General features: G+C 65.6%; 54 protein-coding genes and 1 tRNA gene. 21 read left to right on the top strand and 34 right to left on the bottom strand.

What is annotated here, in order from left to right; all coding sequences use genetic code 11:
- Positions 1–431: DUF3422 family protein (locus tag VDP74_RS05380; RefSeq protein ID WP_322998603.1), on the top strand; the 431-nt coding region annotated here is incomplete at its 5' end.
- A 22-nt stretch (positions 432–453) separates the two neighbouring features.
- Positions 454–1,572: an AI-2E family transporter gene (locus VDP74_RS05385; RefSeq protein ID WP_322998604.1), complete on the top strand. Its 1,119-nt coding sequence runs from the start codon at positions 454–456 to the stop codon at positions 1,570–1,572.
- 15 nt (positions 1,573–1,587) lie between these two features.
- Here the strand turns inward: VDP74_RS05385 and VDP74_RS05390 are convergent, their stop codons facing one another.
- Positions 1,588–1,956: an MAPEG family protein gene (locus tag VDP74_RS05390; RefSeq protein WP_322998605.1), complete on the bottom strand. Its 369-nt coding sequence runs from the start codon at positions 1,954–1,956 to the stop codon at positions 1,588–1,590.
- A 98-nt stretch (positions 1,957–2,054) separates the two neighbouring features.
- Here VDP74_RS05390 and VDP74_RS05395 point away from each other — a divergent pair.
- Positions 2,055–2,130, top strand: a tRNA-Thr gene (locus tag VDP74_RS05395).
- Positions 2,131–2,279: 149 nt separating this feature from the next.
- On the opposite strand, the gene VDP74_RS05400 is transcribed toward VDP74_RS05395, so the two are convergent.
- The 3 genes from VDP74_RS05400 to VDP74_RS05410 are packed head-to-tail and all read right to left on the bottom strand — an operon-like array spanning position 2,280 to position 3,460.
- A complete protein-coding gene (locus VDP74_RS05400) occupies positions 2,280–2,696 on the bottom strand; it encodes a DUF6691 family protein (RefSeq protein WP_322998606.1) in 417 nt (138 codons plus the stop codon).
- A 12-nt stretch (positions 2,697–2,708) separates the two neighbouring features.
- Positions 2,709–3,137: a YeeE/YedE family protein gene (locus tag VDP74_RS05405; protein WP_322998707.1), complete on the bottom strand. Its 429-nt coding sequence runs from the start codon at positions 3,135–3,137 to the stop codon at positions 2,709–2,711.
- The gene (locus tag VDP74_RS05410; protein ID WP_322998607.1) at positions 3,131–3,460 is read right to left on the bottom strand and encodes a metalloregulator ArsR/SmtB family transcription factor; all 330 of its coding nucleotides are present in this window, start codon (positions 3,458–3,460) and stop codon (positions 3,131–3,133) included. Before VDP74_RS05410 ends, VDP74_RS05405 begins: the two co-directional genes overlap by 7 nt.
- Positions 3,461–3,599: 139 nt before the next feature.
- Between VDP74_RS05410 and VDP74_RS05415 the strand changes: the two genes are divergently transcribed.
- Positions 3,600–4,463: an MBL fold metallo-hydrolase gene (locus VDP74_RS05415; protein WP_322998608.1), complete on the top strand. Its 864-nt coding sequence runs from the start codon at positions 3,600–3,602 to the stop codon at positions 4,461–4,463.
- Between the two features lie 26 nt (positions 4,464–4,489).
- Here VDP74_RS05415 and VDP74_RS05420 read toward each other — a convergent pair whose 3' ends face one another.
- The 4 genes from VDP74_RS05420 to VDP74_RS05435 all read right to left on the bottom strand — a co-directional run bounded on the left by VDP74_RS05420 (position 4,490) and on the right by VDP74_RS05435 (position 7,759).
- A complete protein-coding gene (locus tag VDP74_RS05420; RefSeq protein ID WP_322998718.1) occupies positions 4,490–4,654 on the bottom strand; it encodes a hypothetical protein in 165 nt (54 codons plus the stop codon).
- 67 nt (positions 4,655–4,721) lie between these two features.
- On the bottom strand, positions 4,722–5,801 hold the full coding sequence (locus VDP74_RS05425) for a YeeE/YedE thiosulfate transporter family protein (RefSeq protein ID WP_322998708.1): 1,080 nt from the start codon (positions 5,799–5,801) through the stop codon (positions 4,722–4,724).
- An 18-nt stretch (positions 5,802–5,819) separates the two neighbouring features.
- Positions 5,820–6,761: a sulfurtransferase gene (locus VDP74_RS05430; RefSeq protein WP_322998609.1), complete on the bottom strand. Its 942-nt coding sequence runs from the start codon at positions 6,759–6,761 to the stop codon at positions 5,820–5,822.
- 98 nt (positions 6,762–6,859) lie between these two features.
- Positions 6,860–7,759, bottom strand: coding sequence for a carbohydrate kinase family protein (locus VDP74_RS05435; protein ID WP_322998610.1), 900 nt, complete (start codon positions 7,757–7,759; stop codon positions 6,860–6,862).
- 58 nt (positions 7,760–7,817) lie between these two features.
- On the opposite strand from VDP74_RS05435, the gene VDP74_RS05440 reads away from it, so the two are divergent.
- Complete coding sequence (locus VDP74_RS05440; RefSeq protein WP_322998611.1) at positions 7,818–9,044, top strand: MFS transporter; 1,227 nt, start codon at positions 7,818–7,820, stop codon at positions 9,042–9,044.
- A 40-nt stretch (positions 9,045–9,084) separates the two neighbouring features.
- Here VDP74_RS05440 and yghU read toward each other — a convergent pair whose 3' ends face one another.
- The 6 genes from yghU to VDP74_RS05470 all read right to left on the bottom strand — a co-directional run bounded on the left by yghU (position 9,085) and on the right by VDP74_RS05470 (position 14,520).
- Positions 9,085–9,933, bottom strand: coding sequence for a glutathione-dependent disulfide-bond oxidoreductase (gene yghU / locus VDP74_RS05445; RefSeq protein ID WP_322998612.1), 849 nt, complete (start codon positions 9,931–9,933; stop codon positions 9,085–9,087).
- Positions 9,934–10,026: 93 nt separating this feature from the next.
- Positions 10,027–10,245, bottom strand: coding sequence for a SlyX family protein (locus tag VDP74_RS05450; protein ID WP_322998613.1), 219 nt, complete (start codon positions 10,243–10,245; stop codon positions 10,027–10,029).
- A gap of 84 nt (positions 10,246–10,329) precedes the next feature.
- On the bottom strand, positions 10,330–11,583 hold the full coding sequence (locus tag VDP74_RS05455) for a M20/M25/M40 family metallo-hydrolase (RefSeq protein WP_322998614.1): 1,254 nt from the start codon (positions 11,581–11,583) through the stop codon (positions 10,330–10,332).
- A 64-nt stretch (positions 11,584–11,647) separates the two neighbouring features.
- Positions 11,648–12,655, bottom strand: coding sequence for an allantoicase (gene alc / locus VDP74_RS05460; protein WP_416232941.1), 1,008 nt, complete (start codon positions 12,653–12,655; stop codon positions 11,648–11,650).
- A 129-nt stretch (positions 12,656–12,784) separates the two neighbouring features.
- Positions 12,785–13,714 (bottom strand): allantoinase PuuE, encoded by a 930-nt coding sequence (gene puuE / locus VDP74_RS05465; RefSeq protein ID WP_322998616.1) that lies wholly within the window; start codon positions 13,712–13,714, stop codon positions 12,785–12,787.
- Between the two features lie 47 nt (positions 13,715–13,761).
- On the bottom strand, positions 13,762–14,520 hold the full coding sequence (locus tag VDP74_RS05470) for a GntR family transcriptional regulator (protein ID WP_322998617.1): 759 nt from the start codon (positions 14,518–14,520) through the stop codon (positions 13,762–13,764).
- Positions 14,521–14,786: 266 nt separating this feature from the next.
- On the opposite strand from VDP74_RS05470, the gene uraH reads away from it, so the two are divergent.
- Complete coding sequence (uraH, locus tag VDP74_RS05475; protein WP_322998618.1) at positions 14,787–15,140, top strand: hydroxyisourate hydrolase; 354 nt, start codon at positions 14,787–14,789, stop codon at positions 15,138–15,140.
- A 48-nt stretch (positions 15,141–15,188) separates the two neighbouring features.
- On the top strand, positions 15,189–16,427 hold the full coding sequence (locus tag VDP74_RS05480) for a urate hydroxylase PuuD (protein WP_322998619.1): 1,239 nt from the start codon (positions 15,189–15,191) through the stop codon (positions 16,425–16,427).
- Positions 16,428–16,454: 27 nt separating this feature from the next.
- Here the strand turns inward: VDP74_RS05480 and VDP74_RS05485 are convergent, their stop codons facing one another.
- The gene (locus VDP74_RS05485; RefSeq protein WP_322998620.1) at positions 16,455–17,387 is read right to left on the bottom strand and encodes a GlxA family transcriptional regulator; all 933 of its coding nucleotides are present in this window, start codon (positions 17,385–17,387) and stop codon (positions 16,455–16,457) included.
- A gap of 94 nt (positions 17,388–17,481) precedes the next feature.
- Between VDP74_RS05485 and VDP74_RS05490 the strand changes: the two genes are divergently transcribed.
- Positions 17,482–17,985 carry a cysteine hydrolase family protein gene (locus tag VDP74_RS05490; protein ID WP_322998621.1) on the top strand — a complete coding sequence of 168 codons (504 nt, stop codon included), beginning with the start codon at positions 17,482–17,484 and terminating at the stop codon, positions 17,983–17,985.
- Between the two features lie 41 nt (positions 17,986–18,026).
- On the opposite strand, the gene VDP74_RS05495 is transcribed toward VDP74_RS05490, so the two are convergent.
- The 13 genes from VDP74_RS05495 to VDP74_RS05555 all read right to left on the bottom strand — a co-directional run bounded on the left by VDP74_RS05495 (position 18,027) and on the right by VDP74_RS05555 (position 34,934).
- Positions 18,027–19,103, bottom strand: coding sequence for a hypothetical protein (locus tag VDP74_RS05495; RefSeq protein ID WP_322998622.1), 1,077 nt, complete (start codon positions 19,101–19,103; stop codon positions 18,027–18,029).
- Positions 19,093–19,785 carry a type 4 pilus major pilin gene (locus VDP74_RS05500; RefSeq protein WP_322998623.1) on the bottom strand — a complete coding sequence of 231 codons (693 nt, stop codon included), beginning with the start codon at positions 19,783–19,785 and terminating at the stop codon, positions 19,093–19,095. Before VDP74_RS05500 ends, VDP74_RS05495 begins: the two co-directional genes overlap by 11 nt.
- Positions 19,786–19,825: 40 nt before the next feature.
- On the bottom strand, positions 19,826–20,950 hold the full coding sequence (locus tag VDP74_RS05505; RefSeq protein ID WP_322998624.1) for a pilus assembly protein: 1,125 nt from the start codon (positions 20,948–20,950) through the stop codon (positions 19,826–19,828).
- Positions 20,938–22,620 (bottom strand): ATPase, T2SS/T4P/T4SS family, encoded by a 1,683-nt coding sequence (locus tag VDP74_RS05510; protein WP_322998625.1) that lies wholly within the window; start codon positions 22,618–22,620, stop codon positions 20,938–20,940. The genes VDP74_RS05505 and VDP74_RS05510 overlap by 13 nt, the downstream gene beginning before the upstream one ends.
- Positions 22,617–23,102 (bottom strand): hypothetical protein, encoded by a 486-nt coding sequence (locus tag VDP74_RS05515; protein ID WP_322998626.1) that lies wholly within the window; start codon positions 23,100–23,102, stop codon positions 22,617–22,619. Before VDP74_RS05515 ends, VDP74_RS05510 begins: the two co-directional genes overlap by 4 nt.
- Positions 23,086–24,336: a hypothetical protein gene (locus VDP74_RS05520; RefSeq protein ID WP_322998627.1), complete on the bottom strand. Its 1,251-nt coding sequence runs from the start codon at positions 24,334–24,336 to the stop codon at positions 23,086–23,088. Before VDP74_RS05520 ends, VDP74_RS05515 begins: the two co-directional genes overlap by 17 nt.
- A 3-nt stretch (positions 24,337–24,339) precedes the next feature.
- A complete protein-coding gene (locus VDP74_RS05525) occupies positions 24,340–25,935 on the bottom strand; it encodes a hypothetical protein (protein ID WP_322998628.1) in 1,596 nt (531 codons plus the stop codon).
- Positions 25,932–26,810, bottom strand: coding sequence for a TcpQ domain-containing protein (locus VDP74_RS05530; RefSeq protein WP_322998629.1), 879 nt, complete (start codon positions 26,808–26,810; stop codon positions 25,932–25,934). The genes VDP74_RS05525 and VDP74_RS05530 overlap by 4 nt, the downstream gene beginning before the upstream one ends.
- 142 nt (positions 26,811–26,952) lie before the next feature.
- The gene (locus tag VDP74_RS05535; RefSeq protein ID WP_322998630.1) at positions 26,953–28,269 is read right to left on the bottom strand and encodes an extracellular solute-binding protein; all 1,317 of its coding nucleotides are present in this window, start codon (positions 28,267–28,269) and stop codon (positions 26,953–26,955) included.
- Between the two features lie 3 nt (positions 28,270–28,272).
- On the bottom strand, positions 28,273–29,526 hold the full coding sequence (locus tag VDP74_RS05540) for a D-amino acid dehydrogenase (RefSeq protein WP_322998631.1): 1,254 nt from the start codon (positions 29,524–29,526) through the stop codon (positions 28,273–28,275).
- On the bottom strand, positions 29,523–30,566 hold the full coding sequence (locus tag VDP74_RS05545) for a CDP-6-deoxy-delta-3,4-glucoseen reductase (protein WP_322998632.1): 1,044 nt from the start codon (positions 30,564–30,566) through the stop codon (positions 29,523–29,525). The genes VDP74_RS05540 and VDP74_RS05545 overlap by 4 nt, the downstream gene beginning before the upstream one ends.
- 87 nt (positions 30,567–30,653) lie before the next feature.
- On the bottom strand, positions 30,654–32,963 hold the full coding sequence (parC, locus tag VDP74_RS05550) for a DNA topoisomerase IV subunit A (protein WP_416232936.1): 2,310 nt from the start codon (positions 32,961–32,963) through the stop codon (positions 30,654–30,656).
- Positions 32,964–32,972: 9 nt separating this feature from the next.
- On the bottom strand, positions 32,973–34,934 hold the full coding sequence (locus VDP74_RS05555; RefSeq protein WP_322998634.1) for a DNA topoisomerase IV subunit B: 1,962 nt from the start codon (positions 34,932–34,934) through the stop codon (positions 32,973–32,975).
- Positions 34,935–35,087: 153 nt separating this feature from the next.
- Between VDP74_RS05555 and trxA the strand changes: the two genes are divergently transcribed.
- From trxA to gdhA, 3 genes are all read left to right on the top strand, one after another.
- Positions 35,088–35,414 (top strand): thioredoxin TrxA, encoded by a 327-nt coding sequence (gene trxA, locus VDP74_RS05560; RefSeq protein WP_322998635.1) that lies wholly within the window; start codon positions 35,088–35,090, stop codon positions 35,412–35,414.
- Between the two features lie 85 nt (positions 35,415–35,499).
- Positions 35,500–36,756, top strand: coding sequence for a transcription termination factor Rho (rho, locus tag VDP74_RS05565; RefSeq protein WP_322998636.1), 1,257 nt, complete (start codon positions 35,500–35,502; stop codon positions 36,754–36,756).
- A gap of 12 nt (positions 36,757–36,768) precedes the next feature.
- The gene (gene gdhA, locus VDP74_RS05570; protein ID WP_322998637.1) at positions 36,769–38,109 is read left to right on the top strand and encodes an NADP-specific glutamate dehydrogenase; all 1,341 of its coding nucleotides are present in this window, start codon (positions 36,769–36,771) and stop codon (positions 38,107–38,109) included.
- Between the two features lie 105 nt (positions 38,110–38,214).
- Here the strand turns inward: gdhA and VDP74_RS05575 are convergent, their stop codons facing one another.
- The 3 genes from VDP74_RS05575 to VDP74_RS05585 all read right to left on the bottom strand — a co-directional run bounded on the left by VDP74_RS05575 (position 38,215) and on the right by VDP74_RS05585 (position 40,814).
- Positions 38,215–39,114, bottom strand: coding sequence for a TIGR01777 family oxidoreductase (locus tag VDP74_RS05575; RefSeq protein ID WP_322998638.1), 900 nt, complete (start codon positions 39,112–39,114; stop codon positions 38,215–38,217).
- A gap of 104 nt (positions 39,115–39,218) precedes the next feature.
- Positions 39,219–39,821 (bottom strand): lipocalin family protein, encoded by a 603-nt coding sequence (locus tag VDP74_RS05580; protein ID WP_322998639.1) that lies wholly within the window; start codon positions 39,819–39,821, stop codon positions 39,219–39,221.
- Positions 39,822–39,839: 18 nt separating this feature from the next.
- The gene (locus tag VDP74_RS05585) at positions 39,840–40,814 is read right to left on the bottom strand and encodes a MerR family transcriptional regulator (protein WP_322998640.1); all 975 of its coding nucleotides are present in this window, start codon (positions 40,812–40,814) and stop codon (positions 39,840–39,842) included.
- A 117-nt stretch (positions 40,815–40,931) separates the two neighbouring features.
- Between VDP74_RS05585 and VDP74_RS05590 the strand changes: the two genes are divergently transcribed.
- From VDP74_RS05590 to VDP74_RS05630, 9 genes are read left to right on the top strand one after another with little or no spacing between them, the layout of a single operon-like run.
- The gene (locus tag VDP74_RS05590; RefSeq protein ID WP_322998641.1) at positions 40,932–42,236 is read left to right on the top strand and encodes an NAD(P)/FAD-dependent oxidoreductase; all 1,305 of its coding nucleotides are present in this window, start codon (positions 40,932–40,934) and stop codon (positions 42,234–42,236) included.
- Positions 42,233–43,057 carry a DUF1365 domain-containing protein gene (locus VDP74_RS05595; protein WP_322998642.1) on the top strand — a complete coding sequence of 275 codons (825 nt, stop codon included), beginning with the start codon at positions 42,233–42,235 and terminating at the stop codon, positions 43,055–43,057. The genes VDP74_RS05590 and VDP74_RS05595 overlap by 4 nt, the downstream gene beginning before the upstream one ends.
- Positions 43,058–43,059: 2 nt before the next feature.
- Positions 43,060–44,292, top strand: coding sequence for a cyclopropane-fatty-acyl-phospholipid synthase family protein (locus VDP74_RS05600; RefSeq protein WP_322998643.1), 1,233 nt, complete (start codon positions 43,060–43,062; stop codon positions 44,290–44,292).
- 27 nt (positions 44,293–44,319) lie between these two features.
- Positions 44,320–44,916: a chalcone isomerase family protein gene (locus VDP74_RS05605; protein WP_322998644.1), complete on the top strand. Its 597-nt coding sequence runs from the start codon at positions 44,320–44,322 to the stop codon at positions 44,914–44,916.
- Positions 44,913–46,223 carry an MFS transporter gene (locus tag VDP74_RS05610; protein WP_322998645.1) on the top strand — a complete coding sequence of 437 codons (1,311 nt, stop codon included), beginning with the start codon at positions 44,913–44,915 and terminating at the stop codon, positions 46,221–46,223. Before VDP74_RS05605 ends, VDP74_RS05610 begins: the two co-directional genes overlap by 4 nt.
- Positions 46,220–46,756: a DUF3833 domain-containing protein gene (locus VDP74_RS05615; RefSeq protein ID WP_322998646.1), complete on the top strand. Its 537-nt coding sequence runs from the start codon at positions 46,220–46,222 to the stop codon at positions 46,754–46,756. Before VDP74_RS05610 ends, VDP74_RS05615 begins: the two co-directional genes overlap by 4 nt.
- Positions 46,757–46,760: 4 nt before the next feature.
- Positions 46,761–47,543: an SDR family NAD(P)-dependent oxidoreductase gene (locus VDP74_RS05620; RefSeq protein WP_322998647.1), complete on the top strand. Its 783-nt coding sequence runs from the start codon at positions 46,761–46,763 to the stop codon at positions 47,541–47,543.
- Between the two features lie 2 nt (positions 47,544–47,545).
- A complete protein-coding gene (locus VDP74_RS05625; protein ID WP_322998648.1) occupies positions 47,546–48,025 on the top strand; it encodes a nuclear transport factor 2 family protein in 480 nt (159 codons plus the stop codon).
- Positions 48,026–48,078: 53 nt separating this feature from the next.
- Positions 48,079–49,530 (top strand): deoxyribodipyrimidine photo-lyase, encoded by a 1,452-nt coding sequence (locus tag VDP74_RS05630; protein WP_322998709.1) that lies wholly within the window; start codon positions 48,079–48,081, stop codon positions 49,528–49,530.
- Positions 49,531–49,622: 92 nt separating this feature from the next.
- Here VDP74_RS05630 and rocF read toward each other — a convergent pair whose 3' ends face one another.
- Complete coding sequence (gene rocF, locus VDP74_RS05635) at positions 49,623–50,561, bottom strand: arginase (RefSeq protein WP_322998649.1); 939 nt, start codon at positions 50,559–50,561, stop codon at positions 49,623–49,625.
- A gap of 20 nt (positions 50,562–50,581) precedes the next feature.
- The gene (locus VDP74_RS05640) at positions 50,582–51,664 is read right to left on the bottom strand and encodes an ornithine cyclodeaminase (protein WP_322998650.1); all 1,083 of its coding nucleotides are present in this window, start codon (positions 51,662–51,664) and stop codon (positions 50,582–50,584) included.
- 233 nt (positions 51,665–51,897) lie between these two features.
- Between VDP74_RS05640 and VDP74_RS05645 the strand changes: the two genes are divergently transcribed.
- The gene (locus VDP74_RS05645) at positions 51,898–52,323 is read left to right on the top strand and encodes an Lrp/AsnC family transcriptional regulator (RefSeq protein WP_322998651.1); all 426 of its coding nucleotides are present in this window, start codon (positions 51,898–51,900) and stop codon (positions 52,321–52,323) included.
- A 25-nt stretch (positions 52,324–52,348) separates the two neighbouring features.
- Here VDP74_RS05645 and VDP74_RS05650 read toward each other — a convergent pair whose 3' ends face one another.
- On the bottom strand, positions 52,349–55,906 hold the full coding sequence (locus tag VDP74_RS05650; RefSeq protein ID WP_322998652.1) for a YhdP family protein: 3,558 nt from the start codon (positions 55,904–55,906) through the stop codon (positions 52,349–52,351).
- Between the last annotated feature and the right edge of the window lie 103 nt (positions 55,907–56,009).

A 56,009-nucleotide genomic window follows, 5' to 3' on the forward strand; every position in this document is an offset into this window, starting at 1 on the left:
CCGAACTGCATGAAAGCCGCACCGGCGACTGCCAGCAACTGGGCACCTTCATCGCGCAGCGGTTCCGCCCCACCGTACGCTACTGCGAATCCACCGATCAGCGCCTGACGCGCATCGGCGGCGCGGTGGCCCACCTGGGCAATCTGCTGCAGGCCCGGGTGCAGGTCGACATGGAAGAACAGAACAGCCAGATCCTGCAAAGCCTGAGCACCCGCGCCGACACCCAGATCAAGATCCAGAAGGCGGTGGAAGGCCTGTCCATCATCGCCATCAGCTATTATCTGTTCAGCCTGTTCAAGCTGCTGTACCAGGGGATCCTGACGCTGGGCGTCGACTGGTCGCCGCGTACCGCCCTGCTGACCAGCATGCCCGTTGCCGCCATCATCATCGGCGCCATCGCCTACCGCATCCGCAATGCCCGGCGGCACTGACCGAACCGTCCACACGACATCCATGCACACCGACACCCTTCACTTCCGCAGTTTCCTGTTGCTGCTGGCTGCCGTCTCGGTCGCCTTCATCAGCATCCTGCTGCCGTTCTACGCCGCCATCTTCTGGGGCGGCGTGCTGGCCGTGATCTTCAACCCCCTGCACCGGCGGCTGCTGCGCCTGCTGGGCGGGGACCGCCCCGGGTTGGCGTCCTTCCTGACAGTGCTGTGCATCACACTGATCGTGATCCTGCCGCTGCTGTTCATCGCCGGCGCCCTGGCCAACGAAGTCGCAGGTCTGTACACGCGCATCAACACAGGCCAGTTGAACCTGGGCCAATATTACGAACAGGTCGTGGCCGCCCTGCCCCCCTGGGTGCATGGCTGGCTGGATTCCTTCGGCGTGGGCGACCTGCTCAGCATCCGCGAGAAACTGTCAGCCGGCGCTCTGCAGGCCAGCCAGTTCCTGGCCAAGCAGGCCGTCAACATCGGCCAGAACACCTTCCAGTTCGTGGTCGGACTGGGCGTGATGCTGTATCTGCTGTTCTTCCTGCTGCGCGACGGCCCCAACACGGTGCCGGCGCTCAAGCGCCTGATTCCCCTGCGAGACGACCACCGGCACAAGCTCTTCCAGAAATTCGCCACGGTGGTGCGAGCCACCGTGAAGGGCAATATCGTGATCGCCGCCACCCAAGGCCTGCTGGGCGGCCTGATGTTCGCCTTCCTGGGCATCCAGGGATCGCTGTTCTGGGGGGTGCTGATGGCCTTCCTGTCCCTGCTGCCGGCCGTGGGGGCATCGCTGATCTGGGTGCCGGTCGCGGTGTACTTCCTGGTGACGGGCGCCTGGTGGCAAGGCATCACCCTGACGGTGTTCGGGGTGATGGTGATCGGCCTGATCGACAATCTGCTGCGTCCCGTGCTGGTCGGCAAGGACACCAAGCTGCCCGACTACGTGGTGTTGATTTCCACCCTGGGCGGCCTGTCGGTGTTCGGCCTGAACGGCTTCGTGATCGGGCCGTTGTTCGCTGCGCTGTTCATGTCCTGCTGGGACCTGTTTCCCGACGCAGTGGCGATGATCCAGAACGGCCGCCGGGCAGACGACGCCCAGCCGACTGCCGACCTGGCGACACGGGATCCGGACTGAGACCGGCGCGAGACATCAGGACAGCAGGATCGCCACGTTCACGATCAACGCCGCACCCCAGATGATGGACCGCACGGTCCCACGCCCAAGGGCATAAGCCAGGATGTACAGGATCCGCAGCACGACCCAGATGCCCATCAGGCCGGCCAGGCGATCCACCGACGCGCCCGCGTACAGGGCATACAGAACCGCCGCATAAAAGAACGGCAGGCCCTCGAACAGATTGGCCTGTGCGGCATTGGCGCGCGCCCGCCAGCCCTGCTGGGAGGCCAGCCAGGGTCGGGGGTCGTTGTTGTCGAACCGCTTGCCGCCCGCCTTGGCTGTGACGGCCGCAACATAGGGCAGCACAGCGGCCGCGATCATGAGGCCGGGAATCATGTCCATGGAAAGCACCTTTTTATTGAAAAAATTCCATGTATAATAGCTGGCTTTGGTGGGGTTCACCCCCTGCCAGATGGTGACGATTAACCATAATCGTCGTGGCCGGCTTAGCTCAGTTGGTAGAGCAGCTCATTCGTAATGAGAAGGTCGGGGGTTCGACTCCTCTAGCCGGCACCATATAAAACAAATACGATCAAGCCCCACGCGATTCATCGCCGGGGCTTTTTTGTTGCCGAATCGCGCAATATGGGGGCGTTCTGCAGCGGCGCATCCATCTGCCCGGCCATTCGCGGCATGCTGCGGATTCCGCCCCCATCACGCCGCCGTCAAGACCGGGATTTCTCCAGCCACTGAAAGATTCCCATACCCGCCAGCATGGCGGCCACGAACACGAAGGCCTGCCATTGCCCCGACCCCAGGCCGACCAGGGCCGGGCCGGGGCACAAGCCCACCAGCCCCCAGCCGATCCCGAACACCAGGCTGCCAACGATCAGGCGCCGATCCAGCTGACGAGCAGTGGGCAAAGCCAGCGGCAAGCCCAGGTAGGTCGTCGCGCGCCGGCGGGCTAGCCGGAAGGCCGCCAGGCCTGCCACCACCGCGCCGCCCATGACCAGCACCAGGGATGGATCCCAGGCCCCCGCGATATCCAGAAACCCCAGGACCTTCGCCGGTTCGGCCATGCCGGACACCAGCAGGCCGAGCCCAAAGACCAGCCCCGATAGAAATGCCGTGAAGATCGACATGATGTAGTCTCCTTACAAACCCAGGACATGCCGGACCGCATACACGGTCAGCATGCCGGCGCCGATGAAACACACCGTGGCCACCAACGAGCGCGGCGACAGACGCGACAGACCGCACACGCCGTGCCCGGAGGTGCAGCCGCCGGCATAGCGGGTCCCCAATCCCACCAGCAGGCCGGCAGCAATCAGGATGCCGGTCTCGGCATCGATGCGGATGGCGACCTCGTGCCCCGACCAGCGCGCCAGCACGGGCGCTGCCACCAGGCCGGCGATGAAGGCCAGCCGCCAGCCACGATCACCCGACCGCAACAGGCCGCCCAGCACCCCGCTGATCCCCGCGATGCGGCCATTGAGCAGGATGAGCGAAGCGGCAGCAGCCCCGATCATCAGCCCCCCGATCAGGGAGGACCAGGGAGTGAAGGCATTCCAGTCAATCATGATTGCGTTTCCGTCGGACAATAAATCGCGTAGAGCGTGGCCAGTATCTGCAGCAATTGCGGCTTGGCCACGCGGTAGAACACCTGCTTGCCGCTGCGCCGGGTAGCCACGACGCCTTCGGCGCGCAGGACCCCCAGCTGCTGGGACAAGGTCGGCTGATGGATGCCCAGCAGCGTTTCCAGTTCGCCCACGCTGCGTTCCCCCTGGGACAGCTGACACAGGAGCAGCAGGCGTTCCGGGTTGGCGAGGATTTTCAGGTCCGCCACCGCCAAGGCGGCAGCATCCCGCAAGCGGTCAGGATCGAGAGTATCGGCAGGCGCGGCCATTCAGCATTTCCAGAAAACAGGCTTGACTATAATATATCAACAAATATAATATCAATCAACATATTGATGGACGTTCACCCGTGTGCAGCTGATCATTTTGCGTGACATCCATCTTCATCCTGACCCAGGGGAAGCAGCCATGCCCATACAGATCCAGCCGTTTTTCGAGCCTGTCACCGGCACCGTCAGCTACGTGCTGGCCGACTCCGTCAGCCGTCAGGCAGCGATCATCGACCCCGTACTGGACTACGACTCGGCGGCCGGCCGCACCCGCACCACATCTGCCGACGACATCCTGGCGCACATCCGCGACCGGAGGCTGACCGTGCAATGGATACTGGAAACGCATGCGCACGCCGACCATCTATCGGCGGCCGCCTACCTGCGCCAGCAGGCCGGCGGCCGAATCGCCATCGGCGCCTCCATCTGCCAGGTGCAGCAGGTGTTCAAGACTCTGTACAACCTGGGGGCGGACTTTCCAACCGACGGCAGCCAGTTCGACCATCTGTTCGCCGATGGGGATACATTCCAGATCGGCACGCTGACCGCCACGGCGATCTTCGTGCCCGGCCACACGCCGGCCGACATGGCTTATCAGGTAGAGGACGCCGTCTTCACCGGCGACACCCTGTTCATGCCGGACCTGGGCACAGCGCGCGCCGACTTCCCGGGGGGCGACGCGCGCGCCCTGTACCGGTCGATCCAACGGCTATTGGCGCTGCCGGATGCCACTCGCCTGTTTGCCTGTCACGATTATCCGCCCGACACCCGCCCCGCTGCCTGGGAAAGCAGCGTGGCCGACCAGAAGGCGCACAACATCCATGTGCGCGACGGCATCACGGAAGACGCTTTCGTGGCGCTGCGCCAGGCACGCGACGCCACGCTGTCGGCGCCCGCCCTGATCCTGCCGTCATTGCAGGTCAATATCCGCGCCGGCGTGCTGCCGCGCGCCGAGGACAACGGGGTGTCGTACCTGAAGATCCCCGTCAACGCATTGCAATAGAGCCCAGGGCCCGAGCCAGCCAAGGATCAGAATGTCGAAGCGCAATGCCCGCCGCTGGGGGCCACGCCCGAACCCAGTGCAATCAGCGGAGGTTCGGCATGCACGTTGACCGGCGCGCTGTGCGCCCAGTCCCAGGCGAAAAATGCCACCATCAACACCCAGAAAGTCACGGCCAGCCATCGGTGATTCACGTTGCAGCCCTCCCTGAGGCATCGAGCGCCGACCGTAGCGTCGCATCTGTCATGTCTCGTCTCCCGATCAGAAGGCAAACCGGCGGCGCACCCGCACACCGATCAACGACCCCATGAACGCCATGGGCACCCAGATCCAGCCATGCAGGCTGCCGGTGGAAATGCCGCTGACCATGGCGCCGATGTTGCAGCCGAACGCCAGCCGCGAACTGTACCCCAGCAGCAGGCCCGCTCCCAGGCCGACCATCCACTGGCTGGCCGTCATGGTCTTTGCTGCGTGACGCGGCTTGCCCGCCGCGATCCACAGGGCGCCGGCCAAAATGCCGATGTTGGTGATCGAAGTCACGTCCAGGAACACGGATTGGGCAAGTGTCGCCGTGTTGACGGGCTCGCTCCAGAAGGCGTTGGCAGTCGGATCGAACAGATGAGCCGCCGTCGCCAGTTTCGCAGCCCACAGGCCAAAGCCATAGACGATGCCCCAGGGCTGGCCCGCAATCACCAGGTTCAACACCGCCAGCACCGCCAGCAGCACGGCGCCCACCAGCAGCTTGCGATCCCACCAGCCGTCCGTGCGCCCGGTCCAGCGGATGACGCCCCAGCCGACCAGCGCCAGCCCCGCCAGCGTCAGCAGCAAGGCGGCAGGCGCGCCGAAATGCGTCACCAGGCCGTAGGGCGGCAAGGCGCCCAGCGCCAGCCATCGATCCAGCGTGGCGGATCCCAGGAAACTGCCGATGGCAAACAGCGGCAGGATCGCCATGTTCATGGGAATGCCCAGGCCGGCCTTGTACAGGGTGCCCGATCCGCAGCCGTCAGCCACCTGCATGCAGGCGCCGAACACGAAAGCGCCCACGATCAGGCTGATGCTGGGCGGCCCCAGGGCCGCGCCCAGGTCTGTCGGATAGGCCGCCAGCAAGGGAATGGAGATGGCGGCCGCGATGGCCAGCAGCACCAACTGCGCCAGTACGCCCGATGGGTCGCGCTGTTCGATCAGCCGCCGCCAGCCCGTGGTAAAGCCAAAGCGCGCGCCGGCCAGCACGGCCCCCAGGCCGATGCCCACCAGAAACAGCAAGGCCTGGCGCAAAGCGACCGACCAGGCCAGGAAGATCAAAAAGGCGGTGATTGCCACCGCCAGGGGGAAACGTTTCATCATGGAGCGACGGCCCGATTAACCGAACAAGCCTTTGACCTTGTCCAGGATCTGGCTGCCGCGCCCGGGGACGTTGTCCATGGGGCGGGACGCGTCCTGCGACCATTCGGCCAGGGATTCCGGATACAGGCGGACATTTTTCACGCCCACGATTTCAGACAGGGCGAACCAGTCGGTGGCCGCCCAATGGCCGGTATTGCAGAAGGAAATGGTTTCAGCAGCCTGTTCCCCGGGCAGGAGTTCCGCAGCGATCTTGCGGGCCTGGTCGGCGGACACGAAAATCGAGGTGCCGGGCTGGAACCAGCGGCCGTTTTCCACATTGACGGCGCCCTGGATGGTGCCGGGCACCTGAGCCGTGGGCGCCTTGGCCTTGCCCAGATAGAAATCCAGCGGCCGGGCATCGACCAGCTTGGTCTGCGGGTTGCCCACCTGAGCGGCTACCTGATCGGTGGTCGCCAGGATCGAGTCATCGGGATGGGCCTGGAAGGCGCTGGCGGCTACCGTTGGCACCACCTGATCCTGCGGCAGGCCGGCATCGGCCCAGGACTTTTCACCGCCATTCAGGATCGACAGTTCCTTCAGGCCCAGATATTTCAATGTCCAATAGACCCGGGCAGAGGCGCCGAAATCCGTGCTGTCCGCCCCGGATGACACTACCACGGCGTGGACATTCTGGTCCACCCCCAGAGCCCGGACCTGCTGCGCCAGGCGGTCGACCGGCGGCAGCTGGCCGGGATTGTTCGCCGGACCACGCCACTGGGCATACGGCGCCGACACTGCGCCAGGAATATGTCCCGCCGCGTAGGCGTCCGCCGGACGGATATCGATGATGCGCACTGCGGGCTGCTGATGCAAGCCGCTGAGTTCAGCCGGCGTCAGCAGCGGCTGGGCCGCCCAGGCGCTGGACGTGGCAGCCAGAGCCAGGGCCGCACCGCCGAAAAAGGCAGACAGGACGTTCATGATGAAAACCGTGAAAGTGAAGGAATCAGGCGATCATTGTCCCAGATCCGATCTGACGGCTGGCGATACCTATAAAACCCGTGGTTATATAAAACGAATCAAGCCCGCAGCGGTCCCGCCTGATTGGCCGGGATCACCTGGATGATCTGCGCCGCGCTGTCCGTCGCGGCGGCCAGCGCCGTCTGAGCAGGTGCGCCATCGGCCCAGGCATGCACGAAGGCCGAGGCGAAGGCATCCCCCGCGCCGATGGTGGATTTTGCCGCCACCCGACGGGCTGCATGGAAATGCCCCTGATCACCGTCAAAGAACAAGGCCCCGCCCGACCCCAGCGTGACCAGAATGGATTGCCCGGGCCGGCGCGCCAGCCGGCGGGCCAGCGCCTGCGCCACATCGGGCGGCGGTGCATCGGTCTGCAAGCTGTCGTCCCCCATCAGTTTCGCGGCCTCGCGGGCGTTGACGCACAGCAGATCGGCCTGATCCCAGACGCCATGCAGGGCGGCAGGGTCGGACAACTGGCGCGCGCCCGGCGTCACGACCAGGCGAAACGAGCGCGAGGCCATGGCCCCCAGCGCGCCCTGCAGCCAGGTCTGGGATTCCAGCGACAGGCCGGTGACATACACCACGTCGGCCTGCTCCAGGCCGGGGAAACCCTGTTCGCCCACCCAGGCGCTGGCACCGCGCTGCGCGTAGGCCCGCGCTGCGCCCGAATCGTCCACCATGACTACGGCCTTGCCCGTGGGCAAGCGATGATCGGGGATAGCGGCGCGGATGCCCTGGCGCTGCAACAGATCGCGGATCAGGCCGCCTTCCAGATCGCGTCCCACGCAGGCATGGACCGTCACTCGAGCACCTCGCGCCGCCACGTTCAGCGCGGCATTGACTGCACCGCCTCCGGCGTACAGGCCGATGTGGTCCACGTCCTGCTTGGCCCCGCGCATCGGCTGGACGGTGGAAACGACGATGTCGACGATGGCAGCGCCAATGGTGGTGAATTGCATGGTGCGGGTTTTCCCTAGGCAGTACACTGCAGGACTGAAAGATTCCCGCCATTATTCCATGCCTCACCCCCCTCGGCAGCACGCCCGCGCGCAGCGCCCACCCACGGCGCCTGGCCTGGTGATCCTTGCCCTGGCCATCGGCGCTTTTGCCATCGGCACGACCGAATTCGCCACCATGAGCCTGCTGCCCTATTTTGCGCAGGACCTGGGCATCGACGCCCCCACAGCCGGGCATGTCATCAGCGCCTACGCCCTGGGCGTAGTGGTGGGCGCGCCCCTGCTGACCGTGCTGGCCGCTCGCATGGCGCGGCGCACACTGCTGATCGGCCTGATGGGACTGTTCGCCCTGTTCAACGCCCTGTGCGCCTTTGCGCCAAACTACGAATCGCTGCTGGTGCTGCGGTTTCTCAGTGGCCTGCCGCACGGCGCCTATTTCGGCATCGGGTCTCTGGTGGCGGTGTCCCTGGTGCCGCACAGCCGACGCAACCAGGCCGTCGGCCGCATGTTCCTGGGCCTGACGGTAGCCACCATCATCGGGGTGCCGTTCGCCAACTGGCTGGGCCACGCGCTGACCTGGCGCTGGGGCTTCGGCCTGGTAGCCCTGTCGGGGCTGCTGACCATGATCCTGGTGGCGCGGTTGGCGCCCTACAGCCCGCCCGAACCCGGCGCCAGCCCGTTGCGCGAACTGGGCGCGCTGAAGCACCTGCAGGTCTGGCTGACCCTGGCCGTGGGCGCGATCGGCTTTGGCGGCCTGTTTGCCGTCTACACCTACCTGGCCGACATCCTGCTGGAAGTCACCCAGGTTTCGCCATCCGTCGTGCCGCTGGTGCTGGGGATATTCGGCATCGGCCTGACCGCAGGCAACATCCTGATTCCCTGGTTGGCGGACAAGGCCCTGCTGCCCACGGCCGCCGGCCTGCTGCTGTGGAGCGCCGCGATGACGGCGCTGTTCCCCCTGGCCGCAGGTCAGCTGTGGTCGATTTCGCTGGTCGTGTTCCTGATCGGTTTCGGCGGAGCGCTGGGAACGGTGCTGCAGACGCGGCTGATGGACGTCGCGCGGCATGCCCAGGGTCTGGCCGCCGCGCTGAACCATTCCGCCTTCAACTTTGCCAATGCCCTGGGGCCGCTGCTGGGGGGCATGGCCATCGCCGGCGGCTATGGCTGGACCTCGCCGGGCTGGGTCGGAACCGGCCTGGCACTGGGTGGCTTTGCCATTCTGATGGTCTCCATGGCCATCGACCGCTACCGGGCCGGTCGATGGCCATCGGCCGCAGCCGCCCGCTGAGCCGGGGATTCGGGAACCACCCCGGCAAGCGCTCGGCTCGTCAGGCGGGGATCAACCCGTCGAAATCCGATGCGGCATGGCGTTCGCGCAGGCAACCCTCGGCCGTGCGGTTGACCAGCCGGCCGCGACGCACGGCCGGGCGCTCGGCCAGCTGATGCGCCCAGCGCAGCACATGGCGATAGTCCTGGGCCGACAGGAATTCTGCAGCGCCATACAACTGCCCCAGGACCAGCCCGCCATACCAGGGCCAGATCGCCATGTCGGCAATCGTATAGGCATCCCCGGCCACGAATTCGTGCTGCGCCAGCCGCTGGTCCAGCACATCGAGCTGGCGCTTGGCTTCCATCGCAAAGCGATTGATGGCGTATTCGATCTTGTCCGGGGCATAGGCGTAGAAGTGTCCCAGACCGCCGCCCACATAAGGCGCGCTGCCCACCTGCCAGAACAGCCAGGACAAGCATTCTGCCCGGCCTGCCGGATCGGCCGGCAGGAAGGCGCCGAATTTTTCCGCCAGGTGCAGCAGGATCGCACCGGATTCGAACACCCGGATGGGCGATGCCCCACTGCGGTCCACCAGGGCGGGAATCTTGGAATTCGGGTTCACCGAGACAAAACCGCTGCCGAACTGGTCACCTTCGCCGATCTGGATCAGCCAGGCATCGTACTGCGCGCCGGCATGGCCGGCAGCCAGCAGTTCTTCCAGCATGACCGTGACCTTGATGCCGTTGGGCGTGCCCTGGGAATACAGCTGCAGGGGGTGTTGGCCCACCGGCAGTTCCCGTTCATGCGTGGCGCCCGACACGGGGCGATTGATGCTGGCGAAACGCCCGCCGCTGGGTTTTTCCCAGACCCAGACCTTGGGCGGCACGTAGTCGGACGACTGATTCATGATGCAGGGACTCCTCTTGGGGGGCCGGCAGCGCCGGCGCGATTTTCCACGACAGCAACCCGGCTGACGCCGGCTTGCATGCGAAAACGGTCATCAATAATGCGGCGGGCGTTCGTCCTGCAGGCTGCGTGGTCCGGACGGCCCTTCGGGCCCCTGCTGCTGGCGCAGGGCCGATAGTTCGCGGGCCAGGACCTCGATCTGCTGCTGTTGGCGAAACACCGCCTGGTTCAGGCGATCCAGCAGATCATCGGCATAGGTAGCCTTCAGTTCCAGTTCAACGATGCGCGCTTCCAGCGCCGTGTGTTCAGACATGCAGCGACTCCCGACAAGCTTCTATTACAGCACAGGCGCCGAACGCCCCTGGGGCCACCCTCGGTCCGGGGGCGGCAAGCACGATCACACGGCCAGGAAATCCGCCAGCAGCCCCGTCATCACCTTCGTGGCGCCCTTGAGGTCGTCGAGCAGGATATGTTCGTCAGCCTGTTTGGCGCGCGATTCCAGCACCGTGCGCGGCCCCGCCCCGTACATGACGGTGGGAATGCCGTGCTCGGCATACAGGCGGGCATCGGCATACAGCGGCGTGCCCACGGCGGGAATGTCCTCGCCGAACACGGCACGCGCATGCTGTTGCAGGCTGGCGACCAGTTTCTCATGACCCGGCAATGGGCGCAGCGCGCGCGCCAGCAACAGGCGGCGCACGGATACCGTGATGCCGGGCAGGCCCTCGACCGCTGACTGGATGAACCGGCGCACCTGGGCCTCGACCTGCTCGGGATCTTCTTCCGGGATCAGGCGGCGGTCCATCTTCAGCACCACCTGCCCCGGCACCACATTGGTATTGGTGCCGCCTTCGATGCGGCCCACGATCATGGTCGGATTCGTGATGCCTTCGATGGCCGAATGGATATCGTCCAGGGCCGCCGCCTGGCGGTAGATCTCCGCAAGAATGCGGCTGGCGGCCTGCAGGGCATCGTGTCCGGTCTTGGGCGCCGACCCATGCGTCGCCTTGCCATTGACGGTGACTTCAAACTGAAGACAGCCATTGTGGGCCGTCACCACTGCGTAGCTGAAGCTGGCGCACACCGCGTAGTCCGGGGTGCTCAGGCCATGTTCCAGCAGCCAGCCCGGGCCCTTCAGGCCGCCGAATTCTTCGTCGTAGGTAAAGTGCAATTCCACCGCGCCTTTCAGGGGCGCGCCGCTGTCCTCCAGCGCCCGCACGGCATGCAGGTAGGTGGTGAAGTCGCTCTTGGACACGGCCGAAGCACGGCCGTACAGTCGGCCGTCCACCACTTCGCCGCCATAGGGGTCGTGGGTCCAGCCATCGCCTGGAGGCACCACGTCGCCGTGCGCATTCAGGGCGATCACCGGGCCTCCCGGCGCGTATTGGCGGCGTGCGATCAGGTTGGTGATGCTGCGCATGCCATAGGCCCGCATTTCATCGTCGGGCACGGCATGGCGTTCCACCTGCCAGCCCCAGCCTTCCAGCACAGCGGCCACGGCTTGGGCATGCGCGGCGGTATCGCCGGGCGGCGTATCGGTCGGGATGCCGACCAGGCGCTGCAGCAGCGCCACCTGTTCATCGAAATGCCCATCCACCCAGGCATGCAAGCGGGCGGTCAGCGCACGATCCGCAGATGCATTCGTCGTCATTCATGGTCTCCTGAAAAACAGGCGCCCGCAGGCGCCTGTATCGATCAATGGCCAACGGCCCCGATCAGCGGGCCAGGCGGCCCCAGATGCGCACGCGGCTGATGCCGCCGTCGGGGAACATATTCACCCGCACGTGCGACACCGGCCCCACGGGCTGCAGGACGGCGCCTTCGTAGAAGTGCTGCTTGTCCATCTCGGTTTTCTGTTCGCCCAGCACCGTGGGCCAGAACATGGCTTGCGTGACCAGCGACTGGTCCGTGGATTCCTTGACCAGGGCGCCTTGCACCGACACGCGATCGGGATAGTTGCCCTTGAAGTGGGCGGTGTCGATCTCGATCTTCTCGACCGTGACCGGATGGCCCAGTTCGATGATGACCCAGTCATTGCCCGGCTCGCGGCGGCGACGGGTTTCCCAACCGTCGCCCATGTTGGCGCCACGGCCCGGGGTCAGCAGCGGCATGGGCGAGCCGAAGTGCGAATCGTTGTAGGCCACGATACGCCCGCCGCTGGCCAGCGCCGACACTTCGTACAGGGCGGCGGGGTCCTTTGCATCCCAGTTGCAGGCCGGCTGGCCGTACACGCGCAGGCGCGCCACGCCACCGTCCGGGAAGATATTCAGGCGCAGGTGCGTCCAGACGCGCTCGTCGGCGATTTCCACGAAATGGTGCGAATGCCCCTGCAGGGATTTGGCGGGGACGATTTCCACCCATTCGGTGGCGTCGCCAGGCTCGCCTTCACAGTAGGCCACCTGCACCGATGCCGCCGGCGGGAAGTTGCCGGTGAAATGGCTGGTGTTGATGTCCAGGCCCCGGATCGTACCGGGCAGGCCCAGTTTGACGATGGCGGTGTCGTTGCCGCCATTGCGCCGGCGCTGGGTTTCCCAACCGTCCATCCATTTGCCATGGTCATCGAATTTGCCGACGATGAACACCGGTTCGGAATCCTGCAGCATGCGCGAGGCGCCGGCGAAGAATTCATCCGTGCAGGACACGACCTTCGCACCCAGTTTTTCGCTGGCCAGGTTCGGGTGACGGGTGGCAAACGCCGGCAGATCGACGGCAGGGGCGTCGATCACGGTACCGACGGGCAGATTGGAAGAAGCCATGGTTATACGCTCCAGATATTCAGAATGAACCCATGCGGGCCGCAGCCCGCATGGCAGGACGCCGGGGGGATTGTCCCCGCCGGCACGGCGGCGGCCTCAGGCCGCCTTGAAGGGGTGTTCCTTGACCCAGTGACGGGCGATGTCGGCACGGGTGGCAATCCACACCCGATCGTGTTTCTGGATGTGGTCCAGGAAACGCTGCAGACCGGCAAAGCGTGCCGGGCGGCCCGTCAGGCGGCAATGCAGGCCGACGGACATCATCTTGGGCGCGGTCTCGCCTTCGGCGTACAGCACATCGAAGGCATCGCGCAGGTAGTGGAAGAAATGATCGCCGGTATTGAAGCCCTGCGGCGAGGCGAAGCGCATGTCGTTGGTGTCCAGGGTATAGGGCACGATCAACTGAGGGTGCGTCTTGCCGTTGCCCAGATCCACTTCGGTCCAGAACGGCAGGTCGTCGCCGTAGTAATCGGCGTCATACAGGAATTTGCCTTCTTCAGCGACGATGCGCAGGGTGTTGGGGCTGTCACGGCCGGTGTACCAGCCATCGGGGTGGCGGCCCAGCAGGCGGGTGACGATCTCCACGCAGCGCTGGAAATGTTCGCGCTCGACCGATTCGGGCACGTCCTGGTAGTGGATCCAGCGATAGCCATGGCAAGCGACCTCGTGGCCCAGTTCGACGAAGGCGCGCGCGGCTTCCGGGTGGCGCTCCAGCGCCATGCCCACGCCAAACACGGTCAGCGGCAGGCCGCGACGTTCGAATTCCCGCAGGATGCGCCAGACGCCAGCCCGTGATCCGTACTCATAAATCGATTCCATCGACAGGTGGCGAGCCGGATAGGCTGCCGCGCCGATGATTTCCGACAGGAACTGCTCGGATCCGGCATCCCCGTTGAGCACGCAGTTCTCGCCACCCTCTTCGTAGTTCATGACGAACTGCACGGCCACGCGGGCCTGGCCGGGCCAGTTGGCCTGCGGCGGCGTGCGGCCATAGCCGATCAGGTCGCGCGGATAACGGGTGTCTGTCATGAAGAGTCTCCTGATGAATGAATATCGGCTGCGATCGCCCTTGGGTGTCAGCGCCGCACACTGAAAGCCGACCAGGGGTCGGCGCCGGCTTGCGACGGCGCATCCATCCGCTGTTCGCAATCCTGCAAATGGTGATCCATGGCCGCCCGCGCGCCCTGCGGATCGCGTTGCCGGATGCGGTTCAGGATGTCGCGGTGCTCGACGTAGGAGCAGGCGCTGCCTTCGGGGCTGCCGCCCAGGGCGATGATCAGCGTCGTGCGGGCGCACAGGCCCGACAGCATGTCCGTCAGCACCTGGTTGTCCAGCAAACGGGCCAGTTCGACGTGAAAGGCATTGGACAGGCGAATCCAGCTGATCCGGTCGCCTTGTTCGTAGGCCCGCTGTTCGCGGTCCACCATGTCGTCCAGCGGCGCCAGGCGCTGATCGATGTCATCCAGGACGACCAATTGATCGATGGTGATGCCTTCCAGTGCGCGCCGCATGGCGAAGACGTCGCGCACTTCCTTGGGCGTGGCCTGCCAGACCCGTGCACCGCGATTGGGCTCGATCAGCACGACCTTGTCATAGGCAAGCTGCGCCAGGGCGGCCCGCACGGTGCTGCGCGAGCAGTCGAAGATCGAACACAGCGCCGCCTCGGTCAGCTTGGCGCCAGGCAGCAGGCGGCGGTCCATCGCGGCATCGAAAATCTCGCCGTAGACGCGATCGACTTCGGACGGATTGCTGGCGGTCTTGGGATTGCGCAGGGAAGAGGCCCGGGGGGCCTTCAATTCCGGCGAAACGCCACGCGGAGTTTTCAACTGGAGCATCGGTACGCACGACCCGAAGGCCGAAACATCATCAACAAAAATTGTTGACAATTATTGGGGATCACGCGAGAATCGTCAACACAAATTGTTGACAATATGTCGGACGCCTGGCCGGACCTTCTCCACACCCCCCTGCCGGCGCCGACGCAAACCATCCTGCCCCGAGGCGCTCCGTTCCCACGCGATCGCCTCGCGAACCGATACCGGGTATCGGGACGGCCATACCGGGGGCCTTACTGGCAGGATACTGACCGGGGATCAATCTCATGGGAAAACTTTCCACCCATGTCCTGGACACCGTACACGGTGTGCCGGCTCAGGGCGTCGCCCTGGAACTCTATCGCCTGGACGGCGATACCCGCACCCTGCTCACACGGACGGCCACCAATCACGATGGCCGCTGTGACGCGCCTTTGCTCAGCGGCGATGCCCTGGTCAAAGGCACCTACGAGCTGACCTTCCATGCGGGGGACTACTTCGCGGCCAAGGGCGTGGATCTGCCCGAACCGCGTTTCGTGGACGTGGTGGTGCTGCGTTTCGGCATCGCCCACCCGGACCAGAACTATCACGTGCCGCTGGTCGTGACGCCCTGGACCTGGTCCACGTATCGCGGCAGCTAAGCCGCCCTTGTCCCGAATCTACCGAATAAAACAAGAGGAGACCTAGCCATGGAAGGCTTTTTCCTGGAATACGGCAACCTGCTGCTGCGCTGGCTGCACGTCATCGCCGCCATTGCCTGGATCGGCGAATCGATCTATTTCGTCATGCTGGACCTCAGCCTGCATGCGCCCAAGGGCGAACACAGCAAGAAACTGGGCGTCTACGGCGAAATGTGGGCCGTGCACGGCGGCGGCTTCTACCATAACCAGAAATACCTGACCAACCCGGCCGAGCTGCCCGCCGATCTGCACTGGTCGTTCTGGAAGGCCTACACCACCTGGCTGTCGGGCTTTGGCCTGTTCATGCTGCTGTATCTGCTGCGGGCCGACATCTACCTGGTCAACCCGGCCAGCCCCTGGGAATGGGCCCGCAACATGAACGGCACCGAAGCCGGCATCCTGGCCGTGCTGTTCCTGGTGGTGGGCTACAACGTGTATTCGCGCCTGTGCCGCATCATCAGCCCGACCGTGAACCACGATGGCTGGTTGAGTGTCGCCGTGGGGGTCATGATGGTGGTCGTGGCCTGGCTGACGACCCAGATCTTCCCGGGCCGCGCAGCCTTCCTGATCACCGGCGCCCTGATGGCCACCTGCATGTCGGCCAGCGTGTTCTTCTGGATCATTCCCGGCCAGCGCCGGATGGTCAAGGCCCTGAAGGCCGGCGAAAAACCCAATCCGCTGGACGGCGCCTGGGGCAAGCAGCGTTCGGTGCACAACACTTATTTCACGCTGCCGGTGATCTTCCTGATGCTCAGCAACCACTATTCATTCACCTACTCGAATGAATACGCCTGGGTCATCATGTCGCTGTTCATCTTCGCCGGGGCCGTGATCCGCCAGTATTTCGTGCTGCGCCACACCGGCAAGAACGACCTGCGCTATCCGGCGGCCGGCATCATCATGCTGGCCCTGATCGGCTGGATCGCCGCGCCGGCACCAGCCACCGCCCCGGCTGCCGCGCCGGCCGTCAGCCAAGCCGGCAGCGCTTCTGCGGCCGCGTCGGCGGTCACGGTGGAACAGGTCCACGGCATCATCGCCGCCCGCTGTGTGGAATGCCATTCGGCCAAGCCCACCCAGCCCGGCTTTGCCGCCGCCCCGGCCGGCATCATGCTGGACACCACGGCCGAAACCCTGCAGCACGCCGCGCAGATCAAGCAGGTAGTGGGCAACCGCTACATGCCGCTGGCCAACCTGACCAAGATGACCGACGAGGAACGCGCGGTCATCGCCGCCTGGAACGGGCAGTAAGACAGCGCCGCGCATCGGATGGCACAGCTACCCGATGCGCTGGCGCATCATCCACTGGCGCGGGGTCATGCCCAGTTCGCGCCGAAAGGCCGCCCGCAGCGCCTGCCCGTCGGGAAAGCCGCTCTGGGTCGCCGTCAGTTCGATGGGATTGCCCTCGGCCAGCAGCGCCTGCGCCCGCATGAGCCGCGAGCGCCGCAGCCAGCCGCCCAGATTGTCTCCAGTGCGCGCACGGATGTGGCGGCCCAGGCTGCGGGGACTGGTCCCCGCCTGCCTGGCCAGCACCTCGAACGGTGGCACACCGACCGGATCCACCCGCAGCCGATCCAGCAGATCCGCCACTCGATGCTCGGTCAATGTAGCCGGCGTCGGGCGTTCGATCAGCTGCGGATGGCCGCCGCCACGCTGTGGGGCCACCACCATGCGGCGAGCAACGCGATTGGCCTCGGCCTGGCCGGAAATCCGCGCCAGCAGATGCAGGCAGCAGTCCAGGCCGGCCGCCATGCCGGCCGACGTGACGACCGGGCCTCCGTCCACGAAGATCGCGCCGGGATCGACCTGCACGCGGGGGAAGCGCTGCGCAAAGGCCGGCACGCACGCCCAATGCGTCGTCGCCCGACGATCGTCCAGCACACCGGCCTGAGCCAGGCCAAAGGCGCCCAGGCACAGACCGGCGACCAGGGCACCGCGCTCGACAGCAGCGCGGATGACTTGCACGATAGGGTCGGGCACCAGTTCGTCCGCATCGCGCCAACCTGGCAGGATCAGCAGGTCGGCGGCCGAGGCCGCATCCAGCCCGTTCGGAATCCGGACCATCAGGCCGCCCTGGGTCGCAACGTCGGGCCGATCGGCGCAGACCTCCACGCGATGGTCGCCGTCGGCAAAGGGTTCCCCGAAGACCGCAATCGGTGTCGAGAGCATGAAGGGGCTGATGGCCTCGTAAGCGATGATGGCAATGCGCATTGGCTGAATTTAATTGAAATATGGCCATCCAGCCAGTCGATCCGAAGGGCATCCCCCCATAAGATGTCCTGGACATTCACCCAGGAGAAGCCACATGCCCCGCGCACTCGTCGTCATTGACGTCCAGAACGACTATTTCCCCGGCGGGGTGCTCCCGCTGCACGCCGCCCAGGAGACGGAATCCCGCATCGCCCAGGCCATCGCCACAGCCCGGCAGGCAGGCGAGCGCGTCGTGCTGGTGAGGCACGTTTCGCCCCTGAAAACCGGCCTGTTCGCGGCGGACAGCCACGGCGCCGAGATCAGGCCCGCCATCCGCGCTGCTGCGGGCGACGCACCGGTGGTCGTCAAGCAGTTCGCGGACGCGTTCCAGGAGACCGATCTGGCTACACATCTGGGCGGCATCGACACGCTGCTGGTGTGCGGCATGATGACCCAGAACTGCGTGGTCTTCACGGCCATGTCGACGGACGCGCAATCCTTCCGGGTCACCGTGCTGGAAGACCTGTGCGCCGCACCGTCGGACATCGTGCACCGCATCGCCCTGAACGCCCTGAGATCCAAGCTGACGGTATGCCCATCCAGCGAGATCTGGGCCTAGAGCACCATGCTGTGCGGCCCAGGGCCGCACAGCATTGAGGATCAATAGCGGTTGGGCTGGCAGACGAACCCCAGGCTCAAGCCCTCCGGCGAGGCCAGGGACCCGCTTTCCGCAATCTGGACTCCGACATAACCCGACGGGCAGCTGCAGGCGCCCGTCATCGGGTTGTGCGTCGATTGCCCGGTAGCGCTGAAGCAACCCCGGCGGCTGCTGAGCATGTAGCCGCCGCCCGCCGGACGCGCCAGATCCTGCCAGACGCCCTGACGGCAGATCAACAGCCCCGCATGGCGATCATCCCGACCCACCCCGCCTTCCATCGTGCAGGGCGTGTTGCTGATCTTGCCGTGTTCCAGCACCAGGCCATCCTGTGCCTGCAGCCAGGCACCGCTGCGCACGGAGCCTCGGGCCGACGCGTCCCCCTGGAAATCTGGATCACGAGCATCCCGGACCCGCAGGAAATCTGCGTGATCTCCTGAATCCCCGCCCCCGCCGGGTGTGGAATCATCGCCCACCACCACCCAATCGGCAGCCAGCGCAACGCCTCCTGACGGCCAGGGCTCTCCGGGAGGCAGGCCCAGGCGGCGGCCTGCGCCTCGGAAATGCTGCGGGTCATTTGGCCAGAGCACCAGGCCGCGCCCCTGGGCAGCCAGCAGCCATTCAGCCACCAGGGTCTCGTCGACGCGGCCATCCGGCCGCAGCAAGCCCGCGCGAGTGCCGACCAGGGCCTGCACCCGGCAGGGAGACTGCGGGCAGGCACCTGTACGCGACACCCGCAGCGCCAGCGTCTGTTGCAAAGGGCCGGCGTTCCGCCAACCCGGGGGCAGCAGCCCGGCCGCCTGCAATTCCGCCCAATCCGGCGCCGTCCAGTCGGCGATCCCCTCGACGGCCAGCGCCTGCGGGGTATCGGCCTGCTGCAGGGCAGCGGCATGCTGGCGCAGGTAGGCCTGCGCCGCAGCCTGGACGGGCTCCATCCAGGCTGCCAACGCCTGCGCCTGCAAGACCCGCGCCTTCTGTGCCCATTCCTGCCCGGCCCAGACCGCAAGGGCCAGGCCCAGCGCCGCCACCAGCATGAATTCCAGCAGCAGGGAGCCGCGCTGCGCGCGCCGGTCAGCGCACATGGAACACGAACTGATTGGCGTCACCCTTGGTGCAGGCCGACTCGGCGGCCAGGGCGCTGTAAGGCGTGGCGTCGTCCTTGACGGTGCGCGCTGCGCCGCCGTCGGCGCTGACCGTGATGCGCTCGGCCACCCGTTGCAGCACCGAGGCGATCGAAGGGCAAGCCACATGATTGACCCGCAGCAAGCGCAGCAGGAAACCCGCGCCGGCCTCATCGGGCTCGACCTCGATGGTGCCGCCGCCCCCCAGGCCATGCAGGATCGTCCCATCCGTCGCACGCGTCAGCACGGTCGAGTCCGCCACCATCGACACCAGGTTCGTCGTGCCGATCTCGGCATAGGGTGGATCACCCGAGGTCCCGGCATTGATGCGTGTGTGCATCACGAAGCGCGCCAGTTCCTGGCCGACCTTGGGCACCTTGTTTTCCAGCACATATCCGCCGATGGCCGGGATCCCGATCACAGCGATCAGCAGCACGATCGCCGTGACGATCGACACTTCGATCAGCGAGAATCCCCGCTGCGACCGCCGATGTGCCGCGACGGGCCGATCAGTGACCCCCCATTCACCCCCCAGCGCCTGGGCCTGCGCCCCCCGCTCCGCCCGACCGGCGCTGCGACGGCGCCCCCGACGACGGACTGCATGTCCGGCCCCTTCCATCCGCTGACGATCTTCGTGCTGCATAGTGCCCCCTTGCCGCTTCCAACGGCTTTGAAGCCCGCCCCTATTGGCCGGCCTGAAACATCATCCAGGCGTGGCGCAGTTCATCGATGACGGCGTAATGCCACGCCCCGATGCCCATCACGACCACCACCCCCGACAGCAGGGCCAGCCAGCGCAAGGCACGGGCCTGCCGCTGGATGCGGCCCAACCAGACCGCTCGCATGCGCTCATGAGTCGCCAAGATGCCCTCTGACAGGCCGCGCGCAGCCACCATGTCCTCGAGATACCAGTACAGTTCGCGATCCAGCAGCCCGGTATCCCAGGCGGCAGCGCCAGCCAGTCCCTGGTCGATGCGCCAGACAGCCCGCCGCAGATAGGCGCCCAGCCAAGGGGTGGCGCTTTCCAGAAACAACAGCATCACTGGCCTGAGTTGCGATGAACTGCCTGCTCCGGGTTGCAGCAGGATCGACACCAACGCCAGCAGGCGCAAGGCCTGGACCTGGCGGTACAGGCGCCATGGCCCGACTCGGTCCAGCCGCCGGCGCCACGGCCCGCAGGCACGCGGCAGCATCAGCAAGCCCAGCGCCAGAGCGGACACCACCCCTAGCGGCAGACAAAATCCCCAGTCGCGCAGCCCCTGCGCAAAGGCGAACAAGGCGCGCGTCCAGGTCCCGTGGAATTCGACCGGCAACCCCTGAAACGCCTGCAACAGGGCAGGCGCCGTCCAGGTTGGCACAGCCAGCATCAGAACACTGACTACCAGCAGCGCGGCAGCCGCCGATCCCAGAGTTGCCCACAGCAACTGGCGCACCTGGATCAAAAGGCCCAGATGCCGGGCCAGGGCCTGGAAGCAGGCCAGCAGGCGCACATTGCCGAAAGCCTGTGCCACGCGAATCAGGGCGCGCTCGTCAGCCGGCAGGCAGCCACGCCAGGTGGCATCCAGGTCGCCGCCGCTGGCCTCGCAGGCGATCGACCAGCATTGCGACAGCCGGCCACGCACCGTCGTCGCCCCATAGCGCTGCGCATCACGGTCGAACAATTCCCGGATGGTCAGCCGACCCTGTGCGCCCGACAGCACCGCGTGCAGGTATTCGAAGTAGTCGGCTCGATGCGCAGCGAATCTCCAGGCATCCAGGCGCATACGCCAGCCCGAAGCCCGGCGCGACGGGACAATCAGGCGGGACATGCGCGTTCTCCGATCTGATGGCGGCGTCGCAGCACGAGAGTTTCAAAGGCCACGAACCGCCCTTCGACATCGCGCGGATCCACCTGCCCGGCACCGACCTTGAGCATCGCGTGCGCCATCGCGCTATGGACCGGATCCGGCAGATAGCCGGCATCGGTCGATAGAGCAGCGGCCTGCAGGCCTGGCTCGACCAGTTCCGCAGCGACGGTCCGCCCGTCATACCCGGCCAGTTCCGGCAACTGCGGCAAGCGGCAGCGGGAACAGCCTTGCGGATGGCGGGTGCGGATCTGTCCGGCCGAAACGCCCCAGGACTGTTCGATCCAGCCCAGCCAACGTCGCCAGTCCTGCGGCGCGCCCGGATGCTGGCGCGCCAGTTCTTCCGGGTCGGCTGGCCGCGCGCACGCCGTACACAACTGGGGCAACAGCGCCTGGAACACCAACAGTTTCAGCACCCCGGATGTCTGCAAAAAATCACGCGGTACGCCGATGAAGGCCGAGGACAGGCGATCAACGATGGCCCGCGCCGAGGGCGCATGCACCGTTGTATAGACGTTGACTCCGGACCCGGTCAGGTCCATGAAGGCCAGGCCGCTTTCGGCATCGCGGATTTCGCCCAACAGCACGTCGCTCATGGCGGAACGCTTCAGGGTCCGTAATTTCGCGGCGTAATGCCCATGCGCCTGCTGACCCAGATCGCGGCCAATGGTGTTCTGGACTGCCCGGGCGATCCGGTATTCCACCGGTTCTTCCAGGGTAATGACCTTGCGGTGATCCGGCAGCCCCCGGATGAGCGCCGCCAGCGTGGTGGACTTGCCGGAGCCCACCGTGCCGGCGAGCACGATCGCCCCGCCCTCGGAGCGCATGACGCGATCAAAGCAGGCCACCTGATCGGGACGATAGCCCAGCGCATCCAGACCGGCAGTCCGGATCTGCACGTCGCGCGACAGGAACCGCAGGCACACACTGGGGCCGCGATCGGCGGCCAGCGACGCCCAACGCAGCACATAGGCCTGACCATCCACCCAGCGCAACAGGCTGCCCTGCTGTTCCAACGTAGGATCGAAGACCGCGCCATTGCCGCCCTGAATGTCCATCCAGGCGACCGCCAATACATCCAGCAGCAGATCGGTGGGCATCCGCCGGAAGCGTTCCGGCGCAATGTAGCGGCCCGCCACGGTGTATCGGACCTCGGATTCCGGCGCATCCCGGTACGCATTGAGATGCAGATCAGTTGCCCCCTGATGCACCCCCCATTCCACCAGGTCCTGGAACACGCCGGCCAAGGCCGTCGGCGTGCGATCCGCCGTCGAGACGGTGGCCATGACGGAGCTGGAATCACGCGACAGGGCCAGCAGCAGCGCGGCCGGCAGGACGTAGCGCGCGGGATCGGACAGACGCCATCCTGCCGCCTGGATGCGCCGCACCAGGGCATCGGCCTGATCGGCCCCCACGTATTCGGCGCGCGCCAGCACCGTAATGCTGCCATCGCCGCGTTCCACGGGACAGATCCGGTCGGCCAGCGCCTGCACGCCGAACTGCCGCGCCATGACCCGACGCAGCGGCGGCTGCAACGCCGAGAGCTGCTCCCGATCATCGATGGTCGAAGCCGCCGACGTATTGAAGGGCATGGCAGGTTCGGCCACCCGCAGCACCGAGGACCAGGCTTTCATGGCTGTTCCCCGCCCAGCAGCATGCGCAGGCACAGGGAGTGACGGTCCTCGCCACGTTCCAGCTGAACGCAGGCGCCGTTCATCCCACGCAACTGGTAGACCCCCGGATCGCCGGCATGCCCGGCCGGAAAGGCCTGCCCCCGGACATAGAGGTAAGCGCGCTGCCCTACCTGGATTTCGGCCATCAGGGCCTGCCCCACGCCGTAGAGTGCGACCAGACGCGGCGCCAGCAGTGGGCGCACCTGGCGATCCGGCGGGCGGCCAGCGGCGGATGACGCATCCCGGAGGGCTTCCCGCAGATCCTGCTGCATCAGTTCACGCACTGACTGCGTTTCCCAGGACTCGGCAGGCGGCGAGGCCGGCTCGGGCATGGCGGGCGCCGGCTGCGCCGACAACCCACACGCCCATCCGCCCCAAACCAGGCACGCGCACGACCAACGACGCAAGGCGCGGAATCTGCGGCGCTCAGTGACGGTTTTCATACAGGGATCCTTCAAGGTGCAAGATCAGACGGCTGGTTTTCAGGCCGGGACGGGTGCCCGGCGCATGTGACAGCACCGCCTGGCGCCAGGAGACGGAGTGCGCCAGGGGAATCAACAGTTCTGCGGAACGCAGGGGGCCTTCCACCTTCAGCGTCCGGTAGGCTAGGCGGGGCAGATCGGCCGGCGGCGGCAAGGCCCTGCCCTGAGCATCGAGCGGAGCAGGCACTGCCAGCGCCTGAGGCGTTTCCAGGCGCAAGGTAGTGAAGGCTGGCAGCACGGCCTGCAGGCCGCTGGCCCAATCCCGGGCGACAAGGCGTGAAGCAGGCAAGCGGGCCGGGTCGGCCGGCTGCCCCGTCAAAGGCAGCGCCCAGGCAGCCTGAGCCCGGTCCAGGGCCGGAAATTCCAGTCGCCAGACGGCCGGCGCTGCCTGGAGCAGGCCGCGATTGTCGGCCTGCGGATCCAGGCGCCGGTATTCGCTGCGGCACAGCCAGCCGGCCCCAGCCCCCGGCTGGCAGCGGACCTGCTGCAACCCCCAACCGGCCAGGCGCGCCGGCTGATCGGACAGCGCCCGCAACAGGACCTGCGTCCCTGCCCCACCATGCACCGGCTGCCGGGCCAGCACCTGCGCCAGGGCACGCTCCCAGGCCAGCCGATCATCCGCGCCGGCATCCACCGACTGCGCCCCTTGGGCGCCCCACGTCCACCAGCCCGCCCCGGCCAGCAGGACCAGCGCCAGGATCAGCAGCAGACCACGCCGGCGGCCGACCCGGGTCAGCGGCGCGGCAGCGCCCGATAGCCGTGCCAGATCGCGCAACAGCGCCGTGCCATCTGCCTCCGGCAGAACCTGCAAGCGGGGATATGCCAGGCGCAAGGTATCCAGGGCCTGGTCCGCCAGACCGGCATCGGCGTAACCACGATCCGCCCGCGCCAGCACGGTGCCCTCGTGGCTGGCCAGCACGTGCCAGGTTTGCGGATCCAGGGCCACGACGCAGGCCACGGTGCCCTGAGGATGCTGGCGCGCCCAGAGTTCGGCAGCCGACCAGCAGGCCTGACGCATCGCCAGACCTCGAGCCAGCCCCAGGGCGGCGGGCGGGTTCCCCGAAAGCACCTGATGCGAAGCGCCCTCGCGGCGGGCCTGGGCGCGGGTGAGATCCGGTTCCCCCAGCACGGGCACCCAATCCATCCCGAAGACGAGCGGCACCTGATCGATCCAGACGAGACGCGCGGCCGGCATGATTCACAGCCCTTCTTCGACTTGGGCCGTGATGATCAGCACGGTAGCCAGGCGTTGCGACTGGATCCGGTCCCCACCCCCCAGGATGGCGGGCAGCCCCGGATTCAGTCGCCGCTCGCTGGTTTCGGACTGCTGCCGGTCAAAGCCGGACACCACCAGCGGCTGCCCGGGCTGCAGGGCCAGCTGCTGCACGGTTCCATTGCCTTCGACAGTCAACTGCTGCAATTGCAGCGGGTTGTCCCGATCACCGAAAGTCACGGTCTTCAGCGGCTGCGCCACGGTATTGTCGTAGGCCAGCGACAGCAGGATCTGACCGTTTTCCTGGGCGTCCGGCACCACGGTCAGCAAGGACCCGACAGTTTCTTCTTTCTGGTTGACCGAAACGGCCGGCACGGCCAGGCCGTTGGCCCCTGAAATTGGGGTGGTTTCGACCCGATCAATATACGAGAACGTCGTGCGCACAGCGTGAGTCACAGGGCGACGGTTGATGGTTTGCATCGGGACGCTGCTGCGACGCACCAGGCGCACGGATTCGCCCAGCGCCTGGATGACCGCCTCGCTGCCCGTCATGGCCCCGTGGGTGACGCCGACGCCCAGCCGGCCCACCGGCCCGTTCGCCAGAGCAGGCACTGCCAGGCCGGCGGCCAGGCGCGCGCCGGAAAACACCACGTTCCAGTCCAGGCTGGCTTGCGCCTGATCGTTCAGGGCGACCGTCAGTTCTTCGAAGACCAGGCGCACCCGCCGTGTCAACGCCCGGTTTTCCTGATCCAGATAGGCGGCGATGCGATCCAGCACGTCCGGGATGTCTGTGACCACCACGGAAGCGCCGGCGCCGGATTCGGCCACCAGCAGGCCGGCGCGCGACAGGAAGGGCTCGATGCGCGCCCGCACGGTCTTCATCACGTCCTGGTCGCCGCTGTGCAGCTGCGTGCTGGACGTGCTGATGAAGCCGCCGTCCGCCTGGCGGGACCCCAGGCCCAGCGAGGCCTGCGCCCGGGCGTCCAGCGTCAGGGCGCGGACATTGAAGACCCGCGTGTCGGTGCGAAAGAATTCGATGCGGCCCTGGGCATAGCGCCAGCGCACGCCCAGATGGGCGCACAGGCGGTCCAGGATCTGCGGCAAAGGCGCCGGGGTCGCGGCCAGATCGAAGGGCTGCTCGCCGTCCATGGACGACACGCCGCCCTGCCCCGCCATCTGGGCCAGCCGGGGCAGGAAGTGCCAGGCCGGCAACAGGGCGTCCGGTCGGACGTGCACCGGAATGCCGGTGACGGCGGAAATCCGCCGGGCGATCCGCCGCAGATCGTCCGTGCCGTCGGCAAACAGCAAGGTGGTGCGCACCTGGGCCCGCAAGGCGGGCGGCAGGGACAATTCCCGCGCCAGTGGCTGCGCCCGCCCGGCTACCCAGGGTTTGTCGACGTCCTGCGCGGCCCGGCGCTGATCGGCATCGCTCAGGGAACGGGTGAAGCGTTCATGCCCCTGCTGGACCGTGCGATCCGCCTGGCGGTAGTGCTGGGCGGCCTCGCGCAGGCGTTCCTGCAAGGCGCAGCCCGACAGCGCCACCGTCGCCGCCAGCAGGCTGATCGTCAGGCGCGGGATCATGATTCGCCTCCTGGCGCCTGGGTGCGATCACAGCGCTGCGCCAACGGCACGACCCTGAGCACCTGATTGGCATAGAAGCAGGGCTGGACTGGCCGATCCCCCAGTTCCGTGGCGGCCAGCAGGCTGCGGACCGCCGGCCGGAAGGCATCGCCGAAGGCAGCCGATCCGGCCAATGGAATATCCACGTCCACCGCCCAGTGCTCGGCCTCGAAGGTCCAGCCGGCCAGACCGGCCCAACGGGCCAGCGCCCGGCGCACATTGCCATCGGCCGGCGTGACCTGGAAGGGGCGCGACACCGGGACCACCAGGGCTGGCGGCGCGCTGGCAGCCGGGACGCGCCTGGCCGCTGCGACAACGGGAGGCGGGCGCCTGGCTGGAACCGGGTCGACGGTTGGGGACGGAACCGCAGGCTCTGGAAGCGCCGGGCGATGCTCTGCTGCGGACGCCGCCGGATCTGCGGCGACGGTCATCGAGGGAACCGGAATGGGCGCGGGGGCCGGGGCCGGGGCCGTATCCACACCCACCACCCGCCGCGCCTCGGCCTGCAGCAGGCCGCCACGCATCAGCAGGTGGTCCGGCACCCCGCGCAGCACCAGGTAATCGCCCTCGCGGCGTGCCCGCAACAGGCGGTCCCCGGCAGCGGATCGGGCAAACAGCGCCGGGGCGGGTTGGCCCGCCGGATACTGCAGCCAGGTGTCACGCCCGTCGTCAAACACCTGCAGAGGCGCCAGATCGGCATCCCCCGACAGCCGCCAGTCGAAGTGATAGCGCCCCACGGACGGCCCCGCCCATTCGCGCCACCACGCCCCGTCATTGGTCGTGACGCAGCCCGCCAGACCCAGCACCAGCCCCGCCACCCCCAGTATCCTGACCATGCCGCTTCTCCAAGAATCGCCCTGGATGCGGCAGACCCAAAAAAGGCGCCGGATTCAGGGAATCAGGCGCCTATGGTGGCCTGGCGGACGGGACGCCGCCAGACTGGGAAGTACGAACGGATAAAAACGTCCCGGTGAAGTCCTATCGCTGGCGGGCCAGCCGATTGCCCTCGGCCGAAGCCGCATTCAGGGCGGTGACGGCCGGTTCCTGGCCATCCAGGGCCGAGGTCAGGATCTGCTGGAAGCGCGAGCGGATGGCCGGGTAATTGTGAATGCGGAAACCCTGCGCGGTCACGGCTGCACGCCCCGCATACACGGCCACCAGATTGCGCCACTGGCCCAGGTTCTGGTAGTAGCTGGGCGGTGTATCGTCGAAGGCGGCCTGGGTCAGGGGCAGGTAGCCGGTCTGCTGGTACCAGCTGCTGGCCTGCTGGGGCTGGGCCATCCAGCCCAGGAAGGCCGCTGCGGCATCGGTTACGGGTTTGGGCGATTTCATGACCCACAGCCCCGCGCCACTGACAAAGGGGTTGCCGGGGACCTTGGTGACTTCGGGGTAGTACGGCAGGCCGGACACGGAATAGCGCAGCTTGCGCTGGTCGTTGAATTCGCCGATGTGGCCGGAGCTGGACATCATGACCGCGCATTCACCCTGGGCGAAGCGGCTGACGGAACGCATGCCGGCGTCCGGGCGCACCATGATTTCGGATCGCACCCAACTGATCATCAGCGACAGGTGGCGCACGTAGGTGACGTCGAAAGAGAAGCTGGGCAGGCCCTTGGCCTTCAGGCCGTTATCGGCGCTGGCGTACAACTGGTTGTTGACCGCCGCCAGGTTCTCCAGGTTGATCGAAACCGGCAGGTCCGACGTCAGCGGGCATTTGCGCGAACCTTTATTGGCCAGGCTGACCAGCTGACCCTGCAAGTCCATCCAGGTACGCTGCGGCGCAGCCGGCACCAGGCCCGCTTTCTTGAAGGCATCCTGGTTGTAGTACATGACCGGTACTTCCAGCATCGCCGGGAAGGCCATCAGGCGGCCCTTGGCGTCGTGGATGAAAGCATTGTCGGACGACACGAACCAGCGCACGCCCTTCAGGGGTCCTGCCTTTTCCAGGGTGTACAGGGGCTGCACGTAGGATCGCTGGGAAATGTCTTCCAGCGTGTGGCTGTCGCCCAGCTGCGCCAGGGCCGGCAGGGTCTTGGAATTCGCGGCGGCATCCAGCGCCTGATTCAGGGCTTCGGGCGTGTCGAACGTGCGGACCTTGACCTGCACGTCGGACTGGCTGCGGTTGTAGGCCTTGACCAACGACTGGAAGGCATCGGCATTGTGGCCATCCAGGCTGATCCACACCGGCACGTCGGTGGCCGCCCAGGCCGGCATCGCCACGACGGCCGCAGCCAGCGCGCAAGCAGCGTGATACCCCGGACGACCGGCGCCGGAACCAAAGGGGAAATTCATCATGAATCAATCCAAAAAAGGAAATCGAATGTCGGGTGTGCGTCCTGAGACCAGATCGGCCAGGACCCTGCCAGAGCCTGCGCCCATGGTCCAGCCCAGGCTGCCGTGTCCTGTGTTCAGGTACAGGTTGCGGATGCGCGAACGCCCGATCAACGGCACATTGGAGGGTGTCGTCGGACGCAGGCCTGACCAGAACTGAACATTATCAAAATCAAGGGCGCTTGGGAACAGGGATCGAGCGTGCTGCGCGAGCTGATTGCAACGGCGCGTATCCAGGGCGCGGGAATAACCGCCGATTTCCGCCGTTCCGGCCACGCGCAGGCGATCGCCCAGGCGCGAGGTGACGATCTTGGCTTCCTGGTCGACCAGGCTGACCACCGGCGCGGCGGCCGGATCACGCAGGCGAAAAGTGGCCGAGTACCCCTTGGCTGGCCAGACCGGGCAGGAAACCCCCAGCGGACCCAGCAGCATCGGGCTGTAGCTGCCCAGGGCCACGACGTAGGCGTCGGCATGCAGGGATCGGAAGAAGCCGTCGGGCTCCACCAATTCAGCCACGGAAATGCGGCCATTGACCGGCACCAGCCGATTGACCCGCGTGTTGAAGCGAAACGTGACGCCCGCCGCCTGCGCCCGTTCGGCCAGCGCGCGCGTGAACAGGTGCACGTCGCCGGACTCGTCATCCGCCGTGAAATCGCCGCCCACGATGGGGTCGCGCGCCGCTGCCAGGGCAGGTTCGATTCGCAGGACTTCGGCGGCGTCCACGGCGCGGCGGTCCACCCCCAGATCACGCATCAGGGCAGAGCTGGCCTGCGCGTACTCGAATTCGCGCGGGTCGCGGTAGAACGCCAGGATGCCGCGTTCCAGATGGTTGTACTCGATGCCCAGCTCGGTGCGCAGTTCGCGCAGCGTAGCGCGACTGTACTGCGCCAGCGACACCATGGCCCGCAGATTGGCGGCGAATCGCGGCGCCCGGCATTCGTACAGGTAGCGGGCGCACCACAGCCACTGGCGCGGATTCAGGCGCGGGCTGACGCGCAATGGCGCATCCGCCTTGCCGATCCAGCGCAGGACTTTCTTCAGGGTATGAACGCTGGCCCAGGGCTCGGCATAGCAGACCGAAATCTGGCCGCCATTGGCGCGACTGGTTTCCAGCGCCGCTCCTGCGCGCCGGTCGATGACTTCGACTTCATGACCCGCGCGCGCCAACCACCAGGCGCTGGACACCCCGATGATGCCCGCGCCGAACACCGCGATTTTCATGCCTGGACCTCGGCCCGGTCAGCTTCGGACGTAAAGGCGTCCGCGTAGAACGACTGGGCCGGCAGGCCGCGCTCGCGCACGAAGTCGTGGCGCGCGGCCTCGACCATGGCCGGAGCCCCGCAGGCATAGACCTGATGGCCGGACAGATCCGGGAAATCGGCCATGACGGCACGATGCACCCAGCCATCGCGCCCGGACCAGGCATCCTCGGGCAAGGCCTCGGACACCACTGGCACGAAGCGGAAACCCGGCCATTGATCCTGCCAGGCACGCGCCAGATCCGCCTGGTACAGGTCGGCAGGCCGCCGACCGCCCCAGTACAGCACGGCCTGCCGGCGGTCGCCGCGCATCAGCATGCCTTCGATCATGGCCTTGATGGGGGCAAAGCCCGTGCCGCTGGCCAGGAAGACAATAGGCCGGTCGTCATCGCGCAGGAAGAACGACCCCAGGGGACCTTCGATGCGCAGGATGTCGCGGGCTTTCAAGGGCTCGTCGCCCGCACCGAAGACGCGGTCGGTGAACAGCCCCCCCGGCATATGGCGCACGTGCAGCTGGACTCGATGATCCTGCACCTGGGCGCAGGCCATGGAATAACTGCGCCGCCGGCCGTCCTTGAACAGGAATTCCAGGTACTGCCCGGGCTGGAAGCGGAAGGCCTCGGCCGAAGGCAGCTGCAGTGTCATTTCCACGACATCGGGAGCCAGCGCCGTCAGGGCCTGCACGCGCACCGGCATCTTGCGCACGACGATGTCGCCGCTCATGCGGACCTCTTCGGCCTCGATCACCACGTCGGAAGACGGTTTCGCCTGGCACAGCAAGGTATAGCCCCGGGCCAGGTCGCCGGGGTCCAGGATCCGCGCCGGGGCGGGCCCGGCGTCGTAGCTGCCCGACACCACCCGCCCCCGGCAGGTGGAACACGTGCCGTTGCGGCAGCTGTAGGGCAGGACCATGCCGGATGCCAGGGCGGCATCCAGGATGGTCTGTCCGGGTTCGACCGCGAAATCCCGACCAGCCGGCTGCACCGAGACCTTGAAACTCATGACGGATTCCAAAAACGTGGACAAACCATCATTTTATCGCCGGCCCGCCTCAGCAGTGGCGGCAGGCCGGACGATCAGCCGACGCCGTCAGTTGCCGGCCCCCGGCCACAGGCTGGGCTGCTTGATTTTCACATCCAGCAACTTGCCCTTGCGGGCGCGACGCCCCGCATAGGCGGCCAGGTCATCCAGGGACAGCGTCAGTTCGGTATCCCGGGCACGGTAGACGCCCCGCAAGACGACGCCGGCCGGCCCCACGGCGGCCCATTGCGCCAGGCGATCGCCGTCGTCCAGCCCCATCAGGATGGTGCCGCGCCCGCCGCCGGACAGGGTTTTCAGTTCATCCAGCGCCACGACCAGGAACTTGCCCTTGCGGCTGAACAAGGCCACAGCCTGGTCGTCCGGCTTCAGCAACAGGGGTTTGAGCAGCGCGTCGCCCTTGTCCACGGTAACGAACTGCTTGCCGGCGTGCTGGCGCGTGGACAGATCGCCGCCCGCCGCCACGAAGCCATAGCCCGAGGCCACCCCCAGCAGCAGGCGCTGATCGGGCTGCGCCACCCACATGTGAACGATGCGGCTGCCGGGTTCCAGGGACAGCATGGACGTGACCGGCTGCCCGTCGCCACGCGCCGAAGGCAGGCTGGACACCGCCACGCTGTAGCTGCGCCCGGTGCTGGACAGGGCGGTCAGTTCCTGGGTGCTGCGGCATTCAACGGCGTCGTACAGGGCATCGCCCGTCTTGAAGCCGAACTGCCCCGCGTCGTGCCCATGCCCCTGTCGCACCCGCAGCCAGCCTTTCTGCGACATGATCACCGTGACGGGTTCATCCAGCACCTGGGTTTCCAGCACGGCGCGGTCGGCGGTCTCGATCAGGGTGCGGCGATCATCACCGTACTGTTTGGCGTCCGCTTCGATCTCGCGGATCATCAGGCGCCGGAAGGCATCGGGATTGTCCAGCAGATGCTGCAGTGCCTGCTGTTCCTCGCGCTTCTTGTCCAGTTCCTGTTCGATGCGGATACCCTCCAGGCGGGCCAGCTGCCGCAAGCGCATTTCCAGGATGTCGTCGGCCTGGCGTTCGGACAGAGAGAAGCGTTCCATCAGCGCCGCCCGAGGATCGTCGGCCTCGCGGATCGTGTGGATGACCTCATCCACGCTCAGGTAGACGATGCTGCGCCCTTCCAGGATGTGGATGCGATCCAGCACCTTGTCCAGGCGATGGCGCGTGCGCCGGGTCACAGTCTGCGCCCGGAAAGCCAGCCAGGATTCCAGCACTTGGCGCAGACTGCGCTGACCGGGCCGGCCGTCCGTATCGATGCACACCAGGTTCAGCGGCACGTTGCCTTCCAGACCGGTGCGTACCAGCAGCAGGTTGACGAATTCATCGCGGTCGATGCCGCGCGATTTCGGCTCGAACACCAGGCGCACCGGTGCCTGCTTGCCCGACTCGTCGCGCACGGCATCCAGCAGCCCCAGCACCAGCGCCTTGGCCTGCTGCTGTTCGGCCGACAGGGATTTCTTGCCCGCGCGCGGTTTGGGATTGGTCAGGTCCTCGATGGTCTCCAGAATTTTCTGGGTCGAGGCGCCCGGCGGCAGTTCGGTGACGACCAATTGCCACTGCCCCCGCGCCAGATCCTCGAAATGCCAGCGCGCCCGGGCCTTCAGGCTGCCCCGGCCGCTGGCGTAGATCTGCGCGATGTCTTCCGGCGACGAGATGATCTGCCCGCCCCCTGGAAAGTCCGGCCCCGGAATCATCGCGTACAGATCGCCATCGGCCAGCGTCGGCTTGCGCAGCAGCGCCACGCAGGCCTGCGCGACCTCGCGCAGATTATGGGACGGGATCTCGGTGGCCATGCCCACCGCAATGCCCGACGCGCCGTTCAGCAGCATGATGGGCAGGCGGGCGGGCAGGCACACCGGTTCCTGCTGGCTACCGTCGTAATTGGGGGTGAAATCGACCGTGCCCTCGTCCAGTTCGTCGAGCAGCAGCCGGGAAAACGGCGTCAGCCGGGCCTCGGTGTACCGCATGGCGGCGGCGTTGTCGCCGTCGCGCGAACCGAAATTGCCCTGGCCATCGATCAAGGGATAACGCAGCACGAAATCCTGCGCCATGCGCACCATGGCGTCATAGGCGGCCTGATCGCCGTGCGGGTGATATTTGCCCAGCACGTCGCCCACGACGCGGGCCGATTTCACCGGGCGCGACTGCGGCCCCAGGCCCATGGCGTCCATGGCGTACAGAATGCGCCGCTGCACGGGCTTCTGTCCGTCCGACACTTCCGGCAGGGCGCGGCCGCGCACCACCGACACCGCGTAATCCAGATAGGCCTGCTCGGCATAGCGCCCCAGCACCAGGCCCTCGTCATCCCCTGCCGTCAGCAGATCGGGGGTATTGGCATCCATCGTCATTCCTCAAATGTCCACGTCGGCCAGATTGCCTTTTTCTTCCAGCCAGGCGCGCCGTTGGCTGGCTTCGCCGCGCGCCATCAGCATGTCGAACATGCGCGCCGAGGCCTCCAGGCCCTCGTCGCCGTGGCGCACCTGCGCCAGCCGGCGCGTATCCGGGTTCAGCGTGGTGTCCCACAGCTGCTCGGCATTCATTTCACCCAGGCCCTTGAAGCGGCTGATGCGCCAGGCGCCCTCGCGCAAGCCCTCGCCGCGCAGTTTCTCCTGTACGGCATCCAATTCCACCTGATCCAGGCAATAGAGCTTGCGGGCCGGACGCTTGCCGGCCGCCGGCACGTCCACCCGGAACAGCGGCGGGCGGGCAATGTAGACGTGGCCTGCTTCGATCAATCGCGGGAAGTGGCGCAGGAACAGGGTCAACAGCAACACCTGGATATGAGCGCCGTCGACATCGGCATCCGACAGGATGCAGATGCGGCCGTAGCGCAGGCCCGACAGGTCCACGTCCTGGCCGGCTGCATGCGGATCCACCCCGATGGCCACGGAAATATCGTGGATTTCGTTATTGGCGAACAGGCGGTCGCGTTCGACTTCCCAGGCATTCAGGATCTTGCCGCGCAGGGGCAGGATAGCCTGGAATTCCTTGTCGCGGCCCATCTTGGCCGAACCTCCGGCCGAATCGCCCTCGACCAGGAAGACCTCGGTGCGGCTCACATCTGAGGATTCGCAATCGGTCAGCTTGCCGGGCAACACGGCCACGCCCGAACCTTTGCGCTTTTCGACCTTGCGGGCAGCGCGGTTGCGCGCCTGGGCCTGGCCGATTGCCAGTTCTGCCAGGCGTTTGCCATACTCGACATTGGCATGCAGCCACAGTTCCAGGGCATTGCGCAGGAACCCGCCCACCAGGCGCACGGCATCGCGGCTGTTCAGCCGTTCCTTGATCTGCCCCTGAAACTGCGGATCCAGGACCTTCGCCGAGAGGATGAAGCTGGCGCGCGCGAATACGTCTTCCGGCAGAAGGCGAATGCCCTTGGGCAGCAGGTTGTGCAATTCGGCAAAGGATTTCACCGCATTGAACAGGCCTTCGCGCAGTCCCGATTCATGCGTGCCGCCGGCCGTGGTGGCGATCAGGTTGACGTAGGATTCACGCACCACGGCGCCGTCCTCGGTCCAGGCCACCACCCATTGGGCGCCCTCGCCCAGGGCGTATTGTTCGTCGTCATCGGCGGCGTACTGCTGGCCCGCGAACAAGGGCGCCAGGGTCGGAGTGCCGCCCAGGGCTTCGCTCAGGTATCCCTTCAGGCCGTCTTCGTAGTGCCATTCCCGCTGCAGGCCGGTTTTCTCGATCATCAGCGTGACGCGCGTGCCCGGCAGCAGAACGGCCTTGCTGCGCAGTGCATGTTCCAGATCGCCCAACGGCACCTGCGCATGATCGAAATACCGGGCGTCGGGCCAGGCCCGTACGCGGGTGCCGGACCGGCGCTTGCCCACCGTGCCCACCTGCGCCAGGGGTTCGAGCACGTTCCCGTCGGCGAAGACGATGCGGTATTCGCCGCCGTCGCGCCAGACGGTGACCTCCAGCCGGGTGGACAGCGCATTGGTGACGGACACCCCCACGCCGTGCAGGCCGCCGGAAAAGGCATAGGCGCCGCCGTCGGCCTTGTTGAACTTGCCGCCCGCGTGCAGCCGGGTGAAGACCAGCTCCACGACAGGGGCATGTTCTTCGGGGTGTTCGCCCACGGGGATGCCGCGCCCGTCGTCTTCCACCGACAGGCTGCCGTCGGCATGCATCGTGACCGCGATGCGGCTGCCGAATCCGGCCAGGGCCTCGTCGGCTGCATTGTCGATGACTTCCTGGACGATGTGCAGCGGATTATCGGTGCGCGTATACATCCCCGGGCGCTGGCGTACCGGTTCCAGCCCTTTCAGGACTCGAATCGAAGACTCGTCGTAGCGTGCTGTGCTCACTGTGGTGTCCGTTGTTGGCAATCAAAAAGGCCACCATTTTACGAAGATAATGGTATGCTTAGCGACATCGGGCCTACCGCGCCCTGCTGCGCGACGGCATTTCATCCGGCCCCTGCCTTCCCTTTTCCAGTATCTGCGCACACTAACCGCACTATGAGCGACTCCATCAAGCACGTAAGCGATGCGTCCTTCCAGGCCGACGTGCTCCAATCCGAATTACCTGTCCTGGTCGACTATTGGGCCGAATGGTGCGGCCCCTGCAAAATGGTCGCCCCGCTGCTCGACGAAGCCGCCGCAAAATACCAGGGCCGTGTCACCATCGCCAAACTGAACGTGGACGAAAATCCCGACAGCGCCGCCAAATACGGGATCCGCGGCATCCCCACCCTGATGCTGTTCAAGGACGGCAAGGTCGCCACCACCAAGGTCGGCGCTTTGTCTCGCACCCAGCTTCAGGCTTTCCTCGACGAATCTCTCTGATTCCTTTCTGTCATCCACAGTGACGTGCGCAGGGCCCGCCCGGGCCCGCGCGTGATCCGCCGATTCCTCCTTCTCTTCCTTCCCCATGCACCTGAACGAACTCAAAGCGCTGCACGTGTCGCAGCTGCTGGAAATGGCTGCCGAACTCGACATCGAGAACGCCAACCGGCTGCGCAAGCAGGAACTGATGTTTGCCATCATGAAACGGCGCGCCAAACAGGGCGAGCAGATCTTTGGCGACGGGGTCCTGGAAGTTCTGCCCGACGGCTTCGGCTTTCTGCGTTCGCCCGAAACATCCTACCTGGCCAGCACCGACGACATCTACATCTCGCCGTCGCAGATCCGCCGCTTCAACCTGCATACGGGCGATTCCATCGAAGGCGAGGTCCGCATCCCGAAGGACGGCGAGCGCTACTTCGCCCTGGTCAAGGTCGACAAGGTCAACGGCATGCAGCCCGAGACCATCAAGCACCGGATCATGTTCGAAAACCTGACGCCGCTGCACCCCGATGAGCCGATGGTGCTGGAACGCGACATCAAGAGCAAGGAAAACATCACCGGGCGCATCATGGACATCTTTGCCCCCATCGGCAAAGGCCAGCGCGCCCTGATCGTCGCCAGTCCGAAATCCGGCAAAACGGTGATCATGCAGCACATCGCGCATGCCATCACCACGAACTACCCCGATGCCGTGATGATCGTGCTGCTGGTCGACGAACGCCCAGAGGAAGTCACCGAAATGCAGCGCACCGTGCGCGGCGAAGTCGTGGCTTCGACCTTCGACGAACCTGCCACGCGCCACGTGCAGGTCGCCGAGATGGTCATCGAGAAGGCCAAGCGCCTGGTGGAACTGAAAAAGGACGTGGTGATCCTGCTGGATTCCATCACCCGCCTGGCGCGCGCCTACAACACCGTGGTGCCGGCATCCGGCAAGGTCCTGACTGGCGGCGTGGACGCCAATGCCCTGCAGCGCCCGAAACGCTTCTTCGGTGCTGCCCGCAATCTCGAAGAAGGCGGCTCGCTCACCATCATCGGCACGGCCCTGATCGAAACAGGCAGCCGCATGGACGAAGTCATTTACGAAGAATTCAAGGGCACCGGCAACTCCGAAGTGCACCTCGAACGGCGATTGGCCGAGAAGCGCATCTACCCGGCCATCAACCTGAACAAATCCGGCACACGTCGCGAAGAGCTCCTGATCAAACCCGAACTTTTACAGAAGGTTTGGGTGCTGCGCAAATTCATCCACGACATGGATGAGATCGATGCCATGGAATTCATCCTGGACAAAATCCGGGCAACCAAAAACAACGCCGAATTTTTTGACATGATGAAGAAATAAGCGAGCACCTTAATGAGTCTTCCTTCCGTCGATCAATTTCTATCCCAGCTGCAGGCACGCGACCCTCATCAGCCCGAGTTCATGCAGGCCGTCAAAGAAGTCATGCACAGCCTGTGGCCCTTCATCCAGCAGAATCCGCGCTACGCCAGCCAGGCGCTGCTCGAACGCATCGTGGAACCGGAACGCGCCTTTCAATTCCGCATCTGCTGGATGGACGACACGGGCCGCACCCGCGTCAATCGCGGCTTTCGCATCCAGCACAGCTCGGCCATCGGCCCCTACAAAGGCGGCATGCGCTTTCACCCCTCGGTGAACCTGTCCATCCTGAAATTCCTGGCCTTCGAGCAGACCTTCAAGAACGCCCTGACCACCCTGCCCATGGGCGGCGGCAAAGGCGGCTCCGACTTCGACCCCAAGGGCAAGTCCGACGCTGAAGTCATGCGTTTCTGCCAGGCGCTGATCATGGAACTCTACCGCCACCTGGGCCCGGACACCGACGTGCCGGCCGGGGACATCGGCGTAGGCGCCCGCGAAGTCGGCTTCATGGCCGGCATGATGAAAAAGCTCTCCAACAGGGGCGCCTGCATCTTCACCGGCAAGGGCCTGTCGTTTGGCGGCAGCCTGATCCGCCCCGAAGCCACCGGCTACGGCGCGGTGTACTTTGCCGAAGAAATGCTCAAGCACGCGGGCCAGTCGCTGGAAGGCTATACCGTGTCGGTGTCTGGCTCGGGCAACGTCGCCCAGTACACCATCGAGAAATGCCTGCAGCTGGGTGCCAAGGTCATCACGGTTTCCGACTCCCACGGCTGCGTGGTGGACCCGGACGGCTTCACGGCTGAAAAACTGGCGGCGCTGATCGAACTGAAAAACGAACGGCGCGGCCGCGTGGAAGAATACGCCAAGCAATTCGGCCTGTCCTACGAACCGGGCAAGCGCCCCTGGCACGTGCCGGTGGACGTGGCCCTGCCCTGCGCCACGCAGAACGAACTGGAAATCGACGACGCCCGCACCCTGATCGCCAACGGCGTGCGCTGCGTAGCCGAAGGCGCCAACATGCCCTGCAGCATCGAGGCCGCTGACGCCTTCATCGGGGCCGGTGTCCTGTATGCGCCCGGCAAGGCCAGCAATGCAGGCGGCGTGGCGGTCTCCGGTCTGGAAATGAGCCAGAACGCCCAGCGCCTGCACTGGACGCGCGACGAAGTCGATACCAAGCTGCACGCCATCATGCGCGACATCCACCAGAACTGCGTGCACTACGGCAGCCAGGACGGCAAGGTCAACTACGTCAATGGCGCCAACATCGCCGGCTTCGTCAAGGTCGCCGACGCCATGCTGGCCCAAGGCGTGTACTGACATGCTCTGGCAAGCGGTCTGGCCACGGCCATGAAAAAAACTCCTTCGGGAGTTTTTTTCATTTCATCCTGGTCTCGATGGATACAGACAACGCTCAACAAGCGGTCATTTTTGCAGCAAATGCCCCAAAGCCGCGGAAATCCGAGGATACATCCAGACAAACCCCGTTTCTTGTGCACGGCGCGGCATCAGCCGCTGGCCGCCTAGCAGCAGCACCGACATTTCACCCAAGGCCAGGCGCAAAGCCCAGGCGGGTACGGCCAACACCGCCGGGCGGTGCAGCGCACGCGCCAGGGCTTGGGTGAAGTCGGTGTTGCGCACCGGATCGGGTGCGCAGGCGTTATAGGGGCCACTGCAGCGCTCGTGCCGGAGCAAATGATCAATGAGGGCCACCTGGTCGTCCAGATGTATCCAGGGCATCCACTGCCGGCCGCTGCCCAGGCGCGCGCCCAGACCCAAGCGGAACGGGGGCAGCAACCGCGCCAGCATACCCCCTTGTGGTGCCAGCACTGGCGCGGTGCGCAGCAGCGCCACACGCACACCCCACTGTTGCGCACGCTCGGCTTCTTGCTCCCAGGCCATGCACAACCGACTGCCGAAGTCGCTTGTGCATGGCGCGCTGTCTTCGGCCAGCCATTGCTCGCCGCCGTCGCCATACCAGCCCACGGCAGAACCCGAGATCAGCACACGCGGTGACGTGGCCTGCCGACCCATCCAGTCGACCAAGGTACGCGTCAGATCGACACGGCTGCGCCACAGCAAACGCCGCCGCGCCTCTGTCCATGGGCGATCGGCAATCGGCGCACCCGCCAGGTTGATCACGGCGTCCATCGCCGGGCCGCCATCGAGCGCCTGCAGCTGTGCAATGCCCTGTGCGCCGCTGCACAGAGCGGGGACTTGCCGGGGATTGCGGCTCCAGACCCATAATTCATGGCCCTGGTGCCGCCAATGTCGGCACAGGGCCTGCCCGATCAAGCCGGTACCGCCGGTGAGCAAAATGCGCATGACGTGTTTCTTCCCAAGGTTGTCGGATGGGCCATCAAGGCAAGCGCCCCCCAGGTCGCGCCTGGACCGCACGACAGACAGAGTGCGCTATTGCCATATTACGCTCAGAATGCCGGATCCTGGCGCTCGTGCGGCACCCAGATCAGCGCCGAAGTATCCACGCCCAGGTCCCGCGCCCGCGCCACGATGGCGTCGCGCTGAGCGGTCGGCAATTGCTTGTCGCGCGCCAAGATCCAGGCATAGCCGGTGTCGGAACCAAGCACAAGCGCCCAGCGATAGTCCGGATCCAGCGCGACGACGTGGTAGCCGCCATAAAACGGCCCAAAAAAAGACACCTTGAGCGAGCCGGTGGTGGGCGCGCCGGTGAACAGGGCCTTGCCCACTGCCTGGCGCCATTGGCCTGCGGCAAGCGCATAACCACGATTGACCACACGTACGCTGCCATCGGCCTGCACGGTGTAGGTGGCCGAGACATCGGTCATGCCGCGCTCGAAGGCGTGGTCCAGCCGCGCCAGCTCGTACCAGCGGCCTGCGTAGCGCTGCACATCGAACGGACTGACGGCCGTCACGCCGGGCGGGGGGCGCGTGCCGGCGCAGCCCGTCAGTAGTAAACCGGCACCGGTCACCAGCAGCGCCAGCAGCGCCCGGCGCGGCCGGATCGACTGAGGGGTGATTGCGCCTTGAAGTATGCGTGCGATAGAAAACATGGCAGATCCTGCGTCAATTCAATTGGCGTGGCGCCACTGCGCCACCAAGGGCTGCAAGCCCGACAAATGCTGCACGGTGCTGATGCCGGCCACCGGCCATTGATACAGCGCTGTGCATGCGCCCCCAACCCACAGCGCTGTGGACTCCAGCAGCTGGGCGCGCAGCTCGCGCAGGCTGGCACGCACCACTGCCGCTTTATGCAGATTACTGAAACTCAATGCCACCACATCGATCCGATGCGCCTGCGCCGCTTCGACAATATCGGTCAGCGGGGTCTGCGTGCCCAGCGATACGCAAGTACACCCCTCCAACGTCAACAGCGCCTCGACCATCAGCAGCCCCAGGCTGTGCTGCTCTTGCGGTACGGTCGTGAGCAGCACTTTGGGACCCTGTGCCACGGGCTGCGGGGCCAGCGAAGCCATGGCGTGGCGCAGCACGCCGGTGATGACCTCGGTATACAGGTGTTCCTCGAAGATCTCGAAGCGCCCCTGCGCCCAGGCCTCGCCTACCGCCGTCGTCAGCGGCGCCACCAGATCCGTCACGAAAGGTGCCAATCCCATGCGCAACTGGGCGTGGCTGAGGCTGTACCGCAGCGTGTGCGGATCGTGCGCACCAATGGCGTGGAGCATGTCGCCAATCATGGGATCTGTGCTGGCTTCCAGCACATTTGTCTTAGACAAAACAGCAGTTTGTGCCGGGGAACGACGAATCAGAAGATCCTGCAACGCAGCCTGATCCAGACCGACCACCTTGCCGGGACGCAGACCGAGGCCCAGCAGCCGACTGATCAACCGGAGCTGTTGCACCTGGTCCAGACTGTAGACCCTGTCGCCCGAAGCATTGCGCAATGGCGTGGGAAACCCGTAGCGTCGTTCCCACACGCGCAGCGTGTCCTTGCCCAAGCCTGTCTCGCGTTCGACGGCGGCAATCGGCAGCCCGGCGTCGTTGGATCCGGACGCCGTGAGAGCAATCGGTGTGGTCGAAGAGTTCATGGTGAATGAATGATTGGGCTAAATTGTCTTAGACAAAAAAGGGTTTGTCTAGTACATTACACCACAAGAGCAGTGCAGTTGTGCTGCTCAGACCATCATCGCACAGCGGACAACACCATGAAAGTTGCTGTCATCGGATCAGGAATCTCGGGTTTAGCGGCCGCACACCGGTTGCACGGGCAGGCACAGGTCACGTTGTACGAGGCCGGAAGCTATTTTGGCGGTCATACGCACACCGTGGATGTCTCTTTGCCTGACGCTCGCGGTCGGATTGTGACGCATGGGGTCGACACCGGTTTTCTGGTGTTCAACGAGCGCACCTATCCCGGATTGATTGCCTTGCTCGACAAGCTGAAGGTGCCCACCGCCCCGTCCGACATGTCGTTTTCCGTGCAGGTGCCTGGGGCAGGCGCACTGGGCGCGGGGGCGCTGGAGTGGAGCGGTTCCAGCCTGACAACCGTGTTTGCCCAGCGACGCAATCTGCTGCGCCCGCGGTTTTTAGGCATGCTCTCGGAACTGCTGCGCTTCAACCGCCTGTGCACCGCGCTGGCCGATAGCGGACAAGAACAGGCGCTGGCGCAATCGCTGGGTGATTTTCTGGATCAGCACGGTTTTAGCACGGCCTTTCGCCACTGGTATTTTCTGCCCATGCTTGGCTGCATCTGGAGTTGCCCGACCGACCAGATGCTGCGATTTCCCGTCGCCACCATGGTGCGCTTCTGTCACAACCATGGCCTTATCCAGGTGCGGAACCGGCCTCAATGGCACACCGTGGCGGGCGGAGCGCGCCATTATGTCAACGCCATCCTGCAAGGCCTGGATGCACGCCTGTCCACGCCAGTCACGCACATCGAACGCAACACCGCCGGCGTACTCGTGCACACAGGCGGTGCCACCGAACATTTCGACGCCGTCGTGCTGGCCGTGCATAGCGACCAAGCCTTGCGCCTGCTGCAGCGCCCCAGCACTGTCGAGCAGCGTGTACTGGGGGCCATCCGCTACCAGTCCAACCGCGCCGTGCTGCACACCGACACCCGTGTGATGCCGCAGCGCCGCGCCGCCTGGGCAGCATGGAATTACGAACGTGCCGCCGACGACGCGCAGGAACTGGCCAGGGTGTGCTTGCACTACTGGATCAATCGCCTGCAGCCTCTGCCCTTTGCAGAGCCGGTGCTGGTGTCGCTCAACCCGGTGAGTCCCATCGATCCGCAGAAAATCCTGGGCGAGTTCGATTACGACCACCCCGTCTTCGACCTGCAAGCATGGTCCGCGCAAAGTCAGATCCCCCGGATACAGGGCGTGCGGCGCACCTGGTTTGCGGGCGCCTGGACGGGCTACGGCTTTCATGAGGATGGCCTGCAATCGGGCTACCGCGCCGCCGATGCGCTGCTGGCGCAGATGCGTTACCGGGAGGCCGCATGAGCATCCCCGCCGCCAGCGCCAGCATGGCAGGCAACGTGCCGCACATCGGCTTCGGCCACGTGTGGCACACCCGGCTGCGCCCGCGCCGCCACCGCTTCATGGTACCGACCTTCTTCCTGTTGCTGCCCATGCGCACGCTGCGCGAACGCCCCGAAGCGGCAGGCGTACTGGCCTTGAACCGCGCGGGATGGCTTTCATTCCGCGACACCGACCATGGTGACGGCCATGGCCCCCAGCAAGGCGGTGCATTGGCTTGGCTGGAAGGACTGCTGCAAGCCGAGGGCATCACCGATGCACAGGGCGAGATCTGGTTGCAGTGCTACCCGCGCGTACTGGGCTACAGCTTCAAACCGGTCAGTTTCTGGTACTGCCACCGCATGGACGGCAGCCTGCGCACCATTGTCGCCGAGGTGAACAATACCTTCGGCGAGCGCCACGCCTACCTGTTGGACCACCCGCGCTACGGGCAGGAACTGCAGGCACGCAAGGTGTTTCACGTCTCACCGTTCTGCACCCTGGACGGCGGCTACCACTTTGAGTTTCGCCGGGGCGGAACCGACGGACTGCAATCGGTCAAGGTGCGCATCGACTACCACGACGCCGAGGGCCCCGTATTGCTCACCGGCATGGCCGGCAGGCTGGAGCCGCTCAACGCGTCCAGCCGCCGCCGCGCCCTTTGGCGCTACCCGCTGCTCACGCTGGGCGTGATGGCCCGCATCCTCTGGAACGCGCTGCTGCTGTGGCTCAAACGGGTGCCTTTCCACACGAAGCCCCAGGCGCCTGCGGTGCCTGTGTCCCGCTCATCTGCAACCGACCGCTGATCATGAATACCACCACCACACCGATTTCGCTGCCCTTGTCTCTGCGGCTGCCACCCGGCCTGCCCAGGACGGCGCGGTACGCCTTGCACCTGCTGCAGCGCCTGCAACACGGGACGCTGCACCTGAAACTGCCCGATGGCAGTACCCTTGAACTGGGTCAGGGGGGCCACCCGCAATCCAGCCTGCACCTGCATGACTGGCGGGTATTTGGTGCCGTCCTGCGCTCGGGCGACATCGGGCTGGCCGAGGCTTATATCGATCAGCACTGGAGCACACCGCAGCTGGCCGACCTTTTGCGCCTGCTGATGGCCAACCGCGACACGCTCGAATCAATGGTCTACGGCGCCTGGTGGGGGCAACTGGCCCACCGTCTGCGCCACCTGCTCAACCGCAATACACGCGCCGGCAGCAGGCGCAACATCCACGCCCACTACGACTTGGGCAACGCATTCTACGCGCTGTGGCTGGACCCGAGCATGAATTACTCATCCGCCTGGTTCCAGGGCGATCTGGGGGGCGATCTGACTGCCGCCCAGCACGCCAAGATGCGCCGCGCCTTGCACAGCGCCGGCGTCCAGCCGGGCGACCGGGTGCTGGAAATTGGCTGCGGCTGGGGCGCACTGGCAGAGATGGCGGCGGGAGAATTCCAGGCCCATGTCACCGGCGTGACGCTCTCTACCGAGCAACTGGCGTTTGGCCGCCAGCGCCTGCATGAGGCGGGGCTGTCCACCCAGGCCGAGCTGCGCCTGCAAGACTACCGTGACATCCAGGACGCCCCGTTCGATGCCATTTGCTCGATCGAAATGATCGAAGCCGTGGGGCAATCTTACTGGCCCAGCTATTTCGACACCGTGGCGCGTTTGCTCAAACCCGGCGGTCGCGCCTGCGTGCAGAGCATCGTCATCGACGACGCCTTGTTCGAGCGCTATATACAGGGGACGGATTTCATTCAGCAATACATCTTTCCCGGCGGCTGCCTGCCCAGCCCCAAGCACTTCCGTGCAGCGGCGCAGCAAAAGGGGCTGCGCGTGGTGGAAGAGCTGGCCTTCGGCGCCGACTACGCCGAGACCCTGCGCCGCTGGCACATCCGGTTCAAGCAGCAGCAGGTCCAGGTGCTGGCACAGGGGTTTGATGCGAAATTCCTGCGCACTTGGGAGTTCTATCTCGCGTACTGCGAAGCCGCTTTCGACAGCCGCAATATCGACGTGGTGCAGTTCACGCTCGTGAAAGACTGAAAATATCATCCCTTTCGATCGGTGCCTATGCCTTTCTACCGTTACTCACCGTTGATGCGCCTGGTGCGGGTTCAGCTGCTGGCCGCCGCGATGGTCTTGGGGGTGGCTGATCTCAGCGCCGCAGCCGATCAGCCCGCGGCCCCGCCCGCCTTCATCCACCCTGCGCTGCCCGAAGCCACGTTGCAGGGTCAGGGGCAGATGCGCTTTCTCGGGCTGCGGATCTACGACGCCCGCCTGTGGGCAGGCCCTCGGTTCGAGGCAGCCGACTTCGACGCGTATCCGCTGGCGCTGGAACTGACTTACCACCGCGCCTTCACGGGGACCGCCATCGCCCAACGCTCCATCGAAGAGATCGAGCGTCAGGGCAAACTGCCGCCCGCACAGGCCCAGCGCTGGCTGACAGCGCTGATTGCCGTGTTGCCCGACGTACAGCCGGGCGACCGTCTGACGGGTTTATACCAACCCGGCGTGGGCATGCGTCTGTGGCATGGCCGACAGGCGCTGGCGGCCATCGACGATGCCGAACTGGCACGCCGCTTCTTCGCCATCTGGCTGTCGCCCAGCACGTCGGAACCCGACTTGCGCAACGACTTGCTGGCGCTCGAATCAGGAACAGGGTCATGACAGGCGGTCCGTCATGGCGGGCTTCTCAGGCGCTGCCTTGGCGTGCGGGGCTGTCCTATGGACTGCTGGGCCTGCCCCTGGCCTTCGCTGCCTTGCCGCTGTATGTGGTGCTGCCACACTACTACGCCGATGATCTCGGCCTGCCGCTGAGCACCGTAGGGGCGCTGTTGCTGCTGGTACGGCTGATGGATGCGGGGGCCGATCCGCTGCTGGGACGTTTGAGCGACTTGCTCTACCGCCGCAGCATACATGCGGTTCTGTGGACGGCCGGCGCCTCGGCGCTGCTTCTGGGCGGCGGCATGGCGGGGCTGTTCTTGCCGCTCGTGCGGGGCACGACGGCGCTGGCGGCCTGGATGGTGGCGGGGCTTTTGTTCACCTGCCTGGCACACAGTCTGTTGCTGATTGCCCACCAGGCCTGGGGGGTGCAGCTGGGGGGCGACCGGGTACAACGCAGCCGCATCGTGGCCTGGCGCGAGGGTCTGGGCTTGATTGGCGTGGTTGCGGCCAGCGCGCTCTCGGTGGCCTGGGGCGCAGGTCCCATGCTGGGGGTATTCGCGCTGGCATTGCTCGCCGGCTGGCTGACGCTCTGGCAGGCACCGCGCCCGCCGCTCGCAATCGAAACCCATGAGGAACACACGGCGGGCAAGTCCCGGCTCTGGCAGCCGCTGACCCAGGCGTCCTTTCGCCGGCTGCTGGCGGTGTTTTTGTGCAATGGCATCGCCAGCGCCATTCCGGCTGCGCTGATGCTGTTTTTCGCCCAAGACAGGCTTCTGGCCTCGCCGTCGCAGATTGCGCTGTTTCTGACGCTGTATTTCGTCAGCGGTGCGCTGTCCATGCCCGCCTGGCTGCAGTTCGTGCGCCGCTTCGGGCTGGAACGCGCGTGGCTGGCCGGCATGCTGCTGGCAGTGGCCTGCTTTGGCTGGGCGGCAGCTCTGCAAGGCGGCCAGCTGGCCGCCTTTGCCGTCATCTGCGTGCTGTCGGGTGCGGCGCTGGGGGCTGACCTGGTTGCGCCCGGCGCCCTGCTGGCCTTGCTGATCGAACGCCACGGCGCGCAGGGTGCGCATGACGGCGCCTACCTGGGCTGGTGGAATCTGGCCACCAAGCTCAACCTGGCGCTGGCCGCCGGCGTCACCCTGCCGCTCTTGCAATGGCTGGGCTATGTGCCCGGCAGCCAGGATCCGCTGGCCTTGCAGCGTCTGGCCTGGATTTATGCGCTGCTGCCCTGCGCGCTCAAGCTCGCGGCAGCCTGGCTGCTGCATAGCCGGATGATCGCCCCCCAGAACTCTCCCACAGGAGCCATGTCATGAACACTCGCCGTCACGTCCTTTTAGCCCTGCTCGCGGGCACCGCTGTGCTTGCGGGCTGCGCCAGCCCTCAGGTGAGCGACTATGCCCAGCAGCGCCCCAAACTGGAACTCGACCGCTATTTCAACGGCCGCGTTCATGCCCACGGTATTTTTCAAAAGCGCAGCGGCGAAGTGGCGCGCCGCTTCACAGTCGTGATGGACTGCCATTGGGAAGGCAATCAGGGCGTGCTGGATGAGTTCTTCACCTACTCGGACGGGACGACCCAGCGCCGCATCTGGCGTTTGACCAAACATGCAGATGGTCGCTACACCGGTCGCGCCGACGATGTGGTGGGAGAGGCTCATGGTCAGGAATCCGGCAACGCCTTTCGCTGGAACTATACGCTGCGCTTGCCGGTGGACGACAAGGAGTACGAAGTGCAGTTCGACGACTGGATGTTCCTGGTCGATGAGCGCGTGATGCTCAACCGTGCCACCATGAGCAAGTTCGGCATCACGCTGGGCGAGGTGCTGTTGTCCTTCACCAAGGAATAGCGCCATGCCCCCCAACCCCCCCATCCCCGACTGGCGCGGCAAGCGCGTATGGCTGATCGGCGCGTCCAGCGGTATCGGACGCGCCTTGGCCGTATTGCTGCACGCACGTGGCGCACAGGTATGCGTATCGGCACGTCAACAGGATCTGCTTGACGCCTTCGCGCGCGAGCATCCCGGCAGCCAGGCGCTGGCGCTCGACGTGACCGACGCCCAGGCCGTCACCAGCGCGACGCAGCAGATTCTGGCCGGTGGCGCGCTGGATCTGGTGTGCTACTGCGCCGGACACTACCGCCCCATGTCGGTCGAAACGCTGGATCTGGCCGAACTGCTGCAGCATCAGCGCGTGAACGTCACGGGCGCGCTGCAGGTGCTCTGCGCCGTGGTGCCCGCGCTGCTGCAGGCGGCTGACGCGGGGCGCGCACCACATCTGAGCCTGGTAGCCAGCGTGGCCGGTTGGCGCGGTCTGCCGCAAAGCCTGGCCTATGGCCCCACCAAGGCGGCTCTGATCAATCTGGCGGAAAGCCTGTATCTTGATCTGCACCCCAAGGGAGTGGGCGTCAGCCTGATCAACCCCGGTTTTGTCGATACGCCGCTGACCGCGCAAAACCAGTTTTCCATGCCCGCACTCCTCACGCCCGAGCAGGCGGCGCAGGCCATCGTCCGCGGCTGGGAGCAAGGGAAATTCGAACTGCACTTTCCCAAACGTTTCACCGCTGTGCTCAAGCTCATGCGCTGCTTGCCGTATCGCTGGTATTTCCCCTTGGTACACCGTTTCACGGGGCTTTGAACATGCAGACTTCATTCCCGCCTGCTGACCGCGACAGGCAGGCCACGACCGAAGCCGCCACGCAGCGGCTGATCGAGCTTTACGAGCAGCTCTCGCCCACGCATCTGGCGATGCTGGACACCCTGTACGCACCCGAAGCACATTTCAAGGACCCGTTCAACGACGTGCGCGGCGTACGCGCCATCACGCAGATTTTCAGCCACATGTTCGCCACGCTGGATCAACCCCGCTTCACCGTCACCCAGCATCTGGTGCAGGGTGACCAGGCTTTTCTGTCCTGGGAATTCCGCTTTCGCATGCGCCGCTGGCGACCGCGTGTCGAGCAATGCATCCATGGCGCCACCCTGGTGCGCTTCGACACCCAGGGCCGCGTGATGCTGCACCGCGACTACTGGGACGCCGCCGAAGAGCTATATGAAAAAATCCCGCTGATCGGAACCCTGATGCGCTGGCTGCGCCAATCCGCCTCTGCCACCCGCTAGGATTCCGCGAAATGCCAACGCCCCCCCATACCGCCCGCCCCCATCCGCCAGCAATGGGCCCGAATGCCCTGGTCTGGCTGCGCCGCGACCTGCGCTGCGAAGACCATGCCGCGCTGTACCACGCACTGCGCCGCTTCAAGCGGGTGTACTGTGCCTTTGTGTTCGACACAGACATCCTGGACGCGCTGCCCAGCCGCCAAGACCGGCGCGTGGCATTCATCCACGCCGGCGTGCTGGAATTGCATCAGGCATTGCAGCAGCTGGCCGCGCGCAGCGGCGCCCCCGGCGGCGGACTGATCGTGCGTCATGGCCCGGCGCCGGACTGCATCGTGCAATTGGCCCAAGCACTGGGGGTGCAAGAAGTGCTGGTCAACCGCGACTACGAACCGCAGGCCATTGAACGCGACCAGCGCGTGGCCGACGCCTTGCTCGCGCTGGGCATCCGCTTCAGCGATTACAAAGACCAGGTCCTGCTGGACCGCAACGAGGTCCTGACCCAGCAAGGCGGCCCCTACAGCGTGTTCACGCCCTACAAGCGCGCCTGGCTGCAAAAACTGAATGCGTTTCAGCTCACCCCCTACCCCGTCGACCGCCACGCTCACCACCTGGCGCCGCCACCCCAGGGGGAATACCTGCCAACATTGTCGGATCTGGGCTTCGCCTCGACCAATCCGCAGGAATCGGTCCTGCCCACCGGCATGAGCGGCGCACAGCAACTGCTGCGCGACTTCGTGCCGCGCATGGCAGCCTACCGCGAGGCGCGCGACTACCCCGGATACAAGGGCGTATCCTACCTGTCGGTGCACCTGCGCTTTGGCACTGTATCCATTCGCCAGCTGGCCGCACTGGCAGCCCAGCAGGCAGCCCAAGGCTGCGCGGGGGCTCAAACCTGGCTGTCCGAGCTGGCTTGGCGCGACTTCTATTTCATGATCCTGTGGCACCATCCGCGCGTGGTCACACAGTCGTTCAAACCCGAGTACGACCAGGTGCAGTGGGACGACGCGCCCGATCTGTGGCAAGCCTGGTGCGAGGCGCGCACCGGCTATCCCCTGGTCGATGCCGGCATGCGCCAGCTGCTGCAAACCGGCTATATGCACAACCGCCTGCGCATGGTGACGGCAAGCTTTCTGACCAAGGATCTGGGCATCGACTGGCGACGGGGCGAGCGTTTCTTTGCGCAGCACCTGAATGATTACGATCTGGCCGCCAACAACGGCGGCTGGCAATGGGCGGCTTCCACAGGGTGCGACGCACAGCCTTACTTTCGCATCTTCAACCCCATCACGCAGTCGCAGCGCTTCGATCCCGACGGCAAGTTCATTCGCCGCTATCTGCCGGAACTGGCACATGTCCCCGATGCGCACATCCATTTTCCCGCCGCCATGAAGCCTGACGCCCTGGCAGCCTGCGGCCTGCGCCTGGGGGTGGACTACCCGCTGCCGATCGTCGAGCACGCGCGCGCAAGAGAACGCACCCTGAGGCGCTTTTCGTTGCAGCCAGCCTGAGCGCCGGCCCGGCGAGGTGCGGCCGCTTGGCCGCTAGGCCGCGAAGCGCCTGCAAGGCCCCCGCAGATCGCGGGAATCTGTGACAGACCTGCCTACGGCAAGGGTCTCAGCAGCCGGTCCCGCACCAAAGTACTCTTGCCGAACAGGCTCTCTACCATCTGCACCGCCGCTCTGGCGGTGCCGTTGCGCACATCCAGCGCCGGATTCAGCTCGACGATGTCCAGCGAAGCGACCCGGCCGGTATCGGCCAGCATTTCCATGCACAGCTGGGCCTCGCGCCAGGTCGGCCCGCCCTGCACGGTGGTCCCCACACCGGGGGCATAACCGGGATCCAGGAAATCGACGTCGAAACTGACGTGAATGTGCGCATCATCGGGCAGATCGGCCAAGGCGGCCTGCATCACCGCCCGCATACCCAGTTCGTCGATCAGGCGCATGTCGTATACGTCCAGGCCCTGCTCATGCACGAACAGGCGTTCCTGGGAATCGACGCTGCGGATGCCGATCATGCGCAGATCACCGATCTGCACAGCGGGCCCCGATCCCCCCAGGTTCACCAGTTCATCCGGACCAAATCCGCACAGACAGGCGACCGGCATGCCGTGCATGTTGCCGCTGGGCGTCAAGCTGGCGGTATTGAAATCCGTATGCGCATCCAGCCAGAATACCCGCAAAGGGCGCCCGATCCGGCGGCAATGGCGGGCGACGGCGGCCACCGAACCGACGCCCAGGCTGTGATCCCCGCCCAGCATGAGCGGAATTCGACCGGCCTGCAGCTGCGCCGTCACCGCCTCGAAAAGGAACTGGTTCCACTGCAGGACCTCGGGCAGATGGCGATAGCCATCCCGCGGCGACTGCCAGGGGTTGCCAGGGCCGCTCAGATTGCCGGCATCGACGACGCTCAGACCCTGCCGGATCAGCGCCTGTTCCAGGCCGGCCACGCGCAGCGCCTCCGGCCCCATCGAGGCGCCACGGGCGCCTGCGCCGATATCCGTCGGTGCGCCGATCAGGGCGGCTATCTTTCCTGTCATCATCGGTCTCCCTGGTAGATTCAGGCCTCATGCGGGCAGGCCGGCACCGCCTTTTCCATGCCTGCAGTCGTCATCGTACCGGCAGACAGGTGCCGCATGGCGCCAAACAGATCCTTGGGATTGCCGGCTTGCGGCACCAGCTCGAACTCGCGACCAATCTGCAATGCCCGCGCTTGATCCCAAAGGAAACGCAAAGCGGAAAAATCTTCCAGCGCAAAACCGACGGAATCAAATATCGTGATCTCGGCATCGGACCGGCGGCCAGGGCGCCGTCCCGTCAGCACTTCCCAGAGCGGGATCACCGCATACGTGCTGGGCATCTGCTGGATCTCTCCCTCGATCCGGGACTGGGGCTCAAATTCCACGAATGTCGTGGCGCCCGACAGAATATCGGCATGCAATTCGGTCTTGCCCGGACAATCCCCGCCCACGGCATTGACGTGCACACCGGGCTGCACCATATCGGGCGTCAGGACCAATGCATTGGTCTTGTCCGCCGTGACGGTCGTGATGATATCCACTCCAGCCACCGCATCCTGCGTGCTACGGGCCAACTGGACATCCAGGCCTTGGACGCCTGCCAAATTCTGCTTCAGCTTATGGCTGGCCTCGTGATCAATGTCATAGATCCGCAACGTATCGATGCCCAGCAGATGATGAAAAGCCAGCGCCTGGAATTCGCTTTGAGCGCCATTGCCGATCAGTGCCATGGCATGGGCCTCTTTGCGTGCCAGAACGCGGGCGGCCACGACCGACGTGGCCGCCGTGCGCAGCGCGGTCGTCAGAGTCAGTTCGCTCAACAACAAGGGCCGACCGGTACTGACTTCCGCCAGTGCGCCAAACGCCATGACGGTAGGCAAGCCATGAGAAGGGTTGGAGGGGTGGCCGTTGACGAATTTGAAGGAATAGCGGTCCGCATCCGACGCCGGCATCAGTTCGATCACACCGACCGGGGAATGACTGGCCAGGCGGGCGATTTTTTCGAAAGACTCCCAGCGCACGAAATCATCCTGGATGTATCGGGACAACAGGTCCAGAGTCCTGCGGATATTCATACGAGCAACCAGCACGGCTACATCGCTTGTCGTCAGCATCAATGCCATGATGCGCCTCCTTATTGTGTTTTGATCCGGCATCTTGAAATCCATGCGCATCCGTCGTTCGATCCACCGCACATACCGCTTGCTCAGGGACGGGGCCGAAGGATTTCCGATTGGACTGAATTTATTATTCTTCAGAGGAGAGACAATTCATATAGTCAATTTTATAAAAATAACGATAGTTTTTTGAACAGAATGTATGATGCTGATATCAATATGTCAGATGTCGCTTTGGAATGGACTCCCTCGACCATCAGATCCTGTCCTATCTACGCACCGATGCCCGCCTCTCGGTGGCCACCTTGGCGAAAAAATTGGGGGTATCGCGCGGTACCGTCTGCAACCGCATCGCCCGCATGGAACGCGATCACATCATCCTGGGCTATACCGTGCGCGTCCAGGCGGACGCTCAGCCTCAGGACATCAACGCCTGGATGAGCATCGCCATCGAAGGTCATGAAACATCGCGCATCGTGCGCGACTTGACCGGAGAGCCCGCCGTATGGGCGCTGCATGACACCAATGGGCGCTGGGATCTGCTGGCCGAACTGCGGGTCACCAGTATCGCCCAGCTATCCGACGCGCTGGAACGCATCCGTCTGATCAAGGGCATCTCGGCCACCGAAACCAGCCTGCACCTGAAGACCCGGCAACTGCGCTGACCGGGCCGCGCTGCAGGCCAGCCGATCAGTCGCCGTTCGGCTCGTGGGCGGTGGTGGCATCCACCGGAATTTCCGTGATCTTGGGCTCGTCCCAGGTTCCCTCGATGCGGTAGCGCACCGTCATGGCCTTGGCTAGCGGCGTTTTCAACAACCATTGCGTCACGAACGCCCCCAGGCCGATCAGCGGGTTGACGGCGATGCCGGCCGCCAGGGCGGCGCCGCTGACATCCAGATTGGGCACCATGACCGCCTGCAGGTCCAGAGACTTGTCGACGATGCTCGTGCGGCCCTCCAGGAGAATGGTGCCGACCGAGCCGATGAGCTTGTAATCATGCGCCTGGACGACACCTTGGCGCAGACTCATGGACCCGCGCAGTTGATCAAAGGGAAAGCCGTCCTTGGGCAGACCCGTCAGGCCTTGTTCCAGGTGATTCAGGCGCGCGATGGACTGCAATGACAGGATTTCCAGCAATTTTCCGGTGTGCGAAGCAAGCTTCAGGATACGGCCCTTGTCGAGTTCGAACTGCAGACTGCCCCGCAGATCGGTCTTTTCATGACGCCACGGCAGATCGCGCCAGGTCAGATCACCCTTCAAGGAACCCTGGCCGCCCGACAGCATGCCGGGCCAGCCGGCGCGTGTCAGCCAGGCGCCCAGATCCTGGGCCTTGACCGCCGCCTGCAGGCTCAGCCCCCGGTCCGGGCCGCGCAGACGCCAGGCACCCGATCCCTGCAGCCGGGCGTCCTCGTCGCCGATGCGCAGATGAGTCAGTTGCCAGATCTGACGCTTGCTGTCGCGCACCCCCTCCAGGGACAAGGCCCCGACGGCGCGGCCATACAGGCGCAGCTCGTCGGCCTTCAGGATCAGACCGGGAATCTCCAGTTCATCGTCGAAACTGACGTCCGCATCGGGCGGCGGATCGGGCAACAGGGACCGGGTATCCCGTGCGTCATCACCCAGGCTCAGCCGGGCGAAGCGCCCCGCTACGGGGCCTTGCACCCGACCGCTACGCTCGCGCCATTTCAGGGTGCCGGCGGTCTGCTCCGAACGCACGTTGAGCGACCACTGTTCATCCTGCGTGCGTGTCACACGCAACACCGCCTGGTCCAGGCGGGTGAACTGCAGGCGCAGCTGATCCGCCTGGACGCTAAGCAAAGACAGGTCCGGCCACAAGGGCCGGGCCCCCGAACGGGATCCAGACGCAGCACCGCGTCTGGGAATGGAAAATTCATCCACAACCCGGTTCCAGAAATCCAGGTCGATCAGGGGGTAGTGCAGCGCGAGCCGCAACCCCGGCCCCGCCGCATCCGCCGCCTGCCCCACGCCGATCAGCACCTGCTGGAAATAGGGCCCCTGCCGCGTCGTTCGGACATGACGAAACGTCGTCGCGACCAGATCGCCCAAGCGCGCTTCCAGGATGTCGGCCTGCGCGTCGGCATCGGTCCAGCGCACTTTCAGAGACCGCGCCTGGTCAGCGGGCTTGGCCAAGGGCGCTGGAAAATCCAGCCCCAGGCCGCGCGTATCGGAATTCAATTGGAAAACGTAGGCATTGCCCTGCTGCGCCAATTGCGCCTGATAATCCAGCGCACCCGACAGACGGCTCATTCCCGGCACGCCGACAAAGGCGGCCAAGGCCTTGGCCGTCATGCGGCCCTGAAAAGACAAGCCGGCGGCCTTAGCCCCCCCCAAGGCCCCGCGTACCTGGACAGCGCCGCCCAGCAAGCGCGCCGTCAGAGGATGGGCCGCCTGCACGCCCTGTTCGCTGAAATGCAGGCTGCCGTCGATGGCCTCGAAGGGCGGCGCCTGCGGCATGAACTGCAGGCTGCCCTGCTGCAGGTCGATACGCCCTTGGACCAAGGTATCGTCCGTGCGCAACAGCGGAATGGTCAGAGACAAGGGCACCTGCCAGTCGCCGGAGGCCGATGCCTCGTCGAAGACCCCGTCGAGCAGGTGCGCCAGCGGCGTCTGCCGGATCAGGTGCATGTAAGCCTCGCCATCGGCGGCGCTGTGACCCGACACCTGCAAGGTAGCGTCATGCTCGAGATCGGGAATCCTGGCCCGCACCCCGCTCAGGCGGATGACTTGTCCTGGGATCGGCTCCATCCGCGCGGCAGAGGCCGTCAGGCGCAGATCCATGCGATGCAGGTCCGCCGTGCCGTTCACGCCCTGCATCAGGGGCCAGACCTGTGCCTTGGGCGCATCCGGCACGAACTCGATCCGGGCATCCCGGAAATCCCCCCGAACCTGGAAATCCCCCGCCTGCGGTTGCTCGCCAAAAGGAAATTCGGCCAGATCCCCGTGCAGCAACCAATGACCATTGACGAGCGTACCCGATTGCAGGCCTTTAGCCAGCCATTCTCGCGCATCGGCATCGACCTCGCGCGGCAGATAGCGGTGGATGGCATCCAGGCTGGCACGGGCGATGGTGCCCTGGAAATCGGCTGTGCCGGCCAGCCCCCCGCCATCCCACCTGCCGGCCCCCTGCAGGGCGATGTCGGGATTGCGCCAATCCAGGCGCTGCAGTTCCAGCCCCCAGCGGCCCGCATGTCGCACGCTGCCCCGCGCCGTCACGGCGCCAAAGGCCAGGGGCGCATCAAACCATTCTGCTTGCGTCAGCTGCACGCCCTGGGTGCGCAGATCAAAGGCCAGGCCATCCGGGGCGTCGTCGCCCTGAGCCAGCGCCCGCCATTGATCCAGCCCCCCCTGCAGCCACAGTTCCGCCTGCGGCACCTGCACGTTGCCGGTCTCCGGGGATTCCCAGCGCACGGACTGCAGGCCCAGCAGCACGGTCAATTGCGGCGTCTGTGACCCGCTATTGGCCCAGAATTGGGCATCCAGCCGGCCCCGTTCCAGGGCTTGCGGCAGATCGACCCAAGGGCGCCAATCGCGCGCCCCGGCCCCGGCAAGCTGCAACCAGCCCTGCCAATCGGCCTGTTTGCCCTGCGCCAGCGCCGCCGCATCGGCCACTATCTTGAGATTCAGACGGGCGTCGCCCGCCATCGGCGCCTGTGCCGACAGGGACAGCCCCCATGCCCCCGATCCCTGATGACGCAAGACGACATGCGCATTGCGCAACACCAGTTCGGGCGCCCCGCGCAACTGATCATCCCAGCGCACGGTGGCGTCCTGAAAGGCGATCAGGGGCTGAGCCAGCACCCATTGCAGCCACGCGGGAACCGCCGCCCCGTCGCCTGCCTGATCCGCGGTCAGTATCTGCCCCAACAGGCTGAGCCGCCCATCCGGCAAGCGGTCAAGGCCCAGATCCATGCCCCGCACCTGCAGGCGCAGCGCCCCCTGGCTGCCGGGCAGGATGGCAGCCCAGTTCAGCTCGGCCCGGACGCTGGGCGCCGCCAGCAGGTCGCGCCCCTGCGCATCGATGATCCGCACCTGGCTGAAATCGACCTGCGGGTTCCAGCCCCGCCAGGACACCTGGATCGGCCCCAGGGATACCTGCGCCCCCAGCGCCTGAGACAACTGCGCCGCAACCTGCGGACGCCAATCGTCCAGATGCGGCAGAATCAGGTAGCGTCCGGCCAGCAGCAACCCTGCCAGCCCGAAATACAGGCAGAGCAGTGCCGCGCACATGGGTCGCGACCAGACACAGGAAAGCTTTGAAATGAATTGGCGCATGCCGGTTTTTGCAGTATGTTAAAGCCCCCTGCCACCCGGCTGCACCGGGCCCAGTTTC

The organism is Castellaniella sp., from assembly GCF_034674885.1.
GTDB lineage: Bacteria > Pseudomonadota > Gammaproteobacteria > Burkholderiales > Burkholderiaceae_B > Castellaniella.

Bases quoted from the DNA above. Each gene is read 5' to 3' on its own strand.
- VDP74_RS05385 (WP_322998604.1), top strand. From the start codon at position 454: ATGCACACCGACACCCTTCACTTCCGCAGTTTCCTGTTGCTGCTGGCT.
- VDP74_RS05390 (WP_322998605.1), bottom strand. From the start codon at position 1,956: ATGGACATGATTCCCGGCCTCATGATCGCGGCCGCTGTGCTGCCCTAT.
- VDP74_RS05400 (WP_322998606.1), bottom strand. From the start codon at position 2,696: ATGTCGATCTTCACGGCATTTCTATCGGGGCTGGTCTTTGGGCTCGGC.
- VDP74_RS05410 (WP_322998607.1), bottom strand. From the start codon at position 3,460: ATGGCCGCGCCTGCCGATACTCTCGATCCTGACCGCTTGCGGGATGCT.
- VDP74_RS05415 (WP_322998608.1), top strand. From the start codon at position 3,600: ATGCCCATACAGATCCAGCCGTTTTTCGAGCCTGTCACCGGCACCGTC.
- VDP74_RS05425 (WP_322998708.1), bottom strand. From the start codon at position 5,801: ATGAAACGTTTCCCCCTGGCGGTGGCAATCACCGCCTTTTTGATCTTC.
- VDP74_RS05430 (WP_322998609.1), bottom strand. From the start codon at position 6,761: ATGAACGTCCTGTCTGCCTTTTTCGGCGGTGCGGCCCTGGCTCTGGCT.
- VDP74_RS05435 (WP_322998610.1), bottom strand. From the start codon at position 7,759: ATGCAATTCACCACCATTGGCGCTGCCATCGTCGACATCGTCGTTTCC.
- VDP74_RS05440 (WP_322998611.1), top strand. From the start codon at position 7,818: ATGCCTCACCCCCCTCGGCAGCACGCCCGCGCGCAGCGCCCACCCACG.
- yghU (WP_322998612.1), bottom strand. From the start codon at position 9,933: ATGAATCAGTCGTCCGACTACGTGCCGCCCAAGGTCTGGGTCTGGGAA.
- VDP74_RS05450 (WP_322998613.1), bottom strand. From the start codon at position 10,245: ATGTCTGAACACACGGCGCTGGAAGCGCGCATCGTTGAACTGGAACTG.
- VDP74_RS05455 (WP_322998614.1), bottom strand. From the start codon at position 11,583: ATGACGACGAATGCATCTGCGGATCGTGCGCTGACCGCCCGCTTGCAT.
- puuE (WP_322998616.1), bottom strand. From the start codon at position 13,714: ATGACAGACACCCGTTATCCGCGCGACCTGATCGGCTATGGCCGCACG.
- VDP74_RS05470 (WP_322998617.1), bottom strand. From the start codon at position 14,520: ATGCTCCAGTTGAAAACTCCGCGTGGCGTTTCGCCGGAATTGAAGGCC.
- uraH (WP_322998618.1), top strand. From the start codon at position 14,787: ATGGGAAAACTTTCCACCCATGTCCTGGACACCGTACACGGTGTGCCG.
- VDP74_RS05480 (WP_322998619.1), top strand. From the start codon at position 15,189: ATGGAAGGCTTTTTCCTGGAATACGGCAACCTGCTGCTGCGCTGGCTG.
- VDP74_RS05485 (WP_322998620.1), bottom strand. From the start codon at position 17,387: ATGCGCATTGCCATCATCGCTTACGAGGCCATCAGCCCCTTCATGCTC.
- VDP74_RS05490 (WP_322998621.1), top strand. From the start codon at position 17,482: ATGCCCCGCGCACTCGTCGTCATTGACGTCCAGAACGACTATTTCCCC.
- VDP74_RS05495 (WP_322998622.1), bottom strand. From the start codon at position 19,103: ATGTGCGCTGACCGGCGCGCGCAGCGCGGCTCCCTGCTGCTGGAATTC.
- VDP74_RS05500 (WP_322998623.1), bottom strand. From the start codon at position 19,785: ATGCAGCACGAAGATCGTCAGCGGATGGAAGGGGCCGGACATGCAGTC.
- VDP74_RS05505 (WP_322998624.1), bottom strand. From the start codon at position 20,950: ATGTCCCGCCTGATTGTCCCGTCGCGCCGGGCTTCGGGCTGGCGTATG.
- VDP74_RS05510 (WP_322998625.1), bottom strand. From the start codon at position 22,620: ATGAAAGCCTGGTCCTCGGTGCTGCGGGTGGCCGAACCTGCCATGCCC.
- VDP74_RS05515 (WP_322998626.1), bottom strand. From the start codon at position 23,102: ATGAAAACCGTCACTGAGCGCCGCAGATTCCGCGCCTTGCGTCGTTGG.
- VDP74_RS05520 (WP_322998627.1), bottom strand. From the start codon at position 24,336: ATGCCGGCCGCGCGTCTCGTCTGGATCGATCAGGTGCCGCTCGTCTTC.
- VDP74_RS05525 (WP_322998628.1), bottom strand. From the start codon at position 25,935: ATGATCCCGCGCCTGACGATCAGCCTGCTGGCGGCGACGGTGGCGCTG.
- VDP74_RS05530 (WP_322998629.1), bottom strand. From the start codon at position 26,810: ATGGTCAGGATACTGGGGGTGGCGGGGCTGGTGCTGGGTCTGGCGGGC.
- VDP74_RS05535 (WP_322998630.1), bottom strand. From the start codon at position 28,269: ATGATGAATTTCCCCTTTGGTTCCGGCGCCGGTCGTCCGGGGTATCAC.
- VDP74_RS05540 (WP_322998631.1), bottom strand. From the start codon at position 29,526: ATGAAAATCGCGGTGTTCGGCGCGGGCATCATCGGGGTGTCCAGCGCC.
- VDP74_RS05545 (WP_322998632.1), bottom strand. From the start codon at position 30,566: ATGAGTTTCAAGGTCTCGGTGCAGCCGGCTGGTCGGGATTTCGCGGTC.
- parC (WP_416232936.1), bottom strand. From the start codon at position 32,963: ATGGATGCCAATACCCCCGATCTGCTGACGGCAGGGGATGACGAGGGC.
- trxA (WP_322998635.1), top strand. From the start codon at position 35,088: ATGAGCGACTCCATCAAGCACGTAAGCGATGCGTCCTTCCAGGCCGAC.
- rho (WP_322998636.1), top strand. From the start codon at position 35,500: ATGCACCTGAACGAACTCAAAGCGCTGCACGTGTCGCAGCTGCTGGAA.
- gdhA (WP_322998637.1), top strand. From the start codon at position 36,769: ATGAGTCTTCCTTCCGTCGATCAATTTCTATCCCAGCTGCAGGCACGC.
- VDP74_RS05575 (WP_322998638.1), bottom strand. From the start codon at position 39,114: ATGCGCATTTTGCTCACCGGCGGTACCGGCTTGATCGGGCAGGCCCTG.
- VDP74_RS05580 (WP_322998639.1), bottom strand. From the start codon at position 39,821: ATGTTTTCTATCGCACGCATACTTCAAGGCGCAATCACCCCTCAGTCG.
- VDP74_RS05585 (WP_322998640.1), bottom strand. From the start codon at position 40,814: ATGAACTCTTCGACCACACCGATTGCTCTCACGGCGTCCGGATCCAAC.
- VDP74_RS05590 (WP_322998641.1), top strand. From the start codon at position 40,932: ATGAAAGTTGCTGTCATCGGATCAGGAATCTCGGGTTTAGCGGCCGCA.
- VDP74_RS05595 (WP_322998642.1), top strand. From the start codon at position 42,233: ATGAGCATCCCCGCCGCCAGCGCCAGCATGGCAGGCAACGTGCCGCAC.
- VDP74_RS05600 (WP_322998643.1), top strand. From the start codon at position 43,060: ATGAATACCACCACCACACCGATTTCGCTGCCCTTGTCTCTGCGGCTG.
- VDP74_RS05605 (WP_322998644.1), top strand. From the start codon at position 44,320: ATGCCTTTCTACCGTTACTCACCGTTGATGCGCCTGGTGCGGGTTCAG.
- VDP74_RS05610 (WP_322998645.1), top strand. From the start codon at position 44,913: ATGACAGGCGGTCCGTCATGGCGGGCTTCTCAGGCGCTGCCTTGGCGT.
- VDP74_RS05615 (WP_322998646.1), top strand. From the start codon at position 46,220: ATGAACACTCGCCGTCACGTCCTTTTAGCCCTGCTCGCGGGCACCGCT.
- VDP74_RS05620 (WP_322998647.1), top strand. From the start codon at position 46,761: ATGCCCCCCAACCCCCCCATCCCCGACTGGCGCGGCAAGCGCGTATGG.
- VDP74_RS05625 (WP_322998648.1), top strand. From the start codon at position 47,546: ATGCAGACTTCATTCCCGCCTGCTGACCGCGACAGGCAGGCCACGACC.
- VDP74_RS05630 (WP_322998709.1), top strand. From the start codon at position 48,079: ATGGGCCCGAATGCCCTGGTCTGGCTGCGCCGCGACCTGCGCTGCGAA.
- rocF (WP_322998649.1), bottom strand. From the start codon at position 50,561: ATGACAGGAAAGATAGCCGCCCTGATCGGCGCACCGACGGATATCGGC.
- VDP74_RS05640 (WP_322998650.1), bottom strand. From the start codon at position 51,664: ATGGCATTGATGCTGACGACAAGCGATGTAGCCGTGCTGGTTGCTCGT.
- VDP74_RS05645 (WP_322998651.1), top strand. From the start codon at position 51,898: ATGGACTCCCTCGACCATCAGATCCTGTCCTATCTACGCACCGATGCC.
- VDP74_RS05650 (WP_322998652.1), bottom strand. From the start codon at position 55,906: ATGTGCGCGGCACTGCTCTGCCTGTATTTCGGGCTGGCAGGGTTGCTG.